55 protein-coding genes, 1 tRNA gene and 1 riboswitch (1 of these 57 running past the window's edge) are annotated in these 57,671 nt (G+C 40.8%); of the genes, 41 read left to right on the top strand and 15 right to left on the bottom strand.

The window, feature by feature from the left end; all coding sequences use genetic code 11:
• The 5 genes from IE080_RS13560 to IE080_RS13540 all read left to right on the top strand — a co-directional run.
• Positions 1-80 carry the final stretch of a hypothetical protein gene (locus IE080_RS13560; RefSeq protein WP_189583534.1) on the top strand. Its footprint begins 844 nt before the window's first position, so 80 of the gene's 924 nt are visible here — the last part of the coding sequence; its start codon lies off the left edge, out of view; its stop codon occupies positions 78-80.
• Entirely contained in the window at positions 77-505 is a 429-nt protein-coding gene (locus tag IE080_RS13555; protein ID WP_189583532.1) for a hypothetical protein, read from the top strand. Before IE080_RS13560 ends, IE080_RS13555 begins: the two co-directional genes overlap by 4 nt.
• A gap of 170 nt (positions 506-675) precedes the next feature.
• Positions 676-864: a hypothetical protein gene (locus tag IE080_RS13550; protein ID WP_189583530.1), complete on the top strand. Its 189-nt coding sequence runs from the start codon at positions 676-678 to the stop codon at positions 862-864.
• Positions 861-1,169: a hypothetical protein gene (locus IE080_RS13545; RefSeq protein WP_189583528.1), complete on the top strand. Its 309-nt coding sequence runs from the start codon at positions 861-863 to the stop codon at positions 1,167-1,169. Before IE080_RS13550 ends, IE080_RS13545 begins: the two co-directional genes overlap by 4 nt.
• Before the next feature lie 120 nt (positions 1,170-1,289).
• Positions 1,290-1,661: a hypothetical protein gene (locus IE080_RS13540; RefSeq protein ID WP_189583526.1), complete on the top strand. Its 372-nt coding sequence runs from the start codon at positions 1,290-1,292 to the stop codon at positions 1,659-1,661.
• A 454-nt stretch (positions 1,662-2,115) separates the two neighbouring features.
• Here IE080_RS13540 and IE080_RS13535 read toward each other — a convergent pair whose 3' ends face one another.
• Both IE080_RS13535 and IE080_RS13530 read right to left on the bottom strand, forming a co-directional pair.
• Positions 2,116-2,760 carry a JAB domain-containing protein gene (locus IE080_RS13535; RefSeq protein WP_189583524.1) on the bottom strand — a complete coding sequence of 215 codons (645 nt, stop codon included), beginning with the start codon at positions 2,758-2,760 and terminating at the stop codon, positions 2,116-2,118.
• A gap of 4 nt (positions 2,761-2,764) precedes the next feature.
• The gene (locus tag IE080_RS13530; protein ID WP_189583522.1) at positions 2,765-3,211 is read right to left on the bottom strand and encodes an ArdC-like ssDNA-binding domain-containing protein; all 447 of its coding nucleotides are present in this window, start codon (positions 3,209-3,211) and stop codon (positions 2,765-2,767) included.
• 651 nt (positions 3,212-3,862) lie between these two features.
• Here IE080_RS13530 and IE080_RS13525 point away from each other — a divergent pair.
• The 11 genes from IE080_RS13525 to IE080_RS13475 all read left to right on the top strand — a co-directional run bounded on the left by IE080_RS13525 (position 3,863) and on the right by IE080_RS13475 (position 16,361).
• Positions 3,863-4,237, top strand: a complete 375-nt coding sequence (locus tag IE080_RS13525; RefSeq protein ID WP_189583520.1) for a hypothetical protein — start codon at positions 3,863-3,865, stop codon at positions 4,235-4,237.
• Positions 4,238-4,239: 2 nt separating this feature from the next.
• The gene (locus IE080_RS13520; protein WP_189583518.1) at positions 4,240-8,481 is read left to right on the top strand and encodes a phage tail tape measure protein; all 4,242 of its coding nucleotides are present in this window, start codon (positions 4,240-4,242) and stop codon (positions 8,479-8,481) included.
• Positions 8,481-10,685, top strand: coding sequence for a hypothetical protein (locus IE080_RS13515; RefSeq protein ID WP_189583516.1), 2,205 nt, complete (start codon positions 8,481-8,483; stop codon positions 10,683-10,685). Before IE080_RS13520 ends, IE080_RS13515 begins: the two co-directional genes overlap by 1 nt.
• A 250-nt stretch (positions 10,686-10,935) precedes the next feature.
• On the top strand, positions 10,936-11,334 hold the full coding sequence (locus IE080_RS13510) for a phage holin family protein (RefSeq protein WP_189583515.1): 399 nt from the start codon (positions 10,936-10,938) through the stop codon (positions 11,332-11,334).
• Positions 11,331-11,738, top strand: coding sequence for a YcbK family protein (locus IE080_RS13505; protein WP_189583514.1), 408 nt, complete (start codon positions 11,331-11,333; stop codon positions 11,736-11,738). Before IE080_RS13510 ends, IE080_RS13505 begins: the two co-directional genes overlap by 4 nt.
• Positions 11,739-11,741: 3 nt before the next feature.
• A complete protein-coding gene (locus tag IE080_RS13500) occupies positions 11,742-11,939 on the top strand; it encodes a hypothetical protein (RefSeq protein ID WP_189583513.1) in 198 nt (65 codons plus the stop codon).
• A complete protein-coding gene (locus tag IE080_RS13495; protein WP_189583512.1) occupies positions 11,936-12,220 on the top strand; it encodes a hypothetical protein in 285 nt (94 codons plus the stop codon). The genes IE080_RS13500 and IE080_RS13495 overlap by 4 nt, the downstream gene beginning before the upstream one ends.
• Positions 12,217-12,567 (top strand): hypothetical protein, encoded by a 351-nt coding sequence (locus tag IE080_RS13490; protein WP_189583511.1) that lies wholly within the window; start codon positions 12,217-12,219, stop codon positions 12,565-12,567. Before IE080_RS13495 ends, IE080_RS13490 begins: the two co-directional genes overlap by 4 nt.
• A 3-nt stretch (positions 12,568-12,570) precedes the next feature.
• Positions 12,571-14,589, top strand: coding sequence for a hypothetical protein (locus tag IE080_RS13485; RefSeq protein WP_189583510.1), 2,019 nt, complete (start codon positions 12,571-12,573; stop codon positions 14,587-14,589).
• 2 nt (positions 14,590-14,591) lie between these two features.
• Positions 14,592-15,947, top strand: a complete 1,356-nt coding sequence (locus IE080_RS13480) for a hypothetical protein (protein ID WP_189583509.1) — start codon at positions 14,592-14,594, stop codon at positions 15,945-15,947.
• A complete protein-coding gene (locus IE080_RS13475) occupies positions 15,948-16,361 on the top strand; it encodes a hypothetical protein (RefSeq protein WP_189583508.1) in 414 nt (137 codons plus the stop codon).
• 127 nt (positions 16,362-16,488) lie between these two features.
• Here IE080_RS13475 and IE080_RS13470 read toward each other — a convergent pair whose 3' ends face one another.
• The 6 genes from IE080_RS13470 to IE080_RS13445 form a co-directional block, all read right to left on the bottom strand.
• The gene (locus tag IE080_RS13470) at positions 16,489-17,109 is read right to left on the bottom strand and encodes a hypothetical protein (protein WP_189583507.1); all 621 of its coding nucleotides are present in this window, start codon (positions 17,107-17,109) and stop codon (positions 16,489-16,491) included.
• A complete protein-coding gene (locus IE080_RS13465) occupies positions 17,087-17,335 on the bottom strand; it encodes a hypothetical protein (protein ID WP_189583506.1) in 249 nt (82 codons plus the stop codon). Before IE080_RS13465 ends, IE080_RS13470 begins: the two co-directional genes overlap by 23 nt.
• A 322-nt stretch (positions 17,336-17,657) precedes the next feature.
• Positions 17,658-18,863, bottom strand: a complete 1,206-nt coding sequence (locus tag IE080_RS13460; protein ID WP_189583503.1) for a site-specific integrase — start codon at positions 18,861-18,863, stop codon at positions 17,658-17,660.
• Positions 18,864-18,973: 110 nt separating this feature from the next.
• A tRNA-Leu gene (locus tag IE080_RS13455) sits at positions 18,974-19,057 on the bottom strand.
• Between the two features lie 73 nt (positions 19,058-19,130).
• Positions 19,131-19,433 carry a putative quinol monooxygenase gene (locus tag IE080_RS13450; RefSeq protein WP_229800638.1) on the bottom strand — a complete coding sequence of 101 codons (303 nt, stop codon included), beginning with the start codon at positions 19,431-19,433 and terminating at the stop codon, positions 19,131-19,133.
• Complete coding sequence (locus IE080_RS13445; RefSeq protein ID WP_189583500.1) at positions 19,433-20,203, bottom strand: SAM hydrolase/SAM-dependent halogenase family protein; 771 nt, start codon at positions 20,201-20,203, stop codon at positions 19,433-19,435. Before IE080_RS13445 ends, IE080_RS13450 begins: the two co-directional genes overlap by 1 nt.
• Positions 20,204-20,307: 104 nt before the next feature.
• Here IE080_RS13445 and IE080_RS13440 point away from each other — a divergent pair, with 104 nt between their 5' ends.
• The 14 genes from IE080_RS13440 (at position 20,308) to IE080_RS13375 (ending at position 32,461) form a co-directional block, all read left to right on the top strand.
• Entirely contained in the window at positions 20,308-21,309 is a 1,002-nt protein-coding gene (locus tag IE080_RS13440; protein ID WP_189583496.1) for a PhoH family protein, read from the top strand.
• Positions 21,266-21,703 (top strand): GNAT family N-acetyltransferase, encoded by a 438-nt coding sequence (locus tag IE080_RS13435; protein WP_189583493.1) that lies wholly within the window; start codon positions 21,266-21,268, stop codon positions 21,701-21,703. The genes IE080_RS13440 and IE080_RS13435 overlap by 44 nt, the downstream gene beginning before the upstream one ends.
• Positions 21,704-21,728: 25 nt before the next feature.
• Positions 21,729-22,250: a DUF3575 domain-containing protein gene (locus tag IE080_RS13430; protein ID WP_189583490.1), complete on the top strand. Its 522-nt coding sequence runs from the start codon at positions 21,729-21,731 to the stop codon at positions 22,248-22,250.
• Positions 22,251-22,334: 84 nt separating this feature from the next.
• Positions 22,335-24,293, top strand: coding sequence for a ComEC/Rec2 family competence protein (locus IE080_RS13425; protein ID WP_189583487.1), 1,959 nt, complete (start codon positions 22,335-22,337; stop codon positions 24,291-24,293).
• Positions 24,294-24,339: 46 nt separating this feature from the next.
• Positions 24,340-25,116 carry an enoyl-CoA hydratase/isomerase family protein gene (locus IE080_RS13420; RefSeq protein ID WP_189583484.1) on the top strand — a complete coding sequence of 259 codons (777 nt, stop codon included), beginning with the start codon at positions 24,340-24,342 and terminating at the stop codon, positions 25,114-25,116.
• Position 25,117: 1 nt separating this feature from the next.
• Positions 25,118-27,028: a RecQ family ATP-dependent DNA helicase gene (locus IE080_RS13415; RefSeq protein WP_189583481.1), complete on the top strand. Its 1,911-nt coding sequence runs from the start codon at positions 25,118-25,120 to the stop codon at positions 27,026-27,028.
• Positions 27,028-27,624, top strand: coding sequence for a hypothetical protein (locus IE080_RS13410; protein ID WP_189583479.1), 597 nt, complete (start codon positions 27,028-27,030; stop codon positions 27,622-27,624). The genes IE080_RS13415 and IE080_RS13410 overlap by 1 nt, the downstream gene beginning before the upstream one ends.
• Positions 27,621-28,172, top strand: a complete 552-nt coding sequence (locus IE080_RS13405) for an NUDIX hydrolase (protein WP_189583477.1) — start codon at positions 27,621-27,623, stop codon at positions 28,170-28,172. Before IE080_RS13410 ends, IE080_RS13405 begins: the two co-directional genes overlap by 4 nt.
• A 1-nt stretch (position 28,173) precedes the next feature.
• Entirely contained in the window at positions 28,174-28,620 is a 447-nt protein-coding gene (locus tag IE080_RS13400; RefSeq protein ID WP_189583475.1) for an acyl-CoA thioesterase, read from the top strand.
• A 45-nt stretch (positions 28,621-28,665) separates the two neighbouring features.
• A complete protein-coding gene (locus IE080_RS13395; RefSeq protein WP_189583473.1) occupies positions 28,666-29,376 on the top strand; it encodes a tetratricopeptide repeat protein in 711 nt (236 codons plus the stop codon).
• Complete coding sequence (locus IE080_RS13390) at positions 29,376-30,362, top strand: L-threonylcarbamoyladenylate synthase (RefSeq protein WP_189583471.1); 987 nt, start codon at positions 29,376-29,378, stop codon at positions 30,360-30,362. The genes IE080_RS13395 and IE080_RS13390 overlap by 1 nt, the downstream gene beginning before the upstream one ends.
• A 27-nt stretch (positions 30,363-30,389) precedes the next feature.
• Positions 30,390-31,589 (top strand): phosphoglycerate kinase, encoded by a 1,200-nt coding sequence (locus tag IE080_RS13385; protein ID WP_189583469.1) that lies wholly within the window; start codon positions 30,390-30,392, stop codon positions 31,587-31,589.
• Between the two features lie 137 nt (positions 31,590-31,726).
• Positions 31,727-32,056 carry a hypothetical protein gene (locus tag IE080_RS13380; protein ID WP_189583467.1) on the top strand — a complete coding sequence of 110 codons (330 nt, stop codon included), beginning with the start codon at positions 31,727-31,729 and terminating at the stop codon, positions 32,054-32,056.
• Positions 32,057-32,068: 12 nt separating this feature from the next.
• Positions 32,069-32,461: a hypothetical protein gene (locus IE080_RS13375; protein WP_189583464.1), complete on the top strand. Its 393-nt coding sequence runs from the start codon at positions 32,069-32,071 to the stop codon at positions 32,459-32,461.
• 399 nt (positions 32,462-32,860) lie between these two features.
• Here the strand turns inward: IE080_RS13375 and IE080_RS13370 are convergent, their stop codons facing one another.
• Together IE080_RS13370 and IE080_RS13365 are read right to left on the bottom strand one after the other, a co-directional pair.
• A complete protein-coding gene (locus IE080_RS13370; RefSeq protein WP_189583461.1) occupies positions 32,861-33,916 on the bottom strand; it encodes a YncE family protein in 1,056 nt (351 codons plus the stop codon).
• Positions 33,913-35,805, bottom strand: a complete 1,893-nt coding sequence (locus tag IE080_RS13365; protein ID WP_229800637.1) for a TonB-dependent receptor — start codon at positions 35,803-35,805, stop codon at positions 33,913-33,915. Before IE080_RS13365 ends, IE080_RS13370 begins: the two co-directional genes overlap by 4 nt.
• 161 nt (positions 35,806-35,966) lie before the next feature.
• A riboswitch (cobalamin riboswitch) is annotated at positions 35,967-36,180 on the bottom strand.
• Positions 36,181-36,294: 114 nt separating this feature from the next.
• Here IE080_RS13365 and IE080_RS13360 point away from each other — a divergent pair.
• The 3 genes from IE080_RS13360 to IE080_RS13350 are packed head-to-tail and all read left to right on the top strand — an operon-like array spanning position 36,295 to position 39,539.
• Complete coding sequence (locus tag IE080_RS13360; RefSeq protein WP_229800636.1) at positions 36,295-37,440, top strand: ABC transporter substrate-binding protein; 1,146 nt, start codon at positions 36,295-36,297, stop codon at positions 37,438-37,440.
• Positions 37,437-38,465 (top strand): iron chelate uptake ABC transporter family permease subunit, encoded by a 1,029-nt coding sequence (locus tag IE080_RS13355; RefSeq protein WP_189583458.1) that lies wholly within the window; start codon positions 37,437-37,439, stop codon positions 38,463-38,465. Before IE080_RS13360 ends, IE080_RS13355 begins: the two co-directional genes overlap by 4 nt.
• Before the next feature lie 12 nt (positions 38,466-38,477).
• Positions 38,478-39,539 carry an ABC transporter ATP-binding protein gene (locus tag IE080_RS13350; protein ID WP_189583455.1) on the top strand — a complete coding sequence of 354 codons (1,062 nt, stop codon included), beginning with the start codon at positions 38,478-38,480 and terminating at the stop codon, positions 39,537-39,539.
• A gap of 820 nt (positions 39,540-40,359) precedes the next feature.
• Here IE080_RS13350 and rlmB read toward each other — a convergent pair.
• Genes rlmB through IE080_RS13335 form a run of 3 tightly spaced genes read right to left on the bottom strand, consistent with a single transcriptional unit; the run spans position 40,360 to position 43,165 of the window.
• On the bottom strand, positions 40,360-41,142 hold the full coding sequence (gene rlmB, locus IE080_RS13345) for a 23S rRNA (guanosine(2251)-2'-O)-methyltransferase RlmB (protein WP_189583452.1): 783 nt from the start codon (positions 41,140-41,142) through the stop codon (positions 40,360-40,362).
• On the bottom strand, positions 41,115-42,362 hold the full coding sequence (locus IE080_RS13340) for a GWxTD domain-containing protein (protein WP_189583449.1): 1,248 nt from the start codon (positions 42,360-42,362) through the stop codon (positions 41,115-41,117). The genes rlmB and IE080_RS13340 overlap by 28 nt, the downstream gene beginning before the upstream one ends.
• Positions 42,363-42,388: 26 nt before the next feature.
• The gene (locus tag IE080_RS13335) at positions 42,389-43,165 is read right to left on the bottom strand and encodes a hypothetical protein (RefSeq protein ID WP_189583446.1); all 777 of its coding nucleotides are present in this window, start codon (positions 43,163-43,165) and stop codon (positions 42,389-42,391) included.
• A gap of 113 nt (positions 43,166-43,278) precedes the next feature.
• Here IE080_RS13335 and IE080_RS13330 point away from each other — a divergent pair, with 113 nt between their 5' ends.
• Positions 43,279-44,058, top strand: coding sequence for a class I SAM-dependent methyltransferase (locus tag IE080_RS13330; protein WP_189583443.1), 780 nt, complete (start codon positions 43,279-43,281; stop codon positions 44,056-44,058).
• A 105-nt stretch (positions 44,059-44,163) separates the two neighbouring features.
• On the opposite strand, the gene IE080_RS13325 is transcribed toward IE080_RS13330, so the two are convergent.
• Complete coding sequence (locus IE080_RS13325) at positions 44,164-47,145, bottom strand: glycosyltransferase family 117 protein (protein ID WP_189583440.1); 2,982 nt, start codon at positions 47,143-47,145, stop codon at positions 44,164-44,166.
• 152 nt (positions 47,146-47,297) lie between these two features.
• Here IE080_RS13325 and trxA point away from each other — a divergent pair, with 152 nt between their 5' ends.
• The 5 genes from trxA to IE080_RS13300 all read left to right on the top strand — a co-directional run bounded on the left by trxA (position 47,298) and on the right by IE080_RS13300 (position 51,945).
• Positions 47,298-47,618, top strand: a complete 321-nt coding sequence (gene trxA, locus IE080_RS13320) for a thioredoxin (RefSeq protein ID WP_189583438.1) — start codon at positions 47,298-47,300, stop codon at positions 47,616-47,618.
• Positions 47,619-47,706: 88 nt separating this feature from the next.
• Entirely contained in the window at positions 47,707-49,128 is a 1,422-nt protein-coding gene (locus IE080_RS13315) for an MBL fold metallo-hydrolase (protein ID WP_189583435.1), read from the top strand.
• A 136-nt stretch (positions 49,129-49,264) separates the two neighbouring features.
• Positions 49,265-50,647 carry a hypothetical protein gene (locus IE080_RS13310; RefSeq protein WP_189583432.1) on the top strand — a complete coding sequence of 461 codons (1,383 nt, stop codon included), beginning with the start codon at positions 49,265-49,267 and terminating at the stop codon, positions 50,645-50,647.
• 214 nt (positions 50,648-50,861) lie between these two features.
• A complete protein-coding gene (locus IE080_RS13305; RefSeq protein WP_189583429.1) occupies positions 50,862-51,443 on the top strand; it encodes a YeeE/YedE family protein in 582 nt (193 codons plus the stop codon).
• Between the two features lie 13 nt (positions 51,444-51,456).
• Positions 51,457-51,945, top strand: coding sequence for a DUF6691 family protein (locus IE080_RS13300; protein WP_189583426.1), 489 nt, complete (start codon positions 51,457-51,459; stop codon positions 51,943-51,945).
• 180 nt (positions 51,946-52,125) lie between these two features.
• Here the strand turns inward: IE080_RS13300 and IE080_RS13295 are convergent, their stop codons facing one another.
• Positions 52,126-52,671: a cupin domain-containing protein gene (locus tag IE080_RS13295; RefSeq protein ID WP_189583424.1), complete on the bottom strand. Its 546-nt coding sequence runs from the start codon at positions 52,669-52,671 to the stop codon at positions 52,126-52,128.
• A gap of 69 nt (positions 52,672-52,740) precedes the next feature.
• Here IE080_RS13295 and IE080_RS13290 point away from each other — a divergent pair, with 69 nt between their 5' ends.
• Complete coding sequence (locus tag IE080_RS13290) at positions 52,741-53,886, top strand: MFS transporter (RefSeq protein WP_189583421.1); 1,146 nt, start codon at positions 52,741-52,743, stop codon at positions 53,884-53,886.
• 497 nt (positions 53,887-54,383) lie between these two features.
• Positions 54,384-57,530 (top strand): PKD domain-containing protein, encoded by a 3,147-nt coding sequence (locus IE080_RS13285; RefSeq protein WP_189583417.1) that lies wholly within the window; start codon positions 54,384-54,386, stop codon positions 57,528-57,530.
• The last annotated feature ends 141 nt before the right edge of the window (positions 57,531-57,671 follow it).

Raw genomic sequence — 57,671 nt, 5'->3', positions numbered from 1 at the left:
GACTCTTTGATATCCTCCTCTACATGGAGGATATGAAGCGGACTATGGACAAACAAAAAGCCAAAACTAAACGCAAATGATAGAAATCAAGCGATTTGCATCCTTTTTGGATGAGCTCAAGACTGATGTACAGGGATTGGAAGATTACCATCTGGTGGCAGTGGACACCCATGCAGTCAATAGACTTAAGAGCAAGACAGGTGTGCAGCTCGTGGCAGTCATCCCCAATGCACAGCGATCTGGGAGAGTGGGAGCTTCGGAGGATATGAACAGCTCCATTTTTTTTGTGATAGAAAAAGCCAATCCGTCAGCAGCTCGGACGGCTGAAATAGATCAATATGACAAGACACAGCAGATCATCATCGAGATCCGATCCATCATCGAAGAAGCAGCCGAGGAAGGATGCTGGCCCTTCTGGAGACTGGAGCCAGGATCCATCACCATCGATCCGGAGTACAATATCTTTGGCGGGTGGAATGGCTGGTCCATGCAGTTCACATTCTGATTACTATTTCCGGGACAATACCTTTGATGGTCGTGTCCAGGATAAAGTGTGTAGTAGATGTGGGAGGATTGTAGGATTTGATATAGTGTAAGTATTATAAAATATTTACACTAAATTTTGGTTTATAGCTGAAAAGCTTAGAACTTGTAGATTGCTAAAACATCAATCCAATGGCCGCAAGTTTGAAAAACATCATATTACTTAGTCAAGGAGAAAAAAGAGAGGTTTGGACTAGCCTGGTTCTGCTCTGTGATGCTCATCCTGAGTTTTCCTATCACTACATCAAAAAGTATAAGTTTCCATTTGAATACAAAGGGTGGTTTTTTGAAAAGCAGCCTGTAAATGTAAAGTCAGAATGAGTAAGCAGATAAAAAAGCAGATAACTGAAGCTAAGAAAAAGCTGAAGGTTGCAGGTCAGAAAGTTGATCATATTACAAAAGTAGTTGAAGGCTTTAATTTTTTGGTCGAGAAAAAAGCTGTCGTCATTGATGGTCATACTGTTTATCTATACAAGGATCTCTGGGGATCCGACCCTAAAACACCGGATGCTTGGATGGCCAATGCATATATTTATTTACGTGTAAAAAAGTTATGCGCAGAGGGAGATAGGATCTATTTTAAGGATATTGAGACTGATGAGAGGATAGGGGTATACATGAGTTAAGAAAACCTTTATAAAGAGTTTAAAAATACCCTGAAAAAGGTAAAAAATAGTATAGAAAAACTATTCGTAAAGTTTTTATGTTTATAATTGTACGATAGTTACAATTGAACCCTACTTATTATGACAGCTAAAGGTAATTCTCTCAAGATAGACTTGAAAGCAAGAACTATTACTGGTACTTTTGAAGCAGTTTTTTTTCAGAATGATGGTTATTGGGTTTTTTATGCACCCGCACTTGATATTTCATCTTACGGTTTAACAAAAGAAGAAGCAGAAACATCATTCTTTGAAGTTTATCTAAAGGAATATTTCTCAAATATTATAAATAATCCATCGGATGGAATGAAAGAATTGGAATCTATGGGTTGGAAAAGAAACAAGCACTTAAGAAAGCAATTTTATTCTGATTCTTATGTAGATAAAGATGGCTTTTTAAATGAATTTAATTTGCCAGAGGATACCGAAATTGTAAATAAAGAGTTTGCGGTTTAATGGGTAAAAAACAAATAAAAACTGTTTGTTGGAGAAAATTTTTAGAAAGTAAAGGTTGCTTATATAATCGAACAAAATCTTCTCATGAACATTGGAAATGTCCTAATTGCTTTCGGACCATTACTTTTCATGGCCACCATAAAGAGGTTCCAGAGTTTCATATTAAGACAAATTTAATGACAATGGATGTTACTTTTGAAGAATTCTTGAAATGGGTTGAAGAGAATTGTTAGCATGTATTCAAACTTTTTAGCTGCCTACTGTTAAGGTAATTTATAGGGCAATCTAGGCAGTTAAAAAGTAGTCAAACAAATAATTTTCCCATTCGTGCCTGTATGTTAGTACAGATTTTTATAGGGATAAAAATTTTCTCTGGAAAGCACTACTGGGAAAATGCCGCTTCCAGCGCGCGGAAACCATCTAATAAAAGATTAGTTTCCACTTAAACAGGTTTTTAAATCAAGCCTTCATCCGCAAAAGAAAAATATGCGCAATCTGTAAAAATCATGTGGTCCAAAACTGGACATTCCAAACTTTTACCGACTTCAATAATTTTGTTTGTCAGTCTTCGGTCCTGCTCTGATGGTTTAACGTTTCCGCTAGGGTGGTTATGTACCAATACTATTGAGTTAGCCAATGATTCCAAAGCATGTTTAAATATCAGTTTCGGGTCTGCAACGGTTCCAGCTGTCCCGCCTTGGCTTATCATTACCTTTTTAATTACATAGTTTTGCCTGTTCAAAAGGATTACATAAAAATACTCTACGACTTCATCCAATAAATCAGGCTTCATATACTGGTATATATCTGCTGAACTAAATATTTTAAATCTTTTTGGGCTTTCATTTATTAAGCTTCTTCTTCTTCCAAGTTCAAAAGCTGATACAATGGCAACGGCTTTTGATTCGCTTATACCTTTAAACTTTTTAAGCGTTCCGATTGATAAACGTGGGATTTCTTGGAGGTTAAAATTAACATATATCAAAATTTCCCTTGCTGTCTCTATCGGGATACCAGCTGAAATTGCTATCAGTTCCGCATCGGTCAAAGCGCTTTTTCCTCTCAGTAACATTTTTTCGATTGGTTCTCTCAATTTCATAGTTTTAAACGTTTACGGTTTGAAAATCGGTTTTGTCTTCTTCTTTGGAAATGATTACCTGTAAATCAGAAAAAAGGTAACACATCGGGAAAAACTCAAAATCGTTTTCCGGGTCCGGTGTTCCGGTTCCTTCTTTTTTCTGCTTGTTGATTGGTTGGCCCCATATCGCAAAGCCTTGCGCACCTTTTTTGATAGTGGCACCTTTTTCTTTCCATTGGTGGAAAGTGTTTAGCTCGGTTGCTCCCTGGGTGTCGTACACGTGATGGATTAGCATGTAGTTGACTGTTTTGGATGTCCAAAAAATTGCTTCCTGGGCTGTGGTTGATTCATCAACTTTTGCTTGACGAATGGCTTTTGCAGCAATTGAGTTTATAATTAGCTGCTCTCTTTTTGGATTCATAGCCTTTTTTTCTTTTGGCAGAATTTCGGCGGTTTTGGTCTGGTCCTTCATGATGTTTTAGCGTTTGTTTGTTGATTAATTATATATAAATATAACAGTATATTTACACTTTTGCAAGTGTTTTTTTTAGATAAAAATCTCATTTATAGGTGATTAGGTCTTGAATTTCTTTGTATTTGAATCAAAAGTTTTCTATAATCCATCTAAAAGTATTTTTCATTAAAAAATTTATAAAAAGGCAAAAAAGCGTCTTAAAACGGCTAAAAAACGCCTTGTTGTTTAGAATGAAAATAAATTAAATCATTGGAAAATAGCTCTTTATCTATTTGGGAAAAAACTCCGTTTTTCTTGGCTTTAGATTGACCCCGACTCCGCCCTGCCCCGTCTTTGCAATTGCACGCCCTTTGAAAAATCAGGATATATGATATCATCATACTCAAGCCCCAAAAAAATCCCACCTTACTAGGAAGAATCCCACCAATGTAAACAGTCTTTTGTTTACCTTTGGACTCTGAATTCTTAACGATTTATAATATGGTCGGAGTCGGTTAACCGTAAGGTCCCGGGGTTTAATCATTCATTGATGTACCTAGCAACTCCGTCCACCACTTTAATTATCAAATAGCCTGCTTATTGCAGGTTTTTTTATGTCCTTTCTCTAGTAGTCACATAGATATAGCTTCGTGAATAAGCTGAATAGATGTGAGCATTATTAAAAAAGAGTTTGTAAGAAGGATACTTCAGGAAGAGTCCCAGCGCATGGAAAAGAATCAATTGATTCAGATGCGTAGACTTCTAAATTTTCACACCAATGAACTTGTTCAGGGCAGGGAATTAAAAGTTACTCAGCAAGATACAATGGATGGTGCTCTTTCATTTAGGCATAAAGCTTACCAAAGATTTTTGGATCTTAAGAAAAAGCCTCTGATTAAAAGGGGCCAAAGGATCAAACGTAGGAATTTTCCAATACATAACCGCTATGTGTTTGGGCACTACTTCAGTATTGCCAATCGATTAATGGTAGATTTTACCAATAAGGTGGCTGATGGTATTAAACGGGACCTTGAACAGAAATAATCATGGGCAAGAAATTAAGAGACGAAGACCTTGTACTTAATATCATCGTCAATGGTGATAAGGGTAGGAAAGAAATAGGGGAGCTAGAGCGTGCTATCAAGGATACCAATAACGAGCTTAAAACCCTAGAGAAGCAGGAAAAGCAAATGAGGGCTGATGGTAAGAAAGACACAGAGGCATATCGAGCAGTTACTCAAGCAATCAAACAAAAAAATGATGCGCTTGCAATGGCCGAGTCTAGGCTTAAGCAATTACGATCTCAAGTCGATATCAATAAGATGTCTTTGATTGATCTAAAAAGAGAGATGAATAATGTCAGAAGGCTTAGAGATATTTCATCTCCATTATCTGAAGAGTGGCGAAAGCATGACCAGCGTCTTAGGGAAGTTACTGCTAGGTATAGGGAGCTTAATGGCCAAGCGATGACCACGGGATCATCTATTAAAAGTCTTGCTTCAAATTTTAATCATTATATAGGGGTAATTACAGCCGGTTTTGCTAGTGCATTCGCCGCAATATCAGGAGTTCGAAAAGCTATTTCAGATTTTGCGGAATTTGATGATAAGGTTGCTGATGTTATGAAGACTACGAACCTTACAAGGGCAGAAGTAATTGAGTTGAATGAAGAACTTAAAAGGATAGACACCAGGACAGCTCAAAACGATTTGCTGGGCCTTACTCGTGTTGCCGGTAAGTTGGGTATTCAGGGAACAGATAACTTACTTGGATTCGTCCGTGCATCTGATCAAATAAGCGTTGCACTTTCAGAAGACCTCGGGGGAGATGTAGAAGCAGCAATTACTGCTGTAGGCAAGTTGGTTGATATCTTTAAAATCAGCGATGAATTCCCATTAGAGCAGGCGCTTTTAAAAGTAGGCTCTACTATCAACGAGCTAGGCATGGCTAGTACAGCCAATGAAGGTTACATAGTCGAGTTTACTAGAAGGATGGCTGGTGTTGGTCCGTTGGCCAAAATGACAATCACTGATTTGATGGGTATGGCAGCTACCTTGGATAGTTTAGGTCAGACCAGTGAAGTTTCTACCACCGCTCTTTCTAAATTGTTTTTGGCCATGGCTAAGAATGCAGATGTATACGCAAAATATGCGAATATGCCAGTAGATGCATTCAAAGAGCTTATTGATGCTGATGCAAATGAGGCATTTTTAAGAGTTTTAGAGGGCGTAAAAGAAAACTCAGAAGGTTTAACTGATCTAGCTTCCACTTTGGGAGATCTTGGGCAAGATGGAGGTCGTGTTATAGGTGTGCTAGGTTCCTTGGCTAACAATACCGATAAACTTAGAGAACAGCAGATTTTAGCAAATAAAGCATTTGAAGAAGGAACTTCTTTGACTGAGGAATTTGGAATTAAGAATGAGACAGCTCAGGCGAAGCTTGAAAAAGCTAGAAAAGGCCTTCAAAACTTGGTTGTTGAGCTCGGTGAAAAGCTTATGCCAGTAATGGCTCACTCCATTTCTGGTTTTAATATGCTTATTCGAATATTAAGCGTGTTGGTTGATTTCTTTTTGAAATACGGTAAGCATGTAGCTGTTTTAACGACTCTTTTTGTTGCTTACAATGCGATTTTATGGGCGGTTAATCTTAACCTTAAGGAAAACATTTTAGTCACGAAATTGAAGGTGTTTTGGGACAATGCTATGATAGCAGGCACTCAACTACTTGCAGCCGTGCAGATGCTTTTGGCCGGTAACATTAAGGGTGCGACTCAAGCAATGAGAGTGTTTAACTCAGTAGCTAAATTAAATCCATTTGTTCTTTTAGCTTCAGTTGTAATCGCCGCAGGTTTAGCGCTATATGCATTTTCAAAACAGTCCACAGCAGCTGAAAAAGCCCAAGAAAAGCTAAATGATGTAACACTTCAAGCAGAAAAATCAGTAGTTAAAGAACGCTTGGAAGTTGAAAAGCTTATCAAGGTAGCTCAAAATAAAGCTTTAACAGACGAAGCAAGGACTCGGGCTTTGCAAAAGCTTAACGAGATATCTCCACAATATTTTGGGAACCTTAATTTAGAAACTGTCAATACAGAGGCAGCAAAAAAAGCCACAGATGCTTACATAGAATCGTTATTGAAAAAAGCTAAAATACAAGCTGCAGAAGAACAACTTGTCGAACTTGAAAAGAAGAGATTAGAGGCAATAATGAATGGCCAAGATGCTTCTCTTTCATTCGGTCAAGAGGTTAAAGTAGGTTTGATGCGCGTTTTGGGTATGCATACTCAGGCAAACATGAAAATGTTTGAACTGCGTAAACAAAATAGAGAGGACTTTGAGAAAGATATGGATATTCAATCCAGAATTTTGACAGATTTTATCAAAGAAAACTCCGAAAAAATGCAGCAAGCCCAATCAGGATCAGTGGGACTCCCAGGGAGTCCTACTGCTGCAGAAATTACCACCATAGAATCACTAGAAGCCAAGCTTAAAGAGCTGCAAGATCAACGGAAGCGAATCAATGTTGAGAATCTTGATGAGTTGAGGAAAAATGCCGGAGAGCAAAAGAAAATTCAGGACGAATTGGCGAAGTATGAAATCAAGTCAGCTGCTAAGGTTAAAAATGAGACTAAATCCAAAGATAAAAAGGATTTGGAACGGGAGTTGGAACGTCAACAGGAGTTTCGCAGAAAAGTATTGGAAAGCCAGCTTTCTTTAATTGACCAGGAAAAATTGGCTTTTGAGCGAAGGCTTCAGGAAGCAGGTATTTTTGGTAAAAAGAGAGAAGAGATGACCGCTGAAGAATTTGCAGTTCTTCAAGCATTGACAAAAGAGCATTATGCCAAACTTGATAAGTTAGATGCTGATGCCTTAAAAATCGAGCTTCAGCGAAACCAAGATAATTTGAATGAACAGCTGAGGGAACTTCGTATTAAGCACAATGAGGAGTTTAAGTCGATAAAGACCATGGAGCAAGCGAGAGCTGCTCTTCAGGGAGAGCTTTCCAATGAAGCTTTATTGGGTTTGCGCAATATGCGTCAAGCTCAACAAGAGCTTGATAAAATGTATCGAAGACAGGAAGAAAAACTTCTTCGAGAGCATTTGGAAAACCTCCAATCAGAATTAATTGCAGCGCTGGATTCAGGGAATTTTTCAGGGGTCAATTTATCAGACTCTGTATTATCAGAAGATGAAAAAGATGTACTTATAGATCGCCTCAACGAAGTCCGGGAAAAGCTTTCTGAATTGGGGCTTGGCTCAGGTACTGAGATAGCTGAGGATAGAGGCTTGAGGACTTCCAATGTCGATCTGCTTGGCTTTACTCCGGATGATTGGAGTGTCTTCTTTGATAATTTGGAAGCCGGCAGGATGGGAGTAGAGGAAATGGTCTTTGCTGCCCAGGCTTTGGGCAATGTATGGGCACAATACAATCAATTTGTAGCAGCTGGAGAGCGTAGACAGATGCAGGAATTTGAGCGAAACACCAGAGAGCGGCAAGATTTGTTAAAACGTCAATTGGATGCAAATATCATTAACCAGGATATGTACAATCAGCAAAGCGATAAACTTAACGCTGATTTAGATAAAAAAAGGGCGGTATATGAGCGCAACCAAGCGAAGCGTGAGCGCAACGTTGCTCTTATGTCCGCCATTGTCAACACAGCTGCTGCGGTAGCCAAATCACTACCAAATCTGCTTCTGGCTAAAATCGTGGGAGGATTTGGAGCGCTTCAGATAGGTGCCATCCTCAAAACTCCTCTACCTGAGATACCAGGTGTGGAGACAGGAGGATCTTTTGAGGACGTGATCCGTAGCCAAGATAAAAAAATGTTCCGGGCCAAAATGGACTTTGGTAGGCGTGGTTATGTAGACAGGCCTACGGTCATCGTGGGTGAGAATGGTAGTGAGTTTGTGGCCAATGCTCAAGCAGTTAATAATCCAACCGTGAAGCCTGTATTAGATGCTATAGACACGGCTCAAAGAAATGGTTCGATTGACTCACTGAATTTATTCAGGATTTTGGAACAGAACAGACAGTTATCCGCTGCTATTCCTGGACGTGAGTCTGGAGGATTTGTCGGCAATACTAGTCCTGGCAATAATTCCATGTCTATGGGTAATATTTTTCTTCCTGAGATGATGGATTTGCTTCGCAAAAATCAGCAGCTAACCAATGCCCTAATTGAGCGTCTGAAAAGGCCTATCAAAGCAGATGTATCTTTAATAGGCAAAGGCTCTCTGGAAGAGACCCAGTCTGAACTAACTGAAATCCAAAAAAGCGCTAATATCTGATGATCTACATACGTATAAAAAATCAATACATTGATCTTCCCGATGATTTTCGGGTTGATTTGATTATTGAGAATCCCCTATTTCTTCAGGATAGAATTCCAGCTCCATATACTACTTCCTCGGAATTTCCACTGACAGCTGGTAATAAAGCGCTATTGGACAATCCGGATCGGGTCAACCTTTCAAAAGAAATCCGAACTTGGGAGTATGATTCAGCTATTTTGGGATTTGGCCCAAGAGTACTTTATTATGGGATTGTAATTATCCGTGAAATCAGAGGTAGGATTTCATTCAATTTTCAGGCTTCGGATGACTTAAGTATCCTACGAAAAAACATGAATGAAATTGAATGGGGTATTATTCCATTTACTCAAGGTACCTATACTATGCGAACCAACCCTCAATGGGGAGTAGGTTTACCATCCTTCAGTGTTGATATTCCTATGGCAGTTTATAAAGCTAAGTGGGAAAGTGCTAGAGATGGATTAGAGCCTTGGTCTGCTGCACCAATCAAGACTACAAATATTGATTTTCCAACCGCTTTCGATGGGTCTCTAGTTGTATATGTCAATTCCCTATATGGCCAAAATCAGTTTTTTAATCCGGTGGCCAATACATTTGGATATATAATTCCTTTGGAATTAAATATCTCTGGAGATGTAATACGCTATGCACATTCTCCTATATATCCTCAGATGCGGGTTCACCATTTTTTAAAAACCTTACTAGATCTTACTGATGAAAGAAATCCCTTCAGCGAAGGTGATCTATATAAAGTTGTTCTTACTTCACACTGGCACAAAATGTTTAGAAACGACCTGGTGCAAAAGTGGTCAGGAGTTATTTTAGATAATGATTACCCTGCTTTTGCAGATCCTGAAGAGGAATTTATTTTGAAAATCAGTTCTTATCAAGCTGCTTTTCCTTCTAATGAGGTGTTAAAAGGTGTACTTAATACTTTTTGCGCTACGCTTTTCCGTGTTCAGGAAGGGCCTCAGCTTGTGAATGTAGTCAAGTTTAACCGCGATATTATTCAGGATGTATCGTTTGTAGATTGGGATTCTAGGTTAGGTAGTAAGCTTGTGCTTTCTCGTGAGTCGGCCCAAAATTATCTTTATGGGTACGATGATTTTAAAGAGGGAGTTGCTCCTGTAGATCCTGAATTTACTGTTCAAAATATTACTGACCTTATATCAGCGACGGTAGATCCAGTTACTAATGAGCGCCTTTACTACATAAGGAGCACCAATCAACTGATATTGAAAAAACTCAGGCCAAAGTTAAATTCATTTTCTCCAGATGAATTCTCCTATGAAGTGAAACATAATGGATTCGGGAGTGCTCAAAGTGATGGTGGATATCGGATTTCATCTGTGATCAGTCCTATGAAAATGCAACCTACAGAAAACATTGATCTTTTTGCAAGTGTCCAGGCTAAGCCTCAGCTACTGGCCTATCTTCCAATCTATGAAGGTTCTCGGTCAGTCGAATATAAGCCTCACATGATGATCTACTGGGGAAACATTGAAAACAGATTAAATCCGCCTTTGCAATTGCCATATTTAAGTTATCACAATTATGACGCTGGCGGTACAAGACTTGGTGATTTAAGTCTTCAGTGGGATGGTGAGGATGGTTTGATTGAAACGCATCACAGGCAATTTAAGCAATGGATCGAGTCAGATAGGTTGCTAGCATATGGTGAGTTTATCATTTCACCACACGGTATTAAAGATATTGATCTTTCTCAAAAAGTCATGGTACGCAATCGTCTGTGGTGGATAAAAAAAATGGTAGTACCACTGTCTAAAAAGAAAATCGATCCAATTCAAACCGACCTGATTGAAGCTCCATTGCCTGATATTATCTATGATGGATCTGGTAGCGGTTCAATTGGTGGATCTGGTAGCGGATCAGGTAGTGGAGAGCAAGAGCCAACTGGGACATGTTATACAGTGATAATTGATGAGTCGATTTTTGAAGAGGAATCTATGGAAATCAGCATTAAAAGACCTGGTGAAGCTCCAATCAGGCAATCATACACCACTTATTCAAGCTTTATAAATTTAAACTTTACAAATATCTACTTCTGCTCAGAAGTAGAACCAATTTTTTTTGTAAATGATATAGCATCATCACCTCCTAATGGGGTAAACGTTGAGCCTGGTGGTAGCTGCATGATTGATTCTGATTGTTCCTTGTAATGTAGATCTTGGCTTAGGGATAGAAGCGGAAAGCCCGGAGTGAGGTACGAGCGAGGACTTGCAGCGAATAGCCCGACCCTTGGGGAAGCCCCACATTACAATCAACAAAAATCTGTCCTTTCTAAAAAATGTGAGCTTTCGATATTTGGCTATATCTAATTGAAATATGCATCGAGCGATTAGCCAAACCTATGATGAAATGACAACTCATGAATTTTTACCCTCTATATGGATTAAAACCGTCGTTGTTATGATTTTCACTTTTCTCGAAATGAGATGGGAAGTCACATCCTTGCTTACCGGATTGATTTTTTTAGACACTATCACAGGTGCATTAAAGGCAAAACGACTAGGCATAGGATTTAGAAAAGATGAATTGTGGTGGGGTATTACTATAAAAATTTTAATTCTGATGATCCCGCACCTAATGGCTTTGATAGGAAAAATTATGGGATTAGACTGGGTTGCATTGGTCAATCTAGTGGTCTACATCATGATTGCCAATGAATTTACCAGCATTCTTACCAATATCTTGAGTATAAAGAAAAAGGAGTTGTATAAAAACTTTGACTTTATAGAGCTGCTATTCAATTGGCTAAAGGATCTGATAAGAGGATGGGCAGAGGGTAAATTAAAATCATACAAATGAGAAAGCTAACCACAAACTTTAATTTGAGTGAATTTGTGTTAAACAAATTTGCAAAAAATCAGGCTGAGCAACAGAGGGTAATAGACAGCCTTACAGAGGATATTGAAAAATCTATTGAAGAGCTAGCCAAAAATTTACAGGTACTAAGAGATGAATTGGGTGCTCGTATCACTGTAAATATAGGATTTCGCCCGAAGTGGTGGGAACTATTAAGAGGAAGAAGCGGAAAGAGTCAACACGCATGTGGTAAAGCTGCTGATATCGTAGTTAATGGGTTTACTCCAGCTCAGGTGGCCAATACAATTGAGCGCCTGATAGCAGAGGGTAGAATGAAGCAAGGCGGCCTCAAAGCTTATAATACATTTGTTCACTATGATATCCGTGGAGTAAGAGCACGGTGGTAAGATATGTCAAGGAAAGCTTTTAAAATCGAAACTACTGAAGGACCGCTCATTGTGGTTGGTTTAGATGAGTTTGCCGCTCATGATGCTGCTCGTGATTATCTCAGACAGCGAAATCTAACTGGTACAGGATCTATTCTCAGTACTGTAGAAATAGCTGATGAAGTTACCAGAGGAAAAACACCAAAATTAATTTTAATATGACTAAAGATGAACTGGATATCTTCGAACAAATCGAAGAATCTGCCAAAACAAAAGTAGATCAAAAGACCAAAGCTGGTACTTTTCTCGAAGGCGTAAAACGAATTTTGCTCAATATTGCCGGTGGCAAGGTGAGTAGATTAATTGTTGATGTGACAGCAATCCTTTTGGAACGATTGAAAATCGTAGAGCTTGTAGCAGGGCAAACACACAATAAAATAAGTGAGCTTGAAAGCCAAATCAAAGAGCTCCAAAAAACCATCCAAACAAATCAAAAACCATGAAAAAGTTAATTTTACTCTGTACCTGGATTGCTATGAGCTTTATGGTACTCACCTCTTGCGCTGGCCTGATCAAGCAGGTCGAGACTACGGCACCAAAGTATTTTGATTTTGTGTACAATGACACTCCGGGCATTGCAAAATGCTCTGACGGTAAGTTGAGAGCACTTATCGAGCAAAATACAAATGGAGTATGGCTAGTCGAAGGTGTCAAAAAAGATAAAGGATACTGGGTAGCTGCCCCGATCTTAAAAATCAAGGACACTACTCTCTCGCCTGAAGAAGAAAATGCCGATCGGATATATTTACCTCCGGGAAGCTTTAAAGTTCATAAGCTAGAAAAAAATTAATCTATGTTGAGTTTGATTCAGCAGCCACAGGCGCTCACCTTTAGCGGAAATATTCCTGACATCATTGTAGAGTCTACTGGATTGACTGTTAGGATGACTTTGAAAATGTCATCAAATACAATCTTAGTAGAGGATTATGTGTCGGATAATTCTGGAAGAGTACGCATTACCTTGCGTGACTTTATAGATGAGCGCTTGTTTTTTGATATTCCTACCGATGTGGATCTTTATGAGCAATTACGATCAGTTAGATCTTTTCAAGTCGAGCTTCAGTCTGGCACTGATGAGGTGGACTTTTCTTTTGTAGCTATCAAAGGAGGCGTCTCCGAACTCAATATTAATGTCCCTGAATTCCTCAAAGTAAACTGGCTCACTTGGCAGCCACAGACTAAGCCAGTGCGCAGTGATGAGCTTCAATGGTTGTCTTATTTTGCTGTTGCAGATGCTAAAGTAAAGGTAAAGGCATATTTCCAAGGTGGAATCACCGAGACTATTGACCTTCATAATCTGGATGCTGGCAGGCATTATACGATTAATGTCAACTTTGCAGCTATTAGACAAGAGTTTATTAATCAACCTTTATATTTTGACATATGGGTAGTTAATAATGGGGGTGATGAATTTGAATCATGGCATCAACGCTATATGCTTACAGATGAGAAGTATGATCATGAGGATCTTTTTTACTTTCAAAACTCCCTGAGTGGGTTGGACACTATCCGGTTAACAGGAGAAAAGAAATCTGTCAATCCTGTTGAAGTGGATTGGGCATTATTTTTTGATGAAATAGAAGAAGACTACCAAATCAATCCAAAAAAGGCATTTGAAAAAAATACTGGCTACTTTCGAAGCAAGGAAGAAATGCTTTGGGCTCAGGATTTTTTCCAATCCCTAAAAAAATACATTTATGAGGATGGAGCCTTTGTGAAAATAAGGCTTCAAAATCCTGAAATTACCACCTTGGAAAAGGAGCTTGTAAGCTTTGATTTTAAGTTTGGCTATACACGCCAAACAAAGTATTTAGCTCTTTTCAAAAAAAAAAGTCCTTTAATTGATCCGATAATTATCGGTCCTGGGGATGAGGAATTTATTCTTCCTCCCAAAATATCGGACTTTCCGCAAATCACCCTTCCAGATGATATTTTATTTCCTGTTCAAAAGCCGGGTACTGCAGGCTGGTTTTTTCTCAGTTTTACTCAGCTTATGGAGTTTTTTTATGGAAATCTTCCACCTGTATTTCATAATGCCACTCAAGGCAAGCAAGGTGGAGATCCTGAGAATGATGAATATTTTCATCTTAGTCAGGAAGAATACGAAAAAGTTAAAAATCTTACAGGTGGCATCCAGGATATCATCGCTGGAGCAAATATCAGCATCGACAAGACCGATCCAGCCAATCCGGTCATTAGTGCGACGGGAGGCGGCGGAGCTGCTACTCCTTATTTGACAGACTTACCCAATTGGCCTGATATTCCATTTGATAAAAATTACAGATATGTACATGAGATGTCGGGAGCGCAAGCTGTAAATATTGTCTCACCTGGGGCAGTTGTGGGCAATATGACAAAGCTGTATGTTAAAGCTGATGGAGTAAATAGGCTGGATGTAGAGGGGGCTCATGAAATAATTTTGGACACTTATTCAAATTCAGCAGGTCACTGGAATCGATACTTTTTTGAATGGACACCCGAGGGAAAAGCGATAGTCCAAATAACACAATTACATCAAGGAACTCCGAATGATGGGACAGGCCTAACAGTCCTGACAGTGACATTTGAGACTAATCATGTGAGAACTCATGTAATTACGAATAGTACAGAAATTCAGATTAATTCAACGAATGCAGAGATAGGATTCAGAACGCTTTTCTACTTTCAAGCTGACGGAATCAATAAGCCGTTTTTCGGTTCGGATATAGTTGTCAATTGGGATAATTATCGAAATGAGGCGGGAGTTTGGAACCGTTTTTTTCTGGAATGGACGCCAAACAATAAAGTAAGTTGTCAAATATTAAATAATTAATTATGTCAAGATTTAAAATTTCAGGAAATTGGTATGTTAGTGAATGGGGGGGCGATAACGCAAATGCGGGGACAGACCCAAATTTACCGAAAAGAACTATTGCGAACGTACCTAATACAAATGGGATTGTTGTAATAGGATCAGGAGTTTATAAAGAAAATAATTTTGGAGGCGCAACAAAAACAATAATAGGAGACGGAACCGTAATAATAGATGGTTTAGGAGGCAATTTAGGTTTATCGAATCAAAGCCAATGGAAGAATATTTGGTTCAAAAACGTTCAAAATTTAGGGCATTCCGCAGCAAATGGAGGTAATGAAAACAATATTTACGAAAATGTCTCTTTGCACAATTCACCTGGTAATTTATTTTTTTCTTATCGAAGTATTTTTTTACCCTCAACAATCAAATTAGCGACTTTGTCTTCAACTCAACTATATAATTGTATTGTATTAGAGCAAATAATTATGCCCTCGGTCAATAATAATACTTGGTCGGGTTCATTCATAAGTAAAAACGTAATATGGAATGTTTCGCCAACAGAAACTTTTTTTAATGTAGCTTTATTTAGCCACGGTTGCGTTAACGGAATTATTTCAAGAAATGGACTTAATTACGAAGCTAAACGTTTGTTCGATGGAAGCAATAGACCCGATGCAGACCCAAATATTTTAGATATAATTGACGTTTACCCAAATTTTTATAATAACGGTAATTTCGCTTGTGTTGACCCTGAGTTTTTAGATTTACATAACAAAATTGTAAAACCGACTTCACCTTTACTAAGAAGAAGCGCAAACGGGTTTTTTATCGGAGGAGTTCGAGCAGGTAAAATAATCGAATTAACAGACCCTAATTTTCAATTTGCATATACCCGTATTGACACTACAAACCCGAATTCTGTTTCAGTCCAAAGCGGACAACTCGACGGCGAAATTAGGATTACGGGTAGAATTTCGGACAGCGTAGTAAGTTCAAGACTATTAGTTTTGAAAACCCTTTTGAACTTTCTTCGAACCCAAACAGCCCCGACAGCAGAAAATAATAATGTACCTGATGCCGTGAAACAATTGGGGTTACTTGCGACTGAAATAGATCGTCCGAGACGCTTAACATATTGGATGCGAACAAGCTTAGACCCGAATGCAAATCAAGGCAGTCCGATTGAGATTTGGGACAACGACGGAGGACCAGCGGGCGCTTGGCTCTTAATGGAGGTCAATACAGAACCGAGAAAAGTATTTGCTAACGGGTTAATTTTGGGTAACGGAGACCCAAGAGGAGGAGGGCAAATAGGAAGCGCTTTTAATTTTCGTAGCATAGATTTACGAATAGTATTAGACCAAAATCGTATCTAAATGGCTTACCAAGAACCCGAAGGATTTGAGGGCTTTGTAATTAACACAGGTCTTCCAGCTGAAATCAAAGAAGCTTTAGGATTTCAGGGTTTTGTTATTTCTATAAGTCCCGAAACTATTAGAATACCTATTGGATTTGAGGGTTTTATAATTGCCTATTCCGAGCAAGAAATTTTTTTGAAAGTTCAGGATTTTCGAGGCTTCCCAATTCGAAACGCCGTGGTTCAAGTCAACGAACCCGACAGACCGCCCGCTTTTACGGATTCATCCGGTTTAGTTGCGCTGTTATTAGACGAGGTAAATCCAAGTCAAATCCGAATAACAAAAAATAAGAGTTTCATAGACCTTACCTATAATCCCTTAACGGCACCAAAACTCAAAACAGTAGTGTTTCAGCCCACATTGATGGAATAAACTTACCCGATTATTAAGCGATTAAAAACGGCTAATGTCAATTCGATTTTTTAATTTAGGTCTGTACATGGATCTACTCATATATAAAAACCCCCAAGCTATGTGGCTTGGGGGTTTTTGTTAAAAATTAGTGATTATACAGATATACCAGCCTGTTTCTGATTTTTTTGATTTTTCTATTAAGGATATAATGCAATCTGCTAGGCTTATTATTAGGATAATCAAAAGAAAATTCTTGTATGATTTTATAGGCGTGCTTAACTCTTTCGTCTCTCAGATTCCAGTTAAATTCTTGAAATTTTCTATCAAGCTCAATGGTATATTTATTTAAATTTTCAATGTGGGTGATTAGATCATTGTCTGCAAGAAGTACGGCATAAGTTTCAAGCTCGTTGTTTTTCAATACTGCCTCAGTAAAATCATCATAACCTTTATCATTAATTGATTTGATATCCCATAATACATCTTTCAAATCATTGTACTTCCTGTCATCAAATATTGGAAATGAAACATGGTATTGGTTGATGTATGAGCTTTCCAAAAACGATAAAATTTTTAAACTTTCTATAATTAATTTCTGCTTGTTTTCAACTTTAATTTTTTGTTCATGGTCTTTCAAAAAATTGAAACCAAACCTAAAAGTTAGGTAAAAAAAGTACGTTTGTAGCACCATTAATGCCATCATGATGATATTAGTACTACTATTGATCACTGTGACCCAAAACTCAATTTTCAATAAATCTCCCATATTTTGTTATTTCAATACTCCTACTTTTTAACTCTTCAATATATTCATTTAAAGCCTTTTGATCACCATCATCAATCGCCTTAATAGCCATGATCACCAATTCCTTGAGCTGTCTACCTTTTGCGAGCCTTTCGAATGGTAATTTTTTCTGAGTGAATACGAGAGTTCGGATTTTGTTTTCAATTCGAATTTTAAGTGCTTCTAATTCTTCTTTTAATGGATTCATGTCAATTATCTTGACAACCTCTGTCTCTCAATATATTGTATTAGAACTTATTGCAGTAATAGTGCCGTTAAAAAATCCAAACAAAAAAAGTTATGGACTCACAATTTATTTTTAAGTGCCAGAACCGAGAGGTTCATCTTTCTTCTATCGAGGAGTTTATCCGGAGAAATCCAAATCTTACGGGTGAGATCTTAGCTCTAGAGCTTGAATCAATCAAGGATTGTCTTATTTGCTTTGATCTCGGAGATTGCAAGTTGAAGGACATTCAGCACTCTCTAAGAGTGCTGAATGAGCTGATAACCCTATTCAGGGAAATTTGACCCTAAAGACCCTTTTTTGAACTCATTAACTCCATTTGTTCTCGTAGCCTTTGATCATCTACGTGGACATAAATCATCGTAGTACTTATTTTAGCATGGCCCAAAAGCCTTTGAAGGACTTCTATATGTCCGCCATTACGCAAAAAAGAAGTGGCAAATGTATGCCTGGCCACGTGTGTGGTCAGGTTTTTACGAATACCTTGGTCCAGAGCTATATCCTTTAAGATCCTGTTTGTTGGCTGCTCCATCATAGCGTTAAAAAGTGGTCCTTTTTGGTTTTCTATAAAATCAAAAGCTTCATCAATAAGGGGGATTTTTACAACCTTTTCAATGTTTCGTGTTTTGTATGGTTCAAATATGAGCAGGTCATCTACGATTTGCCTCCATGTTATGCGCTGAATATCTGAAAATCTTAGTCCCGTGTAACATGAGAATAAAAATTGACCCAAAACACGTTTGTGGGATGGCGGTATAGATTCAGAGTTGTAATAAAAATTGAGTTTTTTGAGTTCCTTATCATTTAGAAAAATGATTTTGGATGTTGTCGTAGGTAACTTGTATTCACCTAGACTTTGGGTGTTGATTGCTATACCGTTTTTTGCTGCTCTCCCGGCAGTAGCTTTGACCATTTTTAAAATTGACCAGGCAGAATTGATTTTAAGGTTTTTCTTAGCTCTTAGCCAGGTCTCCAAGCTTTGCATCAACTGCATATCAATTTCCCCAAATCGGATTTCACTTTTCCACTCAGCTATTTTTTTAAGCTGCGACTTGGTGTTCTTATAAGTCTGTTGGGATATTTTTCCTTCAGCATACCGGTCTTCATTGTCCAGCTCTGCCCAGATCAGAAAGTTTTTTTTCGCACCGTACCTGGAATACTCTTTATGAAATTGCTCGATAGACAGTTCAAAATCTGAGTGTCTGTAGAACATAAATATCTCATTGATCTTGGCTTTTTCTTTTTGGACCAGCATGTTGAAGTCCTGGGCATCTTTATCTGATTTGTTTCTGGGAAGAAACATGCCTGTTCGATTATCGAAGAATTTGATTGGCCATGAAACTTTGAGAGGGATTGTGGTGCGATCAGAATCTATGATGACCTGAAGGTACACGGAGGCTGTGCCATCGGAATTTTTTCTGTCTTTCCGGATTCTGGCTTCTACACTAGCTCTCATGCGCCCTCCATTTCTTGTGTGAAAATTTGGCGACATGATAGCCGTTTTGTGTTGGTTTTTTAAAGAAAAAAGCATGCTTTTTCGGTTTTATGTGAAACGAAAAACATGCTATTCTTATCAATTTAAGGCTTTTTAGCCTTGCGGAGTACCCAGGGCCGGAGTCGAACCGGCACGAGTGTAACCTCATTGGTGTTTGAGACCAACGCGTCTACCAATTCCGCCACCTGGGCATTTCAATTATTCCGCGTTCCTTGCTGAACGGGATGCAAATATGAATACTATTTTTTTTTCCTGCAAGCCCCCTCAAGGCAGTTCTACAATTTTTTTTGAAGAAAATGCTGTGGGTTTACCCGCAAACAGGGTTTTGGTGAATCCCCATACTCCTTTAAATAATTCAGAATCACGATATTGATTCAGGGCTTCTTCAGATTCCCAATGACTGTAAGTCATGAAAATATTTTTAAAATTTTCATCCTGCCACAGCTCTAAATGATGGCAACCGGGAAAATTTCTGATTTTTTCCTTGTTGGCGTGAAAATTTTCCAAAAAAGCAGGGATGTGTTCCTCTTGAAACTCCATGCGGACCACTCTGATCAATAACTCCATTAGTTTTCAAAATTTATGTAAATAGGAGAATCTACCCGTAAACCCAGTAGCTCTGCCCCATGTCCTTGGTTGATGCCGATTTCCATGATGCCCAAACTATTGAACAATACAAAGCAATCCCCATTATCAACCTCCTCATAGGAATGGTTGATCGAGGTGGCTTCTTCCCGTCCAAAGCGGATGGTAAAACGACCTGGATTGAGCAAGTCAAATACCTCCTTAGGAATATTGGTCAGCATATTGCCGTAATTGTCGATTTGAAGTACATGTCCTACAATCTCCTGTCTGGTAGCCTTAAACTGTCGACCGATCATGCGCTTGATGGACCGTAAAGGCCCACCAAAATCATGAATGGCGGCCCCGCTAGCTACTTTTGCGGCAATCGGTGCCAATAAGTCTTTCGTGGGGAATGTGGTGCCCTGCAGATGGGCATCGGTCAGTTGCACGGCAATCCCAGGTTCTTGTTCGGATAATAGACTTAATACCCCATTATTGGGTCCGATGAAAATATGCTCCTCATGCTTGATGGCGATAAATCCATCTTTTTTCACATCCGTAGCATTGAGTGCAAGTAGGTGTACTGTGCCTTTAGGGAAGTCTTTGTATACTGACTTCAACAAAAATGCAGCCTGCGCAGTGTTGTAGGGTTCGATTCGGTGGCTGATATCCACTATGGTCAACTGGGGGTTGATTGATAACATCTTCGCTTTGACAGCGGGTACGTAAAAATCACGTTCTCCAAAATCTGAGGTGAATGTTATCAGCGCCATAAGTGCAAGTCTATTAAATTTTTCTATTTTTGTGATAGGTGTGAACAAAATTAGGAATTTATTCTTTACACCATAGATAGAATTCATTAATCAAATACAACAGATTGGTAGAGAAAGTAATTACGTTGGAAAACATTCCACTCCTCGATTTTTTGGGAGCAGGAAATGAAAATATCAAACAGATTTCGGATGCATTTCCCCAAAGCAAAATTATCTCAAGGGGCAATGAAATCCGCATACAAGGCCGAGCGCCGGAAATTCTTAGAATCAACGATCTTTTGAATATGCTCTTTCAGCATTTTCATCGTTTTGGGCATCTGAGTCCCGATAACGTGAAAGAGTACTTGGCCTTGGAAAATGCCCCTTTTCAAAATGATGAGGTCAACGATGTAATCGTCTATGGTAACAAGGGCTTGGTAGTCAAACCCAAATCTGCCAATCAACGCAAATTGGTCGATGCAGCCTTCAAAAATGATTTGGTTTTCGCTTTAGGTCCTGCTGGAACGGGGAAAACCTATATTGCAGTAGCGTTGGCTGTACGGGCATTGAAAAACAGAGAAGTCAAGCGTATCATAATTACTAGACCTGCTGTAGAGGCTGGAGAAAACTTGGGTTTTTTGCCGGGTGATCTGCAGGAGAAGTTAGATCCCTACTTAAGGCCTATATATGATGCGCTAAGTGATATGGTGCCAGCGGAGAAGTTGAAGTATTATCAAGAGACCCGTGTGATTGAGATTGCACCTTTGGCTTATATGCGGGGAAGGACTTTGCATGATGCATTTGTACTGTTGGATGAGGCTCAAAACACCACAAGCGAGCAGATCAAAATGTTTTTGACCCGTATGGGACCTAATTCTAAGGTGATTATCACGGGAGACCAAACGCAGGTAGATTTGCCCAATAGACAAAAATCAGGTTTGAAAGAGGCCTTGAGGATATTAAAAGATGTGAAGGGTATCGGGATTGTGAATTTGAGTGGAAAGGATGTTATCAGACACAAATTAGTAAAATCCATCATTGAGGCTTACGATAGAGAAGAAGCTGAAAAATTAGAAAAAAGAGATGCCTATAACAGTAGAAAAGGTCCTGACGCAGGAACAGCTTGATATCATTTTTGGTATTCGGGAAAAGGTATTCGTCATTGAACAGGAGGTGGGTCCTGCAGAAGAATATGATGAGTTTGAAAATTCCTCCACGCACTTTCTAGCTAAACTAGATGATACGCCCGCAGGAACGGCCCGTTGGAGATATACGGATAAGGGAGTCAAATTGGAACGATTCGCTGTCCTGAAGGAAAAGCGGGAAAAAGGAGTGGGGCAAGCCTTGGTGAAGGCAGTCGTAGATGATATTGCGGCCCAGCCAAATTCCAAAGGAAAAAAACTGTATATGCATGCTCAATTGGACGCCATGCCTTTGTACGCCAAGTTTGGTTTTAAACAAGTTGGTGAACTATTTGAGGAATGTAACATACTCCATTACAAAATGGAACTATATTTGTAAACATTTAATTTAAAAATCATTTGCGATGAAAAAGGTTTTATTAATTTTTCTACTTTGTTTCTCAAGTCAACAACTGCTTTTTGCCCAGGACTTTGCTGGCTCGGAGGTAAGACTTAATTTCCTTAATCTGATTGCTTTGGGGAAAGTTGAATTAGGGTATGAAAAATTTATAGCAAAGGATCAGTCTGTAGGTGTTGAATTACACTTAAATGATCGATTTGCTTATAGGTCAACAGGTTCCGATCGAAATTTCAGTGCATCATCTATTCAGCTTTCTTATCAGTTTTACTTTGCTGGGGAAGAAGATCATCGGCTGTTTTTATTCCCTTTCTTCAAGTATAGATTTGGAGAATTCTCTGAACCAGCCGGTGTAACCAATTTGAACAGTGGATTCATTGGCCTCGGAGGTGGTTACAAATGGGCATTTAACGATAAGTTTGCTTTTGGCCCATTTGCAAGCATCGCAAGGGGTTTTAGTGAAGAAGTTCAGGATCGCTTTAGCGCTATAGAGTTCAATTTTGGATTCACTGTAGGGTTGAGATTTTAAAATAAACGTTTAATATCGGCTAGAAAGGAGGGATTATTTCCCTCTTTTTTGTTTTCTAGGTAAATTTCAGAAAGCATTGAGCCTATGAAATTTGCCGAGTATCCATTTGTGCGCTATTTGCCTTTTTTTGTGGGAGGTATTCTCCTGCAACCTTGGATACCTGCCTTGCTTCTGACTTATCTTTCCTATGCTTTAATTGGTTTGGGGCTAGTTCTGGCTGGTTTGGTGGTTTATAATCGTTACCGAAGTTTTTATCGGTTCAAGTTTACCATCCCCTTAATGGCCTATACACAATTGATTCTTTTTGGGGTCTATATAAAATCCTTGCAACACGAAAGGGACAATCAACAACAAGAGCTCTCACTGGTAGGATTGAAGGGCTACACTGCCATTGTACTGGAACATGAGCAACAAAAACCTAATTCCAAACTCAATAGGGTAAGGGTAAAGGAGTTATTTTATTCAGACACCTCTTTTCGGGCTGATGTGGAGGTGTTGCTCTATCACCGAAGGGAATATCCTTTGAAGTCAGGGGATTTGATTTGGGTGCCTCAAGCTTTTCAGCGAATTAATGGCCCTCGCAATCCGGCCGAATTTGATTATCGAGCGTTCATGGGTAGGCAAGGGGTGTTTTATCGGCAGTTTCTTTTTCAAGAAATTGCAGTGATTGGTCAATTGTACGAGCAGCCTGTAGAAAATTTCTTTCAAGCTTTGCGATTTCGGATTCAAGTGGCTTTTCATACACATTTTCAAAATACCCAAGCCCGACAAATAGCCAATGCCTTGCTATTGGGCCAGAAAAAAGACTTGGATAAAGAAGTTTCAGAGGCCTATGCCACAGCAGGTGCTATGCATATTTTGGCGGTTTCGGGATTGCACGTGGGGATTATTTATGGATTTTTCTTTTTATTATGGAAGCCTTATCGACTCGCAACTGGAAAGCGGGTATTGTTTTTGTCCTTTGTGATCGCTTTGATTTGGTGTTATGCTTTATTGACAGGGATGTCGCCTTCAGTGATGCGCTCGGCTACCATGTTTACGATCATAGCTTTGGCACAAATGAAGTCCAGAAGCCCCTCTATTTTCAACGCCATAGCCTTATCAGCTTTTCTGTTACTGCTATTTGATCCCAATCTTTTGTTTTCGGTGGGGTTTCAATTATCCTACATAGCATTATTGGGAATTTTATTGATACAGCCTTTACTAGTAAATCTTTGGGTACCTTCTCTGAGATCAGTAGAGTATGTCTGGCAGATAACTACCGTAGGCATCGCTGCACAAGTGGCGACCTTTCCGATTTCAGCCTATTACTTTGGGATTTTTCCAACCTACTTTATGCTTTCAAATTTGATTGCTATACCTGGAGCATTTTTAATTATGTCTGTGGGAGTGCCCTATATGCTGCTTTCAGAGATTCCCATGATTGCGGATGCCTTGGGCTGGTTGACGGAGCATTTAATCCGATTGATGAATGTCTTGATAGCCGCGATTCAGTGGCTACCTGCATCCCGATTGGCAGTGGATTGGTCTTTATCCTTGATTTGGTTTTATCTGGGGACCCTAGTTTTCCTATTACTACTTGCTTATTATCCGCAAAAACTGACAGCATATTTGTTACTTGGGTTAGGTGCTGTATTTGTCGCATGGTCTTGGTTTGAGCGGGTTCAGCAAGGAAAGCAAGATGCATACATTATTTCTTACGACTTGAATAAAGGGGAGGTAATTGATCTCTTCCTCAAAGGAAAGCGATACAGTTATGAAAATGCAAGTGAGGATGAACGCTCATTCAAAGTGGAGCCTTTTCGGAAAAGCATAGGGGCAAAGGAGTCCTTTCCACTCCAGCTCATTCATAAAGAGGGGCAGGACTATCTCCTGTTACCCGATTTAGGGCTAGTTACTAAGGATAGTTTGTATAACCTTGCTGAGCAAAGCTGGCAATTTGATGAGGGGAAATGGAAAGCCATTACGCCACTTACAGAAGAGTTGATGGATTCAGGGGCTATGAAATTTAAATTTGCAACTCCTTTTGGAAATCCTAGGTAGTGTATGCCTATTTCTAGTATTTTGTGAAAACTATTGAATGAAAAACATGAACCAACCCATCTTGACCCAAGTACAGGATCGCATAGGAACCATCATTTTGAACCGTGCGGATAAACGGAATGCGCTGAATTCGGAAATGGTAGAGGAAATAAAGATTGCCCTCTCAAGTTTTTCCACAAACCCAGATGTCAAAGTGGTCATCATCAAAGCGGAAGGCCCTGCCTTTTGTGCGGGAGCAGATTTGGGTTACTTGCAGCAACTTCAATCCAATACCTATGATGAGAATTTGGAAGATAGCCGTAATCTGAAAGATTTGTTTTATCAAATCTATACTTTTCCTAAAGTGGTGATTGCCCAAATCCAAGGACATGCCTTGGCCGGAGGTTGTGGCTTAGCTACTGTATGTGATTTTTCTTTTGCCGTAGAAGAAGCAAAATTCGGATACACAGAAGTGAAAATCGGCTTTATACCGGCGATTGTCAAAGTATTTCTATTGAGAAAAATAGGAGAAGGAAAAGCAAAGCAACTCTTGCTAGACGGGGATTTGATCACTGCTCAAGAGGCCAAAGAAATGGGCCTGATCAATTGGGTGGTCAAGTCAGATGAATTGGAAGAAAAGGTAAATAGCTATGCGCAAAAACTTATCCGCCAAAACTCCGGTCAATCCATGAGACTGACGAAGGAGATGATTGCCTTGGTGCAGGAAAAGAGTTTGGTGGATGGCTTGGACTATGCAGCCCAAATGAATGCAAGGGCTAGAGGGACGGAAGATTGTCAAAAAGGGATAGCAGCATTCCTAAACAAAGAAAAATTGACCTGGTAAGATGCAAGAAAAGGCATATCATATTCTCCAACAGTTTTTTGGGTATTCGGAGTTTCGTCCGGCCCAATTGGGGATTGTTATGTCTGCCTTGGAAGGGAAGGATGCTTTGGCCTTGCTGCCTACAGGTGGGGGAAAATCCATTTGCTTCCAAGTGCCTGCTTTAGCCATGGAAGGAATTTGTGTGGTGGTGAGTCCGTTAATTGCCCTGATGAAGGATCAAGTGGATAATCTACGCAAAAGAGGCGTCTTGGCCTCTGCAATCTATTCCGGCATGAGCCGTAGGGAGATAGATACGGTTTTGGATAATTGTATCTATGGGAATTATAAATTTCTCTATGTCTCCCCTGAGCGCTTGAAGTCAGAACTTTTCATCGAGCGCTTTAAGAAGATGAAGGTTTGTTTGTTGGCCATCGATGAAGCGCACTGCATTTCCCAATGGGGCTATGATTTTAGGCCTCCATATTTGGAAATTGCCGCCATTCGTCAGTGGCATCCACAGGTTCCTTGTATGGCCTTAACTGCTTCCGCTACTCCTCGGGTCAAGCAGGATATCATAGATAAATTGGAGTTGAGGCAACCGCAGGTTTTTGTCCGTTCCTTTTCCAGAAAAAACCTTAGCTATACCGTTCGCTTTGCTGAAAATAAATTGGAGCAAGGTATCCGCATTCTCCAACGAGTGCCTGGCACGGCTATCATCTATGCCCGCAATCGCAAAGGAACCAAAGAACTGGCAGGTTTGCTCAATCAAGCGGGTATTCCAGCTACTTTTTACCATGCGGGGCTACCAGGTGAAGTGCGGGAAAGCAGGCAGTTGGAGTGGAAATCCAATAAAATTCGTGTCATGGTGGCTACCAACGCTTTTGGGATGGGAATCGATAAGCCCGATGTGCGTTTGGTTTTGCACCTGGATTTACCCGAAAATTTGGAAAATTACTATCAGGAAGCAGGCAGGGCCGGTCGGGATGAACTCAAGGCTTATGCGGTCTTACTGACCAATGAACAGGATTTGAAGACCCTACGGGACCGGGCAGAAATTGCCTATCCTCCCATTGAGTACCTCCGCAAAGTTTATCAATGTCTGGCCAATTATTACCGAATGGCGGTTGGCAGTGGCTTAATGGTGAGTTTTGATTTTGATTTACAGGATTTTTGTCAGACTTATTCCCTGGATTTGCTTATAACATACAATGCCTTAAAAGTCTTGCAAGAGGAAGGTTTTGTGGAGCTAAATGAAAGTTTTTTTGCACCATCCAAAATCAAGTTTGTGGTTAACCATGGGAAATTGTACGAAGTGCAGATTGCCCATGCCAAATTGGATCCATTGATCAAGGTGTTACTTCGAACCTTTGGTGGAGAGCTATTTACGGAGTTTTTGTCCATACAGGAAAACAAACTGGCTAAAGCCATGCAGATATCCGAAACCCAATTGGTACAGGGCTTGCAGCAGTTGGATAAGCTTGGTGTTCTGGCCTATGAACAGCGAAAAGATAAGCCTCAAGTTACTTTTTTAACAGAGCGATTTGATGCGGGAAAATTGCCTCTGCAAAGCAAACGCATCGCTGAACGTAGGGAAAATGCAGTAGAAAAAGCAGATTCCATGATCTCCTATGTCAGGAATGCACAGGTCTGTAGGGCTAATCAGATTTCCCATTATTTTGGAGAAGTTTCAGATCATCAATGTGGCATTTGTGATGTTTGCATCCAACAAAAAAAACAAGGTGGAGCGCATTACGTAAAGGTAAAAAGTAAGATAATTCAAACTTTACAGGAGGGGAAACGGTTCTCTATGCATACGCTGGAGGAGGTGACAGGATTGAAAAAAGAGCAAGAGACCATCGAAGTCCTTCGAGACCTATCTGACGAGGGGTTGATCGTCGAAGAACCCAGCGGTGAATATAAACTCAACAAATAATGGCCGGATTTATTGATGATCTTTTTGGGAAATTGTTTCCTAAAAGAAATACGCCACTACAGGTAAAGGAAAATTTTGTGCAGTCTTCGCAGGATATGTTGGACTTGGAGATTTGGTTACAGTCTTCTGAATGTTCATATATTCTGGACCTTGTGGGTAAAAATTATCATTTTAAAAAAGCCAATATCAATGCTAAGCCAGAGGTGCATACCTTGAACAGTCCCTACGCTAACGGATTTGCCGTTTCTTACGATCCACCATTTAATCCTGAAACTTTTTCTAAACTTTTCTTTGCTTTTGGCCGACGAATGTTAGCTTTGGGATATAGACAGGTGAGTTTGGACAGAAAAATTGAAGAAATCAACGATAAAGTCAAAACTACCGAAAAACAATACTTTAAACCACCCCTACAAGCTGAGGACTTCACCAGTAAAATTGATCAGCTGTATGGAAATGTAAGTGTGGAAAAAGTGACGATTGACAATGAACCCAGTTTTATTAAAGTCTTGGTGACCGTGTATTCCGATCACCTGTACCAAAAGGCAAAACCTTTTGACGAGTTTATTGATCATATCTTTGAAACCAACACACCATGAACAGGCAAACACTCAGAGAAAACCTAGAAAATTATCGGACACCATTTGAAGAGGAAGCAGCAGCTGTAAAAGATTTTATTGATTTGACATACGATGACCTGGCTTTTCGCAGGGAGCGTATTCAAGGACATTTTACCGGTTCTGCCTGGATTGTAAACAAACGAAGAACGCACGCTTTATTGACTCTTCATAGGAAATTGAACCGTTGGTTACAACTAGGAGGACATGCCGATGGGAATGAGAATCTTCGGGAAGTAGCGATGAATGAAGCACGCGAGGAAAGTGGATTGACTTCGCTAAGATTGGTGGATAGTGGGATTTTTGATGTTGACCGTCATATTATTCCCAAAAAAGGAGAGATACCCGAGCACTTTCACTACGATGTTCGATTTTTGATAGAGGCTGAGATTGATGAGCCTTTAGTGATTTCGGAGGAAAGTAAAGATTTGGCTTGGATACCTTTTGACCGAGTAGAAGATTTGACAGGAGGCAATTCCTCGATTCTTCGAATGCTTGAAAAAACCAGTAAATCAGAAATATTAATTTGACATGAGTCAGCAGTTAGTCATTAGTGGATTGGAGGATGTGAGGTCCTCTTTTTCATTTTCAGTGCCTTTGCAGGTGCGTTTTTCCGATATCGATGGATACATGCATGTGAATAATGGGGTGTATTTCAGTTACCTGGAACACGCCCGTGCCTTGTATCTGTATCAGCAATGTGGTTGGGATGTGATGGACGTTGGGACGGTGGTAGCTGATTTACACATTTCCTACAAAAAGCCTATTCATGCCTTTGATCGTGTGTCAGCTTTTGTCCGCTGCAAATCAGTAGGCAATAGCTCGTTTGTGTTGGAGCAAGTGTTGGCAGGGACCACGGAAAAAGGTGAAGAAGCCATCTATGCAACAGCTTCCGTGGTGATGGTTTCGGTGGATATGAAGACCATGAAGCCCACACCTGTACCTACTCAATACCGAGTTAAATTGGAGCAGAAGTAAGAGAATCAGGGGTAAACCCCTATCTTTGCAGGAAATTTACGAAACGTGAAGAAGCAACTAGTATTCTGGGTAAGTCTGATTTGGCTAGCATCCTGCAGCCCATCAGCTGACGAGTTATTCCAGGAAGGAATCCGTCAATTGGAAGGTTCCGATTATCAAAAAGCAATCACTTATTTTGATAGAGCCATTGATCAAGACGCAAACTTTGCATCCGCTTTGAATGCCAAGGGCATTGCCTTGATTCAATTGGCCCAATATGACCGTGCCATTGAAGCATTAAACCGTTCTATAAAAATCGATAGCCTAAGCTATAAACCTTACCTGAACCGTGGAAATGCCTGGTTTGAAAAAGGGGAATTCCGTGCCGCAGTGATGGATTACAATACTGCTAATGGTTTGGAACCAGGGATTTTGGATGTGTATTTTAACCGTGGGGTAGCTTTGATGGGCCTCGAGTCCTATGAAGATGCGATTTTTGATTTTGACATTGTCATTCAGGAAAATCCAGGGAATTCCCGCGCTTGGTTTAATAAAGGCAAGTCCGAGTTTTGGAATAACGATCCAGTTTCTTCCATTAACTCTTTGACAAAAGCGGTGGACTTAGACAACACCAATGGAGAGGCATATTACCTGATAGGTACCATTCAAATGTCTGCTTTCAATATGGTGGACGAAGGCTGTGTCAACTTCAAAATGGCCAGAAGTTTGGGTTATGCCGGTGCACAAACCTGGATTGAAGATTTTTGTAAAGATTAATGGCACAGATCGGGACAGCGCTTGAGCAGGCTGCTGCATATTTGTCAGCAGGTGAATTGGTCGGGATACCGACGGAAACTGTCTATGGATTGGCTGGAAATGCCTTGAATCCGGATGCAGTGACCAAGATATTTACGACCAAAAACCGTCCGAGCTTTGATCCTTTGATCGTGCATACCTCTGATATTTATAAGGTTGAAGGATTTGTCCAAGATTTTCCAAGGCCCCTACGCTTACTAGCGGAACGTTTTTGGCCAGGTCCTTTGACCTTATTATTGCCGAAAAAGCCAATAGTACCAGATTTGGTCACTTCTGGCTTGGATACTGTGGCAGTGCGCATACCCCGTCACGAACTCACTTTGGAATTGTTGAGGCAATTGCCCTTTCCTTTGGCAGCCCCAAGTGCAAATCCTTTTGGCTACATCAGCCCAACCAAAGCTTCGCATGTCAACGATCAACTTGGTGACAAGATCCCCTACATTTTGGATGGAGGTGCTTGTGAGGTTGGTTTGGAGAGCACCATTGTGGGGATGTTGGACGGGGAGGTGACAGTGTTCCGTCTCGGAGGTTTGGAAGTGAAGAAAATCGAGAGCATCGTTGGCAAGGTGCAAGTGATGGCCCATAGCAGTTCCAATCCTCAAAGTCCCGGCATGTTAAAATCGCATTATGCACCAACGAAGCCATTTATCATCGGTAATTTGAAGGAACTGGTTCAAAAATATCAGAAAGAACAACTACCATTTGCCGTTTTATCTTTTCAGGAGCATTTTTCAGACTTGGATTCAGGAAAACAAATGCAGCTTTCTTCCCGTGGAAGCTTGGAGGAAGCTGCAAAAAACTTGTTTGCTGCCATGAGAACTTTGGACAGTCTGAATGTTTCTGTAATTTTATCCGAGTATTTGCCTGACGAAGGTCTAGGTAAAGCCATTAATGATCGACTCAAGCGGGCTGCTGCAGAGTCTATGGATGGTCTAGAGGATAGTTAGATTTCAAACCTTTTAAACAATAACCATATGAGTAACAAATTCAGAAGTGTTGACAGCATTGAATTCAAGGGTAAAAAAGCGTTGATCCGCGTGGACTTTAACGTGCCTTTGGATGGAGACTTAAAAGTCACTGATGATACGCGTATCCGTGCTGCTTTGCCAACCATCCAAAAGATTTTGGGAGATGGTGGTGCTGTGATCTTAATGTCACATTTGGGAAGACCTAAAGAGGGTCCAACCGATAAATATTCTTTAAAACATGTGATTGGTAACCTGGAGGCTTTGCTAGGTAAATCCGTCAAATTTGCCAATGACTGCATAGGAGATGAGGCCGTAAATTTGGCAGCATCCCTTCAGGCAGGTGAGGTGTTGTTATTGGAGAACCTACGTTTCTACAAAGAAGAGGAAAAAGGAAACGAGGAGTTTGCTGGAAAACTAGCAAAACTCGGGGATGTATATGTGAACGATGCCTTCGGTACTGCTCACCGTGCGCACGCTTCTACGGCAGTGATTGCACAGTTTTTTGAAGAAAAAGCAACCGGCTACTTGATGCTATCTGAGTTGGAAAATGCTGATAAAGTATTAGAAAATCCAGAAAGACCCTACACGGCAATCATGGGTGGAGCCAAAATTTCTGATAAGATCTTGATTATCGAGCGCTTATTAGAAAAGGTAGATAATCTTATCATTGGTGGTGGGATGTCTTACACTTTCTCCAAAGCCAAAGGTGGTCAAATCGGTAATTCTCTTTGTGAGGAGGATAAATTGGACTACGTATTGGAGTTGATGAAGAAAGCAGAAGCTAAAGGTGTGAAAATCATCCTTCCTGTAGATACGGTGACTTCTAAGTCATTTGCTAATGACGATGAGCAGGGCTTGGCGAGTGCAGGGGAAATTCCTGCTGACATGATGGGCTTAGATATTGGTCCAGAAACAAGAAAATTATTTGCTGATGTTATCAAAAACTCCAAAACCATCCTTTGGAATGGTCCTATGGGCGTATTTGAGATGTCGAGCTTCGTACATGGTACCGTGGCTGTTGCTGAGGCAATCGCAGAAGCGACTGAAAATGGAGCCTTCTCTTTGATCGGTGGTGGTGACTCTGCTGCTGCGGTCAATAAGTTTGGTTTCACGGATAAGGTGTCGTATGTATCCACTGGTGGTGGTGCTTTATTGGAACACATGGAAGGTAAAGTACTTCCAGGTGTAGCAGCTTTGCAGGTATAATTTGTAATAAAATAATCACAAAAAGCAGGTTTGGAGACGGGCCTGCTTTTTCTTTTTCGAATTATCGGTTTTAAGTTTTAACTTAGGAACCAAAATCATCTTAAACCCGATTTGGGTTTCTAGTGCGTATGCAATTCGTGAAAAAAATCCTCCCCTTTCTTTTCCTTCTGCTGTTGTTCAATTCTTGCATGGAGTTTGAAGAAATCGATGGGCCTTGCTTGGTGTTCTTAGTAGCGGATGATGATGGCCGGGAGCGTTTTTATGAGATCCGGGAGGATATTCGTAGAAATAAGTCCACCGGTGTATTTACCTACAGAGATGAAGAGGGACGACTGTGGTCGATTTCTTTAGCGGAAAACGGCCGTTATTATTCCAAAAGTACTATCGAAATACCCATAGAGGTTGACCGCATCGAATGTGGAACTCGCATATACAATGAGCGGGACAGAAGCGAGGATGATGATTAAATAAACGAAGCAGTGGAACCATCAGTAATTCCAGCGGTTGAGATTGATGAGGAGCTTTTGACCGAAGCTAAGATACAGGCGGATGTGGAAAAGCAAGTGATCGTCCATGTGACTATACAGTCAACTTACAGTTGGTGGCAATTACGTATCTGGCCGAGTACATATTTGATTCCTCGAGAAGGTGGTGCCCAAGCAAAATTATTGAACGCGGATAATATTCCTTTTTATCCACAGTGGCTGCACATTTTTGGGCCTATACATCGATTTACCTTGATTTTTGAGGGGCTGCCGAAGGACTGCGAGGTGTTTGATCTAGTAGAAGAAATCCCACAAAAAGGAGGTTTTGAAGTAAACGGCATATGCCGCAACCAATCCGACGTGTACCACGTGGAAATCTTCGAATAATTCAGTTAATCGTATAAGACACCTAAATAGTAAAGATTTTTAGCTTGGAATCCTTTTCTGGATTTCATTTCACGCAACGAGCGCAACGATTTACCGCCACGCTCGCTGAGAGTTTTGTCCACGAATGGCACTAAGTTTGTCTTTTCCTGAAAATTCTTGACACTTTTTTAAGAATAATTCTCTTATCTACATGTCACCAATATATCGCCGAACCTGTCTGCCACTAGTAGAGGCATATTTCAACTTTATTTCGCGCTAGCATATTTCAATAAAGATTCATCCTTCATCCTTTTCTTCCTACCCTCCAACCCGGCCCCTCGCTAAAAAGCTATCAATATAGCTTTTCTTAACGCTCGGTCCTCCCTCAACCTTCATCCTTCATCCTTCATCCTTCCCTCATCACTCTCTGAACTTAAACCCGGAAGGTCCTCTGCCTGCTGTAAAGGTCTTGACTTCTTGACCTGATTCATTGACTACAATGACGCTGCCATTGCCTTGAAAGCCGTTGTTGTCGGCGATGTAGATTTCTCTGGCGCTGTTGCGATAACCGATACCGTAGAAGCCAGAACCTTTGAAGAACTCAGGATTGCTGACGCTTCCATTGCTAAGGTTAACCTTTGCTACCGCATCATTGTAATCCGGCCAACCTGTGGAGGTGATGATATAGATGGAGTTATCTGTACCTAAAGCAAAATTGGAAGTAGCACGAGAAAGGTTGACCGTTATAGTTCTACTGATAGTGATGTTACTTTTGTTGATTTCATGAAAGTAAACATTGGATGCATCATGGGCATACAAAAACAAGTTATTACCTGACTCGAAAAAGAAGGACGGTCGGCCCGTAATATCCAAGGTACGGGATACAGTATCCTGATTAAGATTGATCACGCTAAGTTTTCTCGTGGCGCTTGATGCTACTAGTAATTGGTTGTTGACTGCAAATAAGCCTTCTGGACGGCTTTCAACAGGGATTTTGGTTGCAATGGGATCGCCTTTTACATTCTCAACGACTGCGATGTATGAATCGGGACTGTTGAAGTTTGCGTCGTAAGGTCCCCAATCACTGATATAAAGCTTGTTATTGGTGACAATGGCAGATCTGCTGATATCGAGGCCTTCCACCGCGCCCACACTTTTGAAGTCACCTGCATTTACTACTTCAACTTTGCCGGTATTGGCAACGAGGTAAATATGACCGTTATGTTCTACCAAGTCTTGAAGAAGCCCTGCAAAAGGTCTGTTGTTGGCTGCTTCGAAGATGTTGGGGCGGGCAGATTCTTGGGCAAATTCATAGAAAGAAACTTCTCCATCATTGGCACCGAATGCGCCTTCATTCATAATTAGAATCCCTCCTTTTTCAAATTCGCCCAAAGGAACTTCATTTCCATCAGGATTACAGGAAATAAGAAGGATAGCAGCCCAAAGGCTTAAAAGGAGACTAGTAAACTTTTTCATAGTGTTATTGTACAGTTAAATTGATAATTTCTTCCTGGCATGGGCCGTAAGCGCATGATATGGTATTCTTTGTCCAACAAGTTGTTGATATGAAATCCTGCGTTGAGTTTTTTAGTGTTCAGAAAATTAAATTGATAGCGAAATCCGATATCAACCAATTCGTAGGGCGCTACACTCAATTGGTTGTCCGTAGCCACAAATCGCTCACTTACCCAATGGGAACTCAAAAAAGCACTCCAACTATTTCGCTGCCAATCCAAGGTGCCCATCACCTTGTGCTCGGGCGTGTAAGGAAGTTGGTTTCCTTTGCTTTGGTCATTGGCGGAACTATTGGTTTGATTGATGGCCTGAACCCAATTATAAATTCCTGTAAAGGACCAGTGATTAGCTCCCATTTTTTTCTCTACTTGTGCACGGTATTCCAATCCAGAGTTGATCACACTGCGGATATTTTCGGGACTCCAGATGTTTCCCCGAGGCAACCAGATAATCCAATTGTCCACCCACATGCGGTACAAGGTCAGGTGTTGCTTGATTGCAAAACCATTGGTGGTAAGCTCTTGCTGAAGGCTAATCTCTGAGCTATAGCTATCTTCTGGAAGTAAATCAGGATTACCTCCCGGATTCCAAAAGCGATCGTTGAGCGTAGGGACTTTGAAACTCCTTGCTGCAGCAAATCCCAAGGATAATTTTTGATTGGCAGTGCGAAGAAAATTCCAGTCTCCTCCAATACTCGGTGTAAAAGGTGCCCAGTTTCCATCGTAAACAAATTGCCGAAGGTTTGCGGTAAGGGTCAAATGAGGGCTTGGAAGGATTTTTTGGGAATGGTACAATTCCCAACGCTGTTCCTGTGCTTCGTAAGTATCCAATTGTCCATCAATTTGCGTCAAGCGGAAACCAGTCCTGCTACTCTGCCTATCATTCCAATTTCTATCCAACTCTCCACTGAGAAAATATTGTTGGGTTTTGTTGACGGCAGCAATGTTGAAGATGAGCTCATCGAAGACGATCCCTGCTTTTACATTCCAAGTATTTTTTCCTTCAAAATGTAAGTAGTCAAGCATGGCCCGAAGATTTCGGTCTTGCTGTTGGTCTTGGGTATTGGAACCGATAATGGGGATGATTTGGCGGTCTGCTTCATTGTACCAAATGGCAACATGAAGTTGTTGACGGATAGAAATGTTCCAAGCCAAATCCTGCAAAAAGCCTTGTTGCGTCACTTCTCCATTGGGCATGCGCTCTATGGGCGTATTGATTCTGGAGAGATTTCTAAAAGGGAAGTCATTTCGTGAATGCTGACGGTAAGCTCGGGTTTTGGTAGAAAATGCTTGGTTAGAATAACTGTACGCTAATGATCGATCCCACCTGCCAAAACTCCCAAGGACACTTCCCACCTCCAAGCGATGTCCTTGGTTGAAGAGTTGACGTGTCCCTAGATGAACAGCTCCACCGATGGCGTCTGTGCCATAAAGCGCTCCCGAACTCCCTAAGTGAATATCCACTTGGTCAATAGCAGCAGTTGGTAGAATAGAAAAATCAGCCTGTCCTAAGGAAGGGGAGTTGATGGGGAGTCCATTCCAGAAAACAGCATTATGGCCAGCGGAAGTACCTCTCATGGTCAAAGAGGCGAGCATGCCCGGTCCATGTTGGCGTAAAAATAAGCCTGTTCTTCGTTGAAGTACCTCTGTTAGGGCATCTCCCCGAAAATCTTGCAAGTCCTTTTCCTGAAGCCTGAGCAATTGTTGCCCTGCTGCATATTTTTCAAGGTCAGGACCTTTGACTTCCACCACATTCAGTTCCAACGTATCTCCCAAATGCATACGGAAATCTGCCTTCCCCAAAAGTGGGAAACTGATCCAAAGGCTTGCTATGATGAGTGCTTTTTTCAAGGCTTTTAATTTTGTTGGGTTCAAAGCCTTGAAGTAGAAAGAGAATATACAGCAAACAGTCATCTATTCACAGATAACATACCTGCAAACAAGACCTACTACTGACGTGCGAATAGTTGTGAAACTAATACTCTTTCTTCTCATCCTTTCCACCGAAGGCTTTGAATACGCTGAAAATGGCAGGTCTCCTGGCTTCCCTGAGTTTACCGGCCTTCTCATCCCGTGAAGGGACAATGGCTATGGAGGGGTAAACTACTATTCCAACAAATGTCGGAATGGGGTTACAGTTGCGGGGACAGCTTCGGTTTCACACCGAATTCCCTTTTAATCCATGAAGCTCGCCGAGCCTCAGGAACCAATTCTCACCTACAAACATAAGGGCAAAGCGTTGACAAATTCAAATTTCCAAAGGATATTTTGTTGAAATTTTTAAAAAAGGTTGGATTGCATGGGAGATTCCTATATTTGGGGATTCAACAGATGATTCTTATGCGTGTGTTTAAAGCAATTTTTCTTTGCTTCGGGATGCTTTTGTTCCTATTGGTTGGATGTGCAACCAAGGAGTCCATTGAATCCTTGGAATTGGAAAGATTACCGCTGTCTTACGCGGAAGGATTCCAAGTGGAGAAGGGTGAGGGTTTTTGGGTGGTGACGGTGACTCAAGCATTTCCTGGGGCAAAGGAATCTTTTAGCTATCTGATATTGGAAGAGGAAAGTAACAGCTCTCTTGATGCGAAAGGGTTTGATGCGGTGATCCAATTGCCTGTCTCTGAGGTTATTTTAACCTCCACGACGCAAGTGCCGCATTTAGACTACTTAGGTGCCACGGATTTGTTGGTTGGCTTTCCCAACTTGGACTTGATTTCTTCCGTATCCACAAGAACTCGGATTACCAAGGGGCTAGTCAAGGATTTAGGTAATGCGCCAAGTGCCAATATCGAGCGAGTTTTGGAAATAGCCCCTGACTGGATGATGGTATCTACCTTGGGAGAAGATTTGAGCTATTTGGGAATTTTGAAAAAGGGGGGAGTTTCAGCGGTTATCAATGGAGAATATGTGGAACAGCATCCTTTGGGAAGGGCTGAATGGATAAAATTTACAGGTGTGCTTGTAGGGAAGTGGGATGAGGCAGTTGCTGTATTTGAGGAAATAGAGCAAAGGTATCTGAAAACCTTGGATTTACTGAAAACCCAGGAGCTTTCGAAGCCTACGGTACTTTCCGGGGTGATGTATAAAGATATTTGGTACATGCCGGGGGCAGATTCTTGGGGAGCCCGTTTATTGGCAGAGGCAGGGGGGGACTATCTTTTTCAAGATCAAAAAGGGTTTGGTAGCAGTCAATTGAGTTATGAAGTGGTACTGGATCGAGGACAAGAAGCAACATTCTGGATTGGAGCGGCTGATTTTCCAAGCTTACAAGCGATGGGTGAAGCTGAACCGAGGTACCGTGCCTTTGATGCTTGGAAAAACGGAAACATTTATACCTACACCCAGAAAAAAGGAGAAACAGGTGGCTTGGAATATTTCGAATTGGGTTATTTGCGTCCTGATTTGATAGTAAAAGATTTGATGATGATTTTTTATCCGGAACTTTTCCCGGATGAATCCATGTATTTTTACCAAAAAATTGAATGAGTAACAATTCCCGACATAGCCTTCTTTTGCTGGGTATTAGTATTGCCTGTGTAGTATTGTTTGTGCTCAATATTTCCTCAGGGTCGGTTGCGATACCGGTTGAGGAGATTTTTGGAAGGTTTTTTGGAGGGAGTTTTAGCAAAGCCTCATGGGAGACCATCGTGATGGATTATCGCATTCCGAAGGCAGTTACGGCACTATTGGTAGGTACAGCTTTGTCCATAGCGGGCTTACAAATGCAGACGTTTTTCAGAAATCCCTTGGCTGGCCCCTATGTGCTAGGGATTAGTTCGGGAGCAGGCTTAGGTGTGGCCTTGCTGGTATTGGCAGGTTCAATAATTGGTTTTTCGGGCTATGCTGTGGGTATGTGGGCGACCATTATTGCAGCTTCGGCAGGGGCTGTTTTAGTCTTGTTATTGATGAGTTTGACAGCATGGAAAGTCCGGGATAGCATGACTTTATTGATTGTAGGGTTGATGTTTGGGTCGGCAGTTTCGGCGCTAATAGCTGTTTTGGCCTTTTTTGCAGATGCTGAACAATTGAAAATGTTTACCATTTGGTCCATGGGTAGTTTGGGAAGTACGCAAAGTGAGCAATTAATTGGGTTTATCTTGGCCATTGTGGTCGGTTTGATACCGGTTTTGGCTATGTTGAAGTCCTATAACGCCATGCTTTTAGGTGAAAATTACGCTAGTAGTATGGGCGTGAATGTCAACAACCTCCGTTGGGCGATGATTGTGAGTACAGGGATTTTGGCAGGCTCGGCAACTGCTTTTTGTGGGCCGATTGCCTTTATTGGAATTGCTGTTCCACATATGGCGCGATTGCTGTTCCGTACCTCAGACCATAAGGTTTTGCTTCCTGCATCAGCATTGATTGGCATGGGGGTGCTGTTATTTTGCGACACCCTTGCGCAATTGCCCGGTTCGGTTCAGACTTTGCCGATTAATGCGGTCACTTCCTTGATTGGTGCGCCTATGGTGATTTGGTTGATTATGCGTAGAAACTTCAGTAAGGAATTTTAAGTACATTCAGCTATGAATCCATCACAATCAACATCCCTACTTCAAGCCAGAAATCTCAGTATCGGATACCATGTGAAAAAAGGTGCTCCGAAGCTGATCGCAGATGGGTTAAACTTTGATTTAAAAGACGGAGAACTTACCTGTCTATTAGGGCCTAATGGCGTAGGGAAGTCTACCTTGATCAAAACCATCATGGGGAGATTACCAGTTTTGGAAGGTGAGGTTCGCTTAAAAAATCAGCTGATTCAATATTATCGGTCGGATGCTTTGGCTAAGGAGTTGGCCGTAGTGTTGACGGATAAAATTGGTGGAGCACAGTTGACGGTGGAGGACTTGATTGCTTTGGGGCGAACGCCGCATACCAATTGGCTTGGGAAGATGAGTGGGGAAGATCAAGCAAAAGTGGATGAAGCTATTGCGCAAACACATATTGGCTACTTACGTGGCTCATTAATCGCTGAGCTCAGTGATGGTCAGCTCCAAAAGGTGATGATTGCAAGAGCTATTGCCCAAGATGCGGGAATCTTGATTTTGGATGAACCTACGGCGCATTTGGATTTGGTGAATCGCTTTGAAATTATGTTTTTACTCCGCAAGATTGCCAAGGAAAGTAAGAAAGCGATTTTGATTGTAACCCATGATTTGGAAATTGCTTTGGAGACGGCCGATCAGTTTTGGCTGATGACCTGTGGAGAACCCTTGAGAACAGGTTTGCCGGAGGACTTGGTTTGTTCAGGAGCCATCAATCAATTGCTGCCTGGAAAAGAGTTATTTTTTGATGCAGCCAAAGGAAAAGTCAAACTGCAATCACCGGCGGAAGATTTCCCCATCCAAGGAAACCCCACCAAAGCCCAATGGCTTGCGCATGCCTTGGTGAAGAATGGATTGAAATTCCCTATTGGCGTGACAATAGAAGCTACCGAGCAAGGATTTTTGTGGAAAGAAGAAGGGAAGGTAATGAGGGGCTTTGATGAGATTGGGGAAGTGTTGGATTGGTGTGGAAAGGATGAGAGAGGAAGGATGAAGGATGAATCTCCCAATATACACAGAAGCCGCAGAAAAATAGGTAGGTAAAGGCTTTTGCTAGAGAAGCGGATTTATAGAATGAATGAAGAAATTTGACGATTTTGGCATCAACCGTCATTCCTAACATTTGGAGGAAATGTCGAATGATGAATGTCGAACGTTGAATGATGAATTTTTGGAATAACTTTCAATCTAGCGAGTATAGTTGCTTTTGCTTTCGTCGCGCAAGACCGTGGTGGGCTTAGCGAGAAATAATTGCTTGGATTTTCTATAGATCACTAACGAAAGTCTTGAACCACATCTTAACACTTAACATTTTGCAACCACCACGCAGGTTCACAAGGAAAATCGTCTCACTGTTCACTGCTCACTTTTCATTCCTTCTCCAATGCCGGGGCTTAAAAGCCACGGCTATTGATAGGTGTATTCTTTCTCGAAGTTAGGAAGATTACTATCCAGAAATTCAATTCAACTCGTGGGTTAAAACTCACACACGAGTGCCTGAACTTCATTACCGTAATTCTTCATTCCTCATTCTAAATTATCCTCACTGTTCACTGCTCACTTTTCATTCCTTCTCCAATGCCGGGGCTTAAAAGCCACGGCTATTGATAGGTGTATTCTTTGGAAATAAGATTAAATTTCGTTTCAAAATTCAATAGCAGTCGTGGGTTAAAACCCACAAAACTGTAAGTTTGACTTATGCCTGGGACAAATACTCCTGAACCACATCTTAACACTTAACAATTAACATTTTGTACCCACCCCCACAGGTTCCCAAGGACAATCGAACTATTCACTGCTCACTATTCCACTGTTCCACTGTTCACTGCTTACTGCTCACTGCCAACTGCTCACTTTTCACTTCTCACTGTCCACTCCCTCTCTGTCTGATTGCTTCGTAGATCACCACTCCTGCGGATACGGATACGTTTAAGCTTTCGATGTTGCCTTTCATGGGGATTTTGATGAAGTCATTGCTGAGGCCCATCAATTCGGAGGAGATACCGTCTTCTTCTGAACCCATGATCAAGGCTGTTGGGATGCTGAAGTCGGCTTCGTACATCATTTTTTCTGCTTTTTCGGAGACTGCCACGACCTGTAAGCCCATTTTTTGAAGGTCTTTCACCGTGTAGTACAGGTTTTTTACTCTACAAATAGGTAAGTGATTCAAAGCACCTGCGGATGTTTTCACAGCATCGGAGTTGATTTGGGCCGCACCTTTTTCAGGGATAACGATGGCATGTACGCCAGCACATTCTGCTGTCCGAGCGATAGCGCCAAAATTTCGTACATCAGTGATTCTATCCAACACAAGAATCAAAGGAGCAATACCAGAAGAAAAACATGTTTCAATGACATTATCCAATGAAGCGTACTGAATGGCAGACATGTGAGCGATCACTCCTTGATGGTTTTTGCGGGTGATGCGGTTGAGTTTGGCATCGGGAACACGCACCACAGGAATGCGCTCGGCTTTTGCTAGGGCAAGCAGTTCTTTGGTCAGTTCATTGTTGACATCCTTGTCCAGTAAAATTTTATCAATATCCTTTTGCGCATGGATTGCTTCCATGACTGCGCGGGTACCAAAAATGAAATCCTTTTCTTGTTCGCCTTTATTGATTAGAAAGCCATCTGTGCGTTTCTCCATTGTGTGATGCTTTTAAACCACTCCGGCTGTAATGCTCTTGAGCGGTTGAGTACGTAATAATTGGGTGTCAAAATATTTTTGACGCGTGCAAAGGTAAAGGTTATTTTCGAATTTGAGTTCTCCGGCAAATACGACCACACCTCCCCGTTCAGGCGGAAAACCACCTCATTGGGAGGTCCCATCACGGTGTAGACCATACCTCTATCAGTTTTCCAGCCTTCTTTGAAGTCAGTAAACAGGATATTGGCAAATTCAATTTGCTTGAAATATTCCCGGATTATTTTTCTGGAAGCTTCTTCTTCTTTGGTCAAGTTAAACCAATAGAGGTCCAAAGCCTGCTTTTTGTCTTCTGCTTCCTTCAGAGATTCGTGTTCTCTTCGGGTACTGATATAAGCGACCATTTCTACCATTTCCTCGTAGGTTTTGACTTTTGGAAAAGCATCGTGGGTCGATCGGATCAACATGCCGGAGGCGGAAGTAGTATCTGTTTGTAGGAAATAATAGCCCAACTGATCAAAGGACTGAGGGATATTGGTTAAAAACTCGCCCTCATAATTCACTGTCAATTCTCTTGGGACAGCAGCGGGGCGAATCTCCATGGGAGGTAAGGGAACATCAAAGACCGTAGGATAATGAAAATGATGAATGCCAATCGTTCCCCTGCTTCTGAACTCCAGCGGTTCAGTCATTGTCAGGAAAGTTTGGTCAAAAGGAATTCCATCACTATAGTATCCCCAAAACTGAGGGAAATCAAAAATAAATGGACTGATGAGGTCTGTGTGATAGTAGTACTCATCTCCTTGCCGGGTGTCGGTCACTCGAAGGACAGCAAAAGCCATTTCCTGTTCCAAAGGGATAGTGACCTCTCTTTCAAAGTAGAAATGGTAATCTGTCTCTCTGCGGATATCTACATCCTGAAGTTCCGTCCATTTGTCAGCCGAAAGTGGTTCCTGAAAACTGCTGACCACTGCGTAAGCAAATCGGTAAATGCCATTTTCAATGCCTTCTTCAATTTTTTCAATAGGCATTTGAAGTAAAAAAGACCGCTCACCAGTTTTCAATGGAATGATTTTAGGAGATACCCGCGAGTAGCGTGAGTATCGTAATGCCTGATTAAGATTCTCCAAAGTTTGTTGGGCCCATAATTGGCTATTGAAACCCATGGAGAAAATCAAACATATAAGAACTATTGATATTCGTTGATTTTTTCGCTTTCGCATCAGTACTTGTTTAACTATAAATTATGTTACTTGAGTTCGTCCGAAGTCATATTTATTCTTCTTTCTCCAATAGGTAGAATTACTTCTTCATATTCAAACGGACCGATAATCAAATCAAGAACATTAATGCCACCATTACTTCTTTCCAAGATGAAATTAATGTGTCTTTTTTTGACTACGTCTATGGTTCTGCTTAGTTCATTTTCAAAAATAGAATCTATAATCTTTAGACTTGCTTGAGTACCTGATTTAATATACGTGTATCTATATTGTTGGTCTGGACTTAATGTTAAATCTTTTGTAGGGGCGGTGCTGGCAGAAATAGTTGCCGATTTTACAAAGTTGTTTTTTAGTGTGATTAGTCCATAATCTGTGTCGGCTTCCAAAATTACATCTGTTGTCTGATTAGTTACTGAAAATTCCCCTTCCACAAAAAAAGGTAAAAAACTTTCAAAAACTCCTCCCTCAACAATAGACTTATAACGATAATTACCAGTAGGTAGAGATACTGAAAATGCTTCTGAAAAATTATTGGGGTTGTAAGTGACTTTTGTTTGTTGCTGGGTTTCTAAATTTATGATTTCAAGAACTGCCTCATTTTTAAAAATATGGTTCCAAAAACTTACTGCCGATAATCGTCCATCAGCTGGAGTAGGCATTTGAAAGTCAAAGCTCTTAATACTGAATGTGACTGTTTGAAGCTGAGGAGTTGGACTTTCTTTTTCACCACATGAGCTTAGCAAGAAGGTATAGCTGGCCAGAAATCCAATTAATGCAAGATTAAACAAAGCTATTCGGTTCATTAATGAAGTAGTTAAAGTTAAATTCGATTATCAAAACATATATCTTGGAGATTGTTCAATTTATCACACTCAAATATTATTCCCATATTTGTGACAAAATAAATAAAATTTAGATGGCTACCTATACAACTGAAATAGCTTCTGATAAAATTAGTAGTGATAACCCTATTCATCAACGATTGTTGAAAGCTTACATTGCTGCTAAACCCTTTGTAAAAGGGAAATTATTGGAAGTGGGCTGTGGAGAAGGAAGGGGTGTGGAAGTATTGATGCCTTTGGTGGAGGATTATTTGGGGATTGACAAAATCCAGGAAGTAATTGATACACTTACTCAAAAATACCCGAATGTGCAGTTCCAACAAGCAGTCATTCCTCCCTTCAAAGGCTTGGAAAGTGAGTCTTTTGATTCTATTGTGAGTTTTCAGGTGATTGAACATATAGAAAATGATCGGCTGTTTTTAGAGGAAATCTATCGGGTATTGAAGCCGGGAGGAGTTGCGGTGATTTCGACTCCAAATATTCGTCATACCTTATCCAGAAATCCTTGGCATGTACGGGAGTATACAGTGGATCAATTGAAATCCTTGTGTGAAAAAGTCTTTGATTCAGTAGTATGCAAAGGGATTGGGGGAAATACCAAGGTTTGGGATTACCACGAGGCTAATCGTATTTCTGTTAATAAAATCATGCGTTTTGATATTTTCAACTTGCAGCACAGACTTCCTGCCGCTGTCCTGCGTTGGCCGTATGAGGTATTGAATAGATTGAATCGCAATAAACTGCATCAGCAAAAAGGACAGGCAGTTACCGATATTTCGCATGAGGATTACCTTGTGGAGGATCATGCAGAAAAAGGGCTTGACCTGTTTTACATTTTACATAAAAAAGCATGAATCTAAAGGTGAGTAGGGATTCCTTTCATGAAAGCTCTCGCATGAATAAAAAAAATCCGGTCTCGATTGAGCCGGATTTTTTCAAATAGATAAACCAAACATTTGTTATCTTGGGTTGATCAAGGAACCACCGCTACTGGGGCCCAGGAATCGTTCCAAGTCTTTTTTGAGCTGACTGGAAAGCTCTGTATAGCCTCTTTCTTCCAGTAACGGAACAAAGAATTTAAGCATCTCAATAGATATCAGAGCGTCACGGTCATAGTCTCTTCCTGTGCGCTGATAGAAATCAATCATTTCAATGGATCGTACGGATACTTTTTCCACAATATCCAAAGCCAAATCATCTTCCCCTACCTCAAACAATAATGGAACCATTTGCCCACTAGCCAAATCGTAAGGAATGGCTTCATGAGGCATTTTCTCCAAGCTAAATTTCAGGATATCCGCCGCACGCTCCAAATCATCTTCATCTAATAAGGCGATTGCGATGGAGTTGATGGCAGATCGGTGGTTAGATGTGAATCGTCGGAATTCATCATCGAAGTAATTGCTTGGATCATTCATGCCACGAAGTGCAAATTTCTCCATGACATTGGTGTAGGCTACATCGGTATTGACCATTTCGGTACGCATGCCCATGGGTTTTCTGACAGGCAACAGTCGGTAAGTCAATCCTTCCATTACTACATAGTCTTCCAAATCCAAGGTAATCGTCGCCATGGACGTATTGTTGAAGTAGATCGGTCTTTCCCAGTTGTTGGTTGTGATCAGGTCGATCAACATCATGTTTCCTTTGGTCAGGTAATTTCCTTTGACACGTAGATTCATTTGATCTACCATCAAATACTCCAATTCCTCAGGGATGATGCCACTATTGTAAACTTTTTCAATATCTACATCCAAAATCAGGTTACGGGAAGGAACCATGTTGTAGGTCATGCGTCCACCAGTACCTAATTTCAATAAATCACTGTTATTTTTGAGTAATCGCAAGTATTCTCGGGCAGAAATGGCATCCAGACCTTCACGTTCATAGACGTACAAAACATCATTGGTGCCCTTTTTGTAATTGTCGTAAGTCAAAGAGAAAGGTAATGGGTCGGATTCGTTTACTTTTCTGGTCATTTGCTCCATGTACCAATCTGTATCGAAATAACTCAACACTACCACTCGAACATCCGTACGGAAACCTTCCACTTCTTGTACATACCATAGTGGGAAAGTATCATTATCTCCACCAGTAAACAAAATGGCATTTGGGGCGCAAGAAGCGAGGAAATTACGTGCTGAATCCACAGAAAGGTATCTTCCCTTTCTGTTGTGGTCATCCCAGTTTTGCTGCGCCATCAAGAATGGTACAGGCAAGGTAATCGCTGTCGCAATGACAGCCGAAGCGACCAAATTCTTGTTAAATTTACCTAAGACATCTACGATAGCCAACACACTCAGGCCTATCCAAATGGCGAAGGCGTAGAAAGAACCTACATAAATGTAATCCCGCTCCCGTGGTTCCACGGGTGGGGAATTCAAGTACAATACCAGCACCACACCCATCATCAGGAAGAGCATGGCGTTTACATAGAATGATTTGCTATCTCTTTTGGCTTGGAAAAGCAAGCCAATAATTCCCAAAATCAGTGGCAACATCAAGTAGTTATTGTGTGCCTTGTTTTCTTTGATGTAGTTGGGGAATTTGTCTGAGAAGAAATCGGTAATGCCAATCCAAGGAGCATCCGAGAAATCACTTTCTCTTCCAGAGAAATTCCACATGAAGTAACGCCAATACATGTGACCCAATTGATGGGAAAACATGAAATATAGGTTGTCTCCGAAGGTTGGTTTCTCACCTTCCCGCAACCCTAATTTGGAGCGGTAGATCTGTTTGTGACGGTCCTGAGTAGAATAGATTCTTGGTAAGATCGTAGTGCGCTCAGGGTCATATTTGTTGACATTGTTATAGTCTACAATCTCGTATCCGTTTGGAGTCTTTAAATAGATAGGAGAACCTTCTACTTGGTCTACCAATTCAGCATCGAAGTATTGTCCGTGTAGTAAGGGTCTGTAACCGTATTGTTCACGCTTCAAATAAGAGATATAGCTGATGATGTCCTTTGGAGCATTTTCATTGATGACTGGGTTTTGATTGGCCCGAATGATGATCAAGGCATAAGAACCATAGCCAATCAAAATAAAGGTTAAAGAAAGCAGGATGGTGTTAAGGATAACTTTCTGCTTTTTGATGGAATACAGAATCCCATAGATTAAACTTCCTATAAATAGGGCTGAAAATACGACGATTCCCGATCCGAATGGCAATCCAATGCTATTGACAAAGAAAATTTCAATAGATCCTGCAATACTTGGCAAGCCAGGAATGATGATGTTATTAATAGCAATCAAAGCAACTCCACCCAAGAATAAGGAGATAATCGCGCCTTTCAAGTTTGGATTAGGGTATTTCTTGAAGTAATAGATCAGAGCCAAGGCAGGCAATGTCACCAAGTTAAGCAAGTGAACACCTATGGAAAGACCAACTAAGTAGGCGATAAAGATCAACCATTTGTTTTCTTCTTTTGGGTCGGTCAGTGTGTCCCATTTCAAAAATGCCCAAATCACAATGGACGTAAAGAAGGAAGACATAGCATAAACTTCTGCTTCTACCGCTGAAAACCAGAAGCTATCCGAGAACGTGTAGGCAAGAGAACCTACGATTCCTGCACCCATCAAACTGAAAATTTGGCCTTTGCTTTCTTCACCTGCTTTGATTTGGAAGATTTTTCTACCAAAAAGGGTGATGGACCAAAATAAGAATAAAATTGTCAGGCCTGAGAAGAGCGCTGAACCAATATTCATCCAATAAGCAACTGCCAATTCATTGCCCATGGCAAGAAAGGCAAACATCCGATACACTAACAAGAAGAAAGGTGCGCCGGGAGGGTGAGGTACTTGGAGTTTATAGGAAACTGCTATGAATTCTCCTGGATCCCAGAAGCTAGCAGTCTGTTCCACAGTAAGGATATACACAGTGGTGGCAATCAAAAATACCAACCAACCGGTCAGATTATTGACCTTTTTATATTCAAGCATGCGTATGGAAATAATTGTGTCGGGCGAAAATAAGGAATTAATCTATAATTAAATGACTTTTAACAGCTTTTAAGGATTTGTGATAAACATTACTGTAAGGGCTACGCAAGTGGTTTTATCTTTGTTGTATCAAAATTAAAAATAAGACAACCATGAGCGCAAAACCAATGACATTCAACGAACTAATCAACTCCGATCAACCGGTATTAGTAGACTTTTTCGCTACTTGGTGTGGTCCTTGTCAAATGATGCAACCGATCCTCCAAGATACTGCCCGTCAGTTGGGTGATAAAGTGAAAATCGTCAAAGTAGATGTGGACAAGAATCCGTATGCCTCCAGCAGCTTTCAAGTAAGAGGAGTGCCTACCTTGATTCTTTTTCAAGGAGGTAAAGTGTTGTGGAGGCAATCTGGGGTAGTGCCTGCCCATCAATTAGTAAAAGTAATCGAAGATAATGTTACAGTCAAAGCATAAATTGGAATGTGATAAAAGTCATTTTTTGACAATCTCATCTTCCCTAATTTTACACAATCAATAACCTGAAAATAAAAACTATAGCACTATGATTCTAGAACAAATTTACACCGGATGTTTAGCTCAAGGAGCTTACTATATCGAGTCAAATGGCGAAGCCGCTATCATTGATCCTTTGAGAGAAGTTCAACCATATTTGGACAAAGCCGAAGCAAACGGTGCAAAAATTAAGTACGTTTTTGAAACACACTTCCATGCTGATTTCGTGTCCGGTCACAAAGACCTAGCTGCCAAATCAGGGGCTTCAATTGTCTTTGGACCTACAGGTATGCAAATGGGCTTTGATGCCATCATTGCAGAAGACAATCAAATCTTTGAATTGGGAGATATCAAGATTAAAGTAATACATACTCCTGGTCATACTATGGAGAGCTCTTGCTTTTTGTTGATCAATGAAGAAGGCAAAGAAGAGGCTATCTTCACAGGCGATACCTTGTTTATCGGTGATGTAGGCCGTCCTGACTTAGCGCAGAAAGTAATTGCGGATTTAACACAGGAAAAATTGGCTGCACACTTGTATGATTCTTTGAGAGAAAAAATCATGCCTTTGGCAGATGACATCATTGTCTATCCAGCACATGGTGCAGGTTCTGCTTGTGGTAAAAAAATGAGCAAAGAGACTTCCGACACATTAGGAAATCAGAAGAAGACCAATTATGCTTTGCAGGAAATGACTAAAGAGGAGTTTATCAAGGAAGTCATCACAGGTTTGACACCTCCTCCTGCATATTTCCCTCAAAACGTAATGATGAATATCCAAGGATATGACTCCATTGATGAGGTATTGAACAGAGGTTTCAATCCATTGAGTCCAGCTGCATTTGAAGCTGCTGCCAATGAAACAGGTGCGGTGGTATTGGATACCAGAGAAGCGCAAGTGTTTGCTAAAGGATTTGTTCCAAACTCCATCAACATCGGTATCGACGGAAGCTTTGCCGTGTGGGTAGGTACTTTGATTCCTGATGTGAAACAAGAAATTCTAGTAGTAGCTGACGAAGGAAGAGAAGAAGAAATAATTACCCGATTGGCTCGTGTAGGATACGATTATTCTATCGGATATTTGAAAGGTGGATTTGAGTCTTGGAGAGCAGATGGTAGAGAAGTAGACACTATTCTATCTGTTTCTGCCGAAGAACTTTCAAACATCATTGATAAAGAAGGTGCGGTAAATATCCTGGATGTAAGAAAAGCCAGTGAACATACTTCTGAGCATGTACTCGATTCCATCAATGCGCCATTGGACTATATCAATGACAGTATGACCAAGGTGGACAAAAATAAGACGTATTATGTACACTGTGCTGGTGGATACCGTTCCATGGCTTTTGTGTCTATCTTGAGAGCAAGAGGCTACGAAAATCTTATTGACATCAAGGGAGGTTTTGATTCCATCAAAGATTCTGCCTTGTTCAATGTAAGTGACTACGTTTGTCCTTCTACTTTATTGTAAAATCAACTAAACTAACTAGAGAGAATTTCTCTCCCAATGGGACTGTTCCTGACTAAGGGCAGTCCCATTTTACTTTCAAAACCAATAAAGTGATAAATGTCACCTTTTTCGAAGGTGAGAAACCTGAATTTTGAGTATGCTTAGAACTTTGCTTGTATTTGTATTACTAATGATAACTGCTACTGCTGACCTTTGGGCAGGAGATGTGCAGGATACAGTACGTGTACGTGGCAAGTTGGGCGAAGACCTGAAAAAAGGAGAATTTGATTTTCATGCCCGGAGTTTCTTTATGAGTACCATCAATGCAGGGGATTTACTCAACTATTCCACACTGGCAACAGGTGCAGGTGTAGGCTATACCAGTCCCGAGTGGAAAGGTTTTCAGTTACGCTTCAATGGTTTCTTTACCTTCCAGGTGTTTGAGCAAAATGTGCGGATAGCTGACCCGATTACAGGTGGTGTCAACCGATACGAACTCTTGTTGTATGACATGAACGATCTTACCAACACCAATAAATTGGATCGATTGGAAGAGTTGTTTATTGCTTACCGCAGAAACCGATTAAAATTCACATTAGGAAGGCAAAAAGTGTCTTCTCCCCTTTTAAACGAGCAAGATAACCGCATGCGGCCAAACGTTTTCGGTGGACTTTCCATGGTTTATTCGGGTGTGAGTACCAAGTGGACGGCTATGTGGATCAATTCCATGACCATTCGTGGGACAGTGGATTGGTATTCAGTGGAAAACTCTGTAGGGGTGTATCCTTTCGGAAGAAATCCTTTCGGTCAACCGTCCAATTATAAGGGAAAAATCAGTTCCAAAGGTATTGGCTTACTGGGGGTGCAGCATTACAAAGATGGATTTACCGGTCAGTTTTGGAACTACACGGCAGAAAACATGTTTAATATGACCTTTGCCCAGGCCGATTACAACCTAAATGTAGGAAGGACCCGCTTCTATGGAGGATTACAAGGGTTTTATCAGTTTGCTTTGAATGATGGAGGTAATCCAGACCCAGACTTCACCTACATGCTACCCGATGAACGGGCTTTGGGTTTGGGAGGGAAACTTGGCTTCTTCTACGATACTCACAACATTTCAGTAAATTACTTGTGGATTGCTGATAAAGGAAGATTCTTATTTCCACGGGAATGGGGTAGAGAAATTCTTTATGCCAGTCTTCCCCGGGAGCGATATGAAGGGGCAGGAGATATGAATGCAGTGACTGTTCGCTACGATTGGGTGACCCCTTTACCCAATGTATTTACACAGTTTGGGGCAGGTTTGGTCAATCATTCAAAAATTGACAGTTATGCTTCCAATAAATACGGACTGCCTTCATATTATCACTTCATCGGAGGTGTAGAATACCGCTTCAAAGATTACCTGGAAGGATTAAACCTTAACTTCCTCCTCGTCAACAAAACCGCCAAAGACCGATCGGTGCTCACAGAAAATCAACGCATCAACAGGGTAGATATGTGGAATATTAATTTGGTGATGGACTATAGGTTTTGAATGAGAAGCGAGAGTTTAGAGACAAGAAGCAAGAATCAAGAAACAAAGATGTGGTGAACATTTTGAATCATATCTGAAATCTTAGATCTAAAATCTAAAAACGGCTGTGCGGGATTTGTAATCTCGGTCAGCAGATAAATGAGGATTTGCAATCCTCGAGGAGAATTGAATAAAAAACATTGAACTGAAATAAATCTAAAATCTAAAATAAAAAATGGAACAATTTATTGCCTGGATTACACAACCGTGGCCTTGGTGGGTGGCGGGACCTTTGATCGGATTGACAGTGCCAACACTGTTGATCATCGGAAACAAATCTTTTGGGATTTCTTCCTCTTTGAGACACGTATGTGCGATGTGCGTGCCTGCAAACATTCCTTTCTTCCAGTACAATTGGAGAAAAGAACTTTGGAACATCATGTTTGTGGTGGGCGTATTGATCGGTGGTTTTATTGCTGCTAATCTCTTAGCTAACCCTGATACGATCGTAGTAGCAGAATCTACGCAGCAGGATTTGGCTGCATTGGGTATCACAGACTACTCTAAACTTCTACCAGCAGAAATCTTCAACTGGGAAAATCTATTCACAGCGAAAGGATTATTATTCTTCGTTATTGGTGGATTTATGGTGGGTTTCGGAACCCGTTACGCAGGTGGATGTACTTCCGGTCATGCGATTATGGGGATTTCTTCCTTACAGTGGCCATCAGTAGTCGCTACCATCTTCTTTATGGTAGGTGGTTTCTTGATGACACATGTGTTGTTAGGACCCTTGATGAAGTTAGTAGGATTTTAATTAAAGAACGAACATGAACGCAGTAGATAAAAAAATAGAAACGCCTAAGGATTGTGGTACTCCAAACCATAAAGAGGTTAATGAAAACGGCTTGGGATTGGTGAAGTACTTGATCGTAGGGATGCTTTTCGGGATCATCTTTGTAAAAGGTGAAATCGTATCTTGGTTTAGAATTCAGGAGATGTTCCGATTACAGTCCTTTTACATGTATGGTGTGATTGGTTCGGCCATTGCCGTGGGTGTGATTTCCATCCAATTGATCAAGAAATTCAATGTAAAAACCTTGAATGGTGAGAAAATTGTCATCCCAACGAAAGAATTCCGAAAAGGACAAATCATCGGTGGATTCATCTTTGGTTTGGGTTGGGCTCTGACAGGTGCTTGCCCAGGACCTTTGTTTGCACAGATTGGTAGTGGGTTTACGGTGATTTTAGTGACCTTAGTGTCTGCCATAGCAGGTACTTGGGTGTACGGACGCTTTGCAGACAAATTGCCAAACTAAAAATCATTAACCGTCCCAACGGTTTCTTGAGATATTTAGAGAATGTGATAGCTTAATGAAACACTCTTTTGATGATTACTCTGATCATCAATATGGCTATCAGAATGACAGCACCAGCGATTATAAATTCCATAAGTTTAATGTTATGGGATAGAAACCGCTGGTGTTTTGTTTTGTTTGTTAAACACAGTATTTCTTGATTAATTCTTGGTCGATGCCTTTTGTCCTAACTTTTTTTGCGAGGTAGCTACCGAGTGGTTTCAGTAGTTTAAAGAGTAGCCCTTCTACCTTAGAGTCATTGAGTTCGCCTAACCAGAACGCCACTCCTAAGTCCTTTGGAATGCCATTTTTGAGGGTTTGACCATCTTGGGCTAACCCATACATGATTCGGAGTGACTGTTCAAATCCGGTATGTCCTGGGGTGATTTTGATATTGAATTCTATAGAGTCGGTCTCACTGGGGTTGAAGAAACCATGAATTTCCATGCGCTTGACGGTATAGCTTTCCCCGGGTTTTAGAATTACTTTTCGATCCTGCAGTTGTAAGCCTAGATTACCCTTGACTGCGGTGAATGTTTCCTCAAAACTCGTGTGGTGATGCGGGGGATTTCCTCCCTTTGGGCTTAAGGTTAACTCAAGTTCTGTGATTTTTCCACCCGTTTCTTCGCTCATTTGGGTGAAAGTAACTGTATCTTTGTAAAGTGGATTGACTATTGTTCTTTTCATAATTTGCCAAGTATAAGAAAGTGAAGGCAATTAGTCAAGTTTTAGTTGAGGCCCTTATCAAACCTATTAATGACGATTTTACAGAAAAGACGCTTGGCCTTGGGAAGTTTATTCTTTCTCGCAGGCTTATGTTTCGCCTCTTGGGCGTCGAGGATTCCAGATATACAGTTGAAATTTCAGCTTTCAGAAGCCCAACTAGGAACGCTATTATTGGGTTTACCTGTGGGTTCTTTGGTTGCCTTGCCGGCGGCAGGATTTTTGGTGCACCGATTTGGGAGCAGAATAGTAATTTTGATGAGTGGGGTAGGGTATTTGGTGTTTTTACCACTGATTGGTTTCAGTCCCAGTGTATGGATACTCGTGCCTGTGGTGATGATCTATGGCATGATTGGAAATATGATGAATATCTCACTTAACACCCAAGCACTTGGATTAGAAGATGAATATGGGAAAAGTATTTTGGCCTCTTTTCATGGCTTATGGAGTTTGGCAGGTTTTACAGGTGCAGGTATTGGCGCCTTGATGATATATTTGAATGTACTGCCAGGATTTCATTACCTCTTTATCTCTGTCATTGTGGTAATCGTATTGCTTTTGGCTCAAGGCTTTATCCGCAGTGATTTGCAAAATGGGGGAGGTGGAGGAGGTTTAGTGCTTAAAAAGCCCGATGGTTTGTTGTTGCGTGTGGGTGGTATTGCATTTTTGGGGATGATGGCCGAGGGCTGTATGTTTGATTGGTCGGGTGTGTATTTCAAAAAAGTGGTACAAATTGAAGAAGGTTTGGTCGCTTTGGGTTATGTGTCGTTTATGGGTGCGATGGCTTCGGGACGCTTTATCACAGACCGCATTATCAATAAGATTGGCAGACTGCCATTAATCCGCATCAGTGGAGGCTTGATTTTTTCGGGCTTGATCGTGTCGGTTTTGTTCCCAATACCAGTAGTGGCCACGATTGGATTTTTGTTGGTAGGTTTTGGAGTAGCGGCCATCGTCCCTATCGCCTACAGCACAGCCGGTAGGTCCAAGTTGTACAGTCCGGGGGTTGCTTTGGCGATGGTATCGACGATTTCATTTTTTGGCTTTTTGATTGGTCCACCGGTGATCGGTTACATCGCCGAACTCTCGAGTTTGAAGACTTCATTTACCTTAGTCGCTTTGGCAGGATTGGGGATTGTGGGGCTTTCTTCGGTGAGGCTTGGGGTGTTTAGTGAGTAGTGGTCGGAGGTCAACAGTCCACTTTCAACAGTTTTGTTAGTGGTAGACTTTTTATTCATGTATTTACTATCTGATTCCCTACTTGGTACTTGGTACTTGGTACATGGTACTTGGTACATCTACAGTATTTGGTGGCTGAGCGGAGCCGAAGCCAGTTTATGAAGGTTTTTATTGATTTAGTGTCTTTTGCTTTTAAAAATTCAGGTAATCACTCCATCGAAGAGATTGATGCGCATCAATAGTGTAGAGGCTGATGGTACCGTAAAAATGATTCTCACGAATGTAGAAAAGTTCTCAATAGGTGACACACATATCAATGGGCTGCCCACAAACCCTCAATTGAATAAATTCAGTCACTTTTTCAGCTTTTTTAAATCCGCAGAGTGAATTTACGTGAGTATGTATTCAGATAGTTGATCAAATCATGGGATAATTAAATATTTTATGATACTTTAGAAGAGTCTTTAGTTATTTTTTTTGAATACTCAACTCAATGAATGAAAAATTCACTCAGAAATATCATCTTACTTTTGACTTGTTGTTTATTGGTACTGCCATTCTCAGAAGTTCGATCACAAGACCTGGATAGAGTCAAAGAAGTCCAAAGTTTTTACCTTGGATTTATGGATAACCTATTCATCGGAGAGCCCATTGTACCAACTCTAGTGATTACAGCAATGGAAAATGATGTTATTGGTTCAATAGAATATAATGGGCAGTCCATAGATTTTGCCTTGAATCAAGGAGAGATATTTGAGCATGAGCTAATATCAACTATGGTGATAGAGACCAATAATATTATTGAGAATAAAAGCGTTTACATATATTCGGAAGGAGAAATTTCTGTTTATGCTATAAATGCAAAGCCTGGGTCATTCGATGGGACGCTGGTTTTACCATTTGAAAAACTTGGTGATAATTATTTTATTGCTTCTCATTTTGAAAACCAAACTAGAGGTATTCGTTTGGATACTCGACAATCCAATAATGAAAGCCAAGTTCTTATTGTCGCAACTGAAGATAACACGCAAATAGAAATTAGTCCTTCTGTTCCCGTATTCAATTCCCTAGATTCGTTCACTATTACATTAAATAAAGGTGAGACTTACCAATTTAAGGCAAGAGATGATTTGACAGGTACGAGAGTAAGCGTCTTAAATTCAAATGGGAATTGTGCTAGAATAGCAGTATTTTCAGGTAATAAATTTGCTGATATAGGAGATCCTGAATGTGGTCCATTTTCTTCTTCTCATATTTTTAATCAAAATGAACCTGTATCAAGTTGGGGTAGAGAATTTTTTCATATTCCATTGCGGGATCGACAATTGGGAGAACTAGTTAAGTTTGTAGCTGCATTCGATAATACTGAGATTTATTCTGGGAATGACCTTTTGACAACCATAAACTCTGGTGAGTTTTTTACTTTGGATGTGCCGGATGGAACAGCCTTACATTTTTCAAGTAATAACCCTATTGCTGTTTTTGGATTTGGGAAATCATATTCTTGCTTGATTTTGGATGAAAACTCAGTACAGTCGCCACCTAACGTTGCAAATTACGGGAATCCTCAAATGGTGAATTATCGCCCTTTCGAAGAAGCGTACACTAACCTTAAATTTCTAGCACATCGTGTTTTCAATACAAGTAGGCATTTTGCTCAAATTGTAGTAGCTACTTCTGATGTTGGTCAAATGCAGGTCAATGGTGAAAATGTTGGAAATCAATTTATGCCTATAAATAATAATCCTGACTTTTCGTATGCACAAATTAACCTCAATCCTGGAGTACATGAACTGACTAACGCAGGTGGTTTTATGGGTTACTTTTATGCTGTAGGCGCCTCTGCTTCTTATGCCTTAAGTTTTGGCCAAGAGTTCAATAATTCAAGTTATGAGATAATCTCTACTTTTGATGACTTGACAACTGGAAATCCAAGAGTTGCTTGCTTGAACCAAGAGGGAAATTGGAGTATTTCAACATCTAACTCTGATTTTACCTTTTTTACATGGGACTTTGGTGATGGTACTGCCCCCAAATCAGGAGAAAATGTGGTGCATACCTTTTCAGAACCTGGTCTATATGAGGTAAAAATATATGCTTCAGAAAATGATACAGGTTGTGATGAAACAGAAGTGCATTATTTTGAAGTGGAGGTGGAAGATATTGGAGGGGAAGTTACAGGTCCACAGCAGGCCTGTCCACAGGTGGATATTTTTGATTATGTTTTTACAGCTTTTGGTTCCGTTGCAGCGGTAGATTGGCTTGTGGAAGGAGGAGTTATTCTTAATCAAGAAGACAGCATGGTGACCGTACAATGGAATGAACCAAATGCCAACGCAAAAATCATAGGTATTCCTATCGGGAATAATGGATGCAAAGGTACTCCAGTAGCATTGGTAGTCGTCATTAATCAAGAAATTGAGCCTTTATTACCAGAAGGAGTTGAATTTGTCTGCAATACATCTGAAACATTTATCTATCAAGTTGCAAATCCTCAGGCATCTAGGTTTTATGAATGGGAAGTAGTGGGAGGGATGCTTATTGGCGAAAATGGCAATCCTGAAGTAGAGGTGCAGTGGGATGAATCAGAAGAGTTTGGGTCAATTTTCTATAAGGAATTCAGTTTATTAGACGATTTGTGTGAAGGCGTTTCACCAGCCTTAACAGTAGCTATTAATTCTGGCTTTGAAGCAGTTGTATCAGAATTGAAAGAAGTGAGCTGTAATGGATTATCTGATGGTAAACTGGAAGTTGCAGTGCAGGGTGGAATTCCACCTTATCAATTTATTTGGTCACATGATCCGGGTTTGAATAATACTATTGCAGAAAATCTCTCCGTTGGCTCGTATAGTGTCATTATAAGAGATAGCCAGTTATGTGAGATACAGTTGGAAGACTTAGTAATAGCAGAATCAAGTTTACTAGAATTTTTGACCATAGACGTTGAAAATGTTAGCTGTTTCGGAAATGCCGATGGGAGAGTGTTGCTTAGCGTAATTGGGGGTGTTGCACCCTATAGTATAGATATGGAAGGAGCTGAAACAATTGATGATTTGATCATATTAGAGGATTTAGAGTCAGGTAGCTATACTCTTTCTGTGTTTGATGCAAATGATTGTCAAATCAGTACTACCGTTTTTGTTGACTCTCCAGAACCTTTGGAGGTTTTAATTGAAACAATTCAAAATCCTTGTCCAGGTGAAAACAATGGAGTGCTTAGAGCCGATTTGATCGGAGGAACAGGGCCATTCACCTTTCTATGGAGTGATGGGCAAATGACGCAAGAAATCGAACAAGTTGGAACAGGCGTTTATGAGGTTATTATCACAGACGCAGAGGGTTGTGTCAATGTGGGAAACATTATGGTCACTGAAGCAACTCCGGCAATTAGAATTCCTACAGGTTTTGATCCATCGGAAGGGAGTTTTGGCCCCGTAAGTAATTGTGGTAATATTCACTATGTTCTCAGTATATTTAATAAATGGGGTCAGCTTATTTTTCAAGGCAATGGTGCTTGGGATGGGATGTTTCAGGGGGAATCAACCCCGATAGGAACGTATGCTTACCGTTTTGACTACGAATTCCAACTAAATGGTCAAATGGAAAGAGATTCTATTCTTGGCTCCTTCACTAAAATTAGGTAGATTCCAATTACTAATTACAGAGATGATGTTGCTGATTGTATATTCCGATCCATCTTGACCACCTGTTCCGGTGATGCTGACCACTTTTTTCCGATGATGTTGACCACCCCTTTTAGGGGCCAATAACTTCTTCTAGGGATA

It is taken from the genome of Mongoliitalea lutea, from assembly GCF_014652135.1.
In the GTDB taxonomy this organism is placed as follows: domain Bacteria; phylum Bacteroidota; class Bacteroidia; order Cytophagales; family Cyclobacteriaceae; genus Mongoliitalea; species Mongoliitalea lutea.
This window is presented reverse-complemented; position numbering and strand designations above follow the sequence as displayed.

Excerpts from the sequence above, each read along its gene's own strand:
- IE080_RS13445 (WP_189583500.1), bottom strand. The coding sequence starts at position 20,203 with ATGGCGCTGATAACATTCACCTCAGATTTTGGAGAACGTGATTTTTAC.
- IE080_RS13355 (WP_189583458.1), top strand. The coding sequence starts at position 37,437 with ATGAGTAACAATTCCCGACATAGCCTTCTTTTGCTGGGTATTAGTATT.
- IE080_RS13475 (WP_189583508.1), top strand. The coding sequence starts at position 15,948 with ATGGCTTACCAAGAACCCGAAGGATTTGAGGGCTTTGTAATTAACACA.
- IE080_RS13325 (WP_189583440.1), bottom strand. The coding sequence starts at position 47,145 with ATGCTTGAATATAAAAAGGTCAATAATCTGACCGGTTGGTTGGTATTT.
- IE080_RS13520 (WP_189583518.1), top strand. The coding sequence starts at position 4,240 with ATGGGCAAGAAATTAAGAGACGAAGACCTTGTACTTAATATCATCGTC.
- IE080_RS13410 (WP_189583479.1), top strand. The coding sequence starts at position 27,028 with ATGGCCGGATTTATTGATGATCTTTTTGGGAAATTGTTTCCTAAAAGA.
- IE080_RS13545 (WP_189583528.1), top strand. The coding sequence starts at position 861 with ATGAGTAAGCAGATAAAAAAGCAGATAACTGAAGCTAAGAAAAAGCTG.
- IE080_RS13420 (WP_189583484.1), top strand. The coding sequence starts at position 24,340 with ATGAACCAACCCATCTTGACCCAAGTACAGGATCGCATAGGAACCATC.
- IE080_RS13435 (WP_189583493.1), top strand. The coding sequence starts at position 21,266 with ATGCCTATAACAGTAGAAAAGGTCCTGACGCAGGAACAGCTTGATATC.
- IE080_RS13290 (WP_189583421.1), top strand. The coding sequence starts at position 52,741 with ATGACGATTTTACAGAAAAGACGCTTGGCCTTGGGAAGTTTATTCTTT.
- IE080_RS13515 (WP_189583516.1), top strand. The coding sequence starts at position 8,481 with ATGATCTACATACGTATAAAAAATCAATACATTGATCTTCCCGATGAT.
- IE080_RS13305 (WP_189583429.1), top strand. The coding sequence starts at position 50,862 with ATGGAACAATTTATTGCCTGGATTACACAACCGTGGCCTTGGTGGGTG.
- IE080_RS13450 (WP_229800638.1), bottom strand. The coding sequence starts at position 19,433 with ATGGAGTTATTGATCAGAGTGGTCCGCATGGAGTTTCAAGAGGAACAC.
- IE080_RS13405 (WP_189583477.1), top strand. The coding sequence starts at position 27,621 with ATGAACAGGCAAACACTCAGAGAAAACCTAGAAAATTATCGGACACCA.
- rlmB (WP_189583452.1), bottom strand. The coding sequence starts at position 41,142 with ATGGAGAAACGCACAGATGGCTTTCTAATCAATAAAGGCGAACAAGAA.
- IE080_RS13295 (WP_189583424.1), bottom strand. The coding sequence starts at position 52,671 with ATGAAAAGAACAATAGTCAATCCACTTTACAAAGATACAGTTACTTTC.
- IE080_RS13510 (WP_189583515.1), top strand. The coding sequence starts at position 10,936 with ATGATTTTCACTTTTCTCGAAATGAGATGGGAAGTCACATCCTTGCTT.
- IE080_RS13370 (WP_189583461.1), bottom strand. The coding sequence starts at position 33,916 with ATGAAAAAGTTTACTAGTCTCCTTTTAAGCCTTTGGGCTGCTATCCTT.
- IE080_RS13300 (WP_189583426.1), top strand. The coding sequence starts at position 51,457 with ATGAACGCAGTAGATAAAAAAATAGAAACGCCTAAGGATTGTGGTACT.
- IE080_RS13535 (WP_189583524.1), bottom strand. The coding sequence starts at position 2,760 with ATGAAATTGAGAGAACCAATCGAAAAAATGTTACTGAGAGGAAAAAGC.
- IE080_RS13350 (WP_189583455.1), top strand. The coding sequence starts at position 38,478 with ATGAATCCATCACAATCAACATCCCTACTTCAAGCCAGAAATCTCAGT.
- IE080_RS13555 (WP_189583532.1), top strand. The coding sequence starts at position 77 with ATGATAGAAATCAAGCGATTTGCATCCTTTTTGGATGAGCTCAAGACT.
- IE080_RS13310 (WP_189583432.1), top strand. The coding sequence starts at position 49,265 with ATGCTTAGAACTTTGCTTGTATTTGTATTACTAATGATAACTGCTACT.
- IE080_RS13330 (WP_189583443.1), top strand. The coding sequence starts at position 43,279 with ATGGCTACCTATACAACTGAAATAGCTTCTGATAAAATTAGTAGTGAT.
- IE080_RS13400 (WP_189583475.1), top strand. The coding sequence starts at position 28,174 with ATGAGTCAGCAGTTAGTCATTAGTGGATTGGAGGATGTGAGGTCCTCT.
- IE080_RS13530 (WP_189583522.1), bottom strand. The coding sequence starts at position 3,211 with ATGAAGGACCAGACCAAAACCGCCGAAATTCTGCCAAAAGAAAAAAAG.
- IE080_RS13540 (WP_189583526.1), top strand. The coding sequence starts at position 1,290 with ATGACAGCTAAAGGTAATTCTCTCAAGATAGACTTGAAAGCAAGAACT.
- IE080_RS13425 (WP_189583487.1), top strand. The coding sequence starts at position 22,335 with ATGAAATTTGCCGAGTATCCATTTGTGCGCTATTTGCCTTTTTTTGTG.
- IE080_RS13500 (WP_189583513.1), top strand. The coding sequence starts at position 11,742 with ATGTCAAGGAAAGCTTTTAAAATCGAAACTACTGAAGGACCGCTCATT.
- IE080_RS13430 (WP_189583490.1), top strand. The coding sequence starts at position 21,729 with ATGAAAAAGGTTTTATTAATTTTTCTACTTTGTTTCTCAAGTCAACAA.
- IE080_RS13485 (WP_189583510.1), top strand. The coding sequence starts at position 12,571 with ATGTTGAGTTTGATTCAGCAGCCACAGGCGCTCACCTTTAGCGGAAAT.
- trxA (WP_189583438.1), top strand. The coding sequence starts at position 47,298 with ATGAGCGCAAAACCAATGACATTCAACGAACTAATCAACTCCGATCAA.
- IE080_RS13360 (WP_229800636.1), top strand. The coding sequence starts at position 36,295 with ATGCGTGTGTTTAAAGCAATTTTTCTTTGCTTCGGGATGCTTTTGTTC.
- IE080_RS13390 (WP_189583471.1), top strand. The coding sequence starts at position 29,376 with ATGGCACAGATCGGGACAGCGCTTGAGCAGGCTGCTGCATATTTGTCA.
- IE080_RS13460 (WP_189583503.1), bottom strand. The coding sequence starts at position 18,863 with ATGTCGCCAAATTTTCACACAAGAAATGGAGGGCGCATGAGAGCTAGT.
- IE080_RS13480 (WP_189583509.1), top strand. The coding sequence starts at position 14,592 with ATGTCAAGATTTAAAATTTCAGGAAATTGGTATGTTAGTGAATGGGGG.
- IE080_RS13385 (WP_189583469.1), top strand. The coding sequence starts at position 30,390 with ATGAGTAACAAATTCAGAAGTGTTGACAGCATTGAATTCAAGGGTAAA.
- IE080_RS13490 (WP_189583511.1), top strand. The coding sequence starts at position 12,217 with ATGAAAAAGTTAATTTTACTCTGTACCTGGATTGCTATGAGCTTTATG.
- IE080_RS13315 (WP_189583435.1), top strand. The coding sequence starts at position 47,707 with ATGATTCTAGAACAAATTTACACCGGATGTTTAGCTCAAGGAGCTTAC.
- IE080_RS13495 (WP_189583512.1), top strand. The coding sequence starts at position 11,936 with ATGACTAAAGATGAACTGGATATCTTCGAACAAATCGAAGAATCTGCC.
- IE080_RS13340 (WP_189583449.1), bottom strand. The coding sequence starts at position 42,362 with ATGCGAAAGCGAAAAAATCAACGAATATCAATAGTTCTTATATGTTTG.
- IE080_RS13415 (WP_189583481.1), top strand. The coding sequence starts at position 25,118 with ATGCAAGAAAAGGCATATCATATTCTCCAACAGTTTTTTGGGTATTCG.
- IE080_RS13505 (WP_189583514.1), top strand. The coding sequence starts at position 11,331 with ATGAGAAAGCTAACCACAAACTTTAATTTGAGTGAATTTGTGTTAAAC.
- IE080_RS13285 (WP_189583417.1), top strand. The coding sequence starts at position 54,384 with ATGAAAAATTCACTCAGAAATATCATCTTACTTTTGACTTGTTGTTTA.
- IE080_RS13335 (WP_189583446.1), bottom strand. The coding sequence starts at position 43,165 with ATGAACCGAATAGCTTTGTTTAATCTTGCATTAATTGGATTTCTGGCC.
- IE080_RS13470 (WP_189583507.1), bottom strand. The coding sequence starts at position 17,109 with ATGGGAGATTTATTGAAAATTGAGTTTTGGGTCACAGTGATCAATAGT.
- IE080_RS13465 (WP_189583506.1), bottom strand. The coding sequence starts at position 17,335 with ATGAATCCATTAAAAGAAGAATTAGAAGCACTTAAAATTCGAATTGAA.
- IE080_RS13550 (WP_189583530.1), top strand. The coding sequence starts at position 676 with ATGGCCGCAAGTTTGAAAAACATCATATTACTTAGTCAAGGAGAAAAA.